Genomic DNA, 53,357 nt, shown 5'->3' with positions numbered 1-53,357 from the left:
CTCCCCACCTCCCTCATTTTCTCAACAATGATTTTTGCGACATAACTTAATATAAACGTTTACTAACGGTATATTTGCTATATATTTACTATATACTTACGTATTTTCCATGAAGTTCTCCTTTTAGGAGTAACATAGTGAAACAGCACTGCTGATTTGTAATACCTTACTTGGTCAAGTATTGTTTCACACGTTTTGGGAATATGAGTAAACTAATTTCAGCCATCAGAGTCAAAAACTTCAGCTTCTATTACGAGACTCAAAAGATAGTTGAAGGTGTGTCAATGGATATTTACCAAAACCAAATCACGGCAATTATTGGTTCTAGTGGTTGTGGCAAGTCTACTTTTCTTAAATCGTTAAATCGGATGAATGAATTAGAAGCAGAGGTGACTGTTGAAGGAAGAGTAGAATTTTATGGACAAAATATTTATGAGCGTCGTGTCAATTTAAGTAGATTACGTCGCCAAATTAGTATGGTTTTTCCCAAGCCAAATCTTTTTCCTATGAGCGTTTATGATAATGTTGCCTATGGTGTGAAATTAGTTGGATGGCATCCGAAAGTAGAATTAGATGCAATTGTCGAATCTGCCATTAAAGCTGCCGAACTTTGGGATGAACTGAAAAATAAATTGCATAAATCTGCTTTAGAACTTTCTGGAGGACAACAACAAAGATTATGTATTGCCCGCGCTTTGGCAGTTAAACCAAAAGTTTTATTAATGGATGAACCTTGTTCGGGTCTCGATCCTATTAGTAGTATGCAAATTGAAAATTTGATTCAGAGCTTGCGCTCTGAGTTGACAATTGTAATTGTTACCCACAACATGCAACAAGTGACTCGCCTGTCTGATTTTACGGCTTTCTTTCACAGCAATGAAAATCGGATCACTCAAATGATTGAATTTGGTACTACAAATAAAATTTTTACAAATCCCCTTGATTCTCGTACCCGCGATTACGTTTTTGCCCGCATCAATTAAAATTTGGCTAAAAATCAAAACAAATGACTGTAATTTAATTCCCACGAGTTTTGAGTTTCTCTTGTGTTGGGCAATACTAATTTAAGCGAAGATAATTTTTTATAATATAAACTTAAGAAGAGTATCTGCTTTAGACCACCTCAATAAAAAATGAAATGTCCCCGGTGCGAATCTACTTCATATCGTAAAAATGGTCGTCGGAATGGCAAGCAGAATTACCTGTGTAAAAACTGTGGTAAACAATTCCTTGAACCAATACTTTCTCCTTTGGTAGAAAGTGATTTGATTGCTAATAGTAATGGAAATACTAAATCAACTGTGGCTGAAGCTACAGAAATTGCTTTAGCAAAAAAACTACCAGTAGAAGAAAAATTGACAGAAATAAGCCTTAGTTCTTTGAGTTCGCTTTTTGCTGAAGAACTCAGGAAAATTTTATTATCCCCAGATTTGCTAGAATCCGATACTTTTAACCAATTTATTCAAAAACTTCACCCAAAACAGGAAAGCAAACAGAAGCATCAATTAGAAACAAAAATTTCTCTTTTACTTTTAGACGCGGAAAATTTAAAATTAGATATTAATTCCGAATTATTTTTAGCTAGTATATGTGAGTATGCACTGGAAGTTAAATTAGCATTTGCTAATTGGAGAAATCCCAGTATTGGTAAGCACGATATTGAACTGTATAAGCGTGGCTATCAACTGATTCATGTGCCTGGAGGGAAGGATAGTGCTGATGCTAAAATGATTGGATTTGGTGCTTCTATATTACGCTCATATCCCACAGTTAAAGAAATTTTTGTCTGTTCTGGCGATGGAATTTTAGTTCACCTCTGTAACGAACTGCAAAATCAAGGCTTGATTGTTTATTGGGTGCGTAGACAAGGACAAACTTTGCATATAGAAAACAGAAATACTGGTAACTTAACTCATTATTCCATAACAATAGCTAGAGAAATTCCATCTTTGCAACAAGTAGTTGCAGAAATTCAGGATTTAATTAAAAATGAACAAAATTCAATCAATACTAAATTACAAAATTTAGCCACCATTGCGAATTTATTTGAAGAAAGGCGTAATCTCAATACTAATATTCATCAAAATACCCCAGAAATTGCAGAAGCAATTTATCCTCAAGATGAGTTATCTACACAATCGATTAACCTTAAACTAGAGGAAGAAGAAAAGTTTATTCAAATTTGCGATCGCCAGACATTAGATAAATTTTTATTAAAAATAATTCGAGATTTTCAAATCAATTCTCCTCAAACTAAATTATCTGTATCTAAACTAGGTACAGAGATACAAAAAATAACAGGAGTATCTCCTACTTCAATTCTCAAAAAGCTAAAATTAGGTTCTAGTTTTACCAAATATTTAGAATCATCTTCTACATTTGTATTAAAACCAAATGGCAAAGACTATGAGGTAATGCTGCAATAGAAATTTGCTTTGATGAGAAAAATTTACTTGTGTAGATAGGAGACTTCTTGCATAAGTCGGGAAAAGGGGCGCATGTTTGGTATTTTCCCTTTCCCCTTTAACCTTTTCCCTTTGACCACAAGAGTACCTCTTGAGTTCATAATTCAGTATTATGTAAAAAGATGTGAAGAAATGTAAATATTAAAATGCAAGATAAAGTCGTTGTTATTGTCGGTGCTACCGGCGGTATTGGTTCAGCCTTAACACGTAAACTTGCTTCTAGCAAAGTGAAGTTTGTATTGGCTGCGAGGGATGCGGTGCGTTTAACCACACTGGCTGCTGATTTACCAGGGCAAGTTTTGACTGTTCCCACCGATATTACCGATCCTCAACAAGTAAAGACTTTGATTGAAAAAACTGTTGCTGAGTTTGGTCAAATTGATATCTTGGTGAATGCTGCTGGTGCTGGTATACTCAAGCCTTACAATAGCCTGGAACCTGCTGATTTAGACAAAATGTTAGATGTCAACTTAAAAGGCAGTTTCTACACCACTCAGGCTGCTGCCCAAGAGATGCAAAAACACAAGTCTGGTCACATCTGTAATGTGGTAGGAATTCTCGGCAAGCATTCAATGGGGATGGCGGCGGCTTATTCAGCTTCAAAATTTGGTGTTGTCGGTTTTAGCAAATGCATGGCAGAGGAACTCAAGCGCTTTGGTATCAAGTTCACGCTATTCTACTTTGGTGGGGTAGATTCTCCTTTTTGGGATAACGTCAGCTTAAAAGTAGACCGGAAAAAAATGCTTAGTGCTGAAACTGCCGCCAATGCGATTTTCTTTGCCCTTTCTGCCGAACCGCAAGCTGTACCAATGGAGATAAACATTCAACCCGATAGTCATTTGTTTTTTTAGGTCTGGAGACATTGTAGTTCGCTTACATAATTCTTGCCTGGGAAAGACCTGAAAATTTAGCAAAAAAGGCAAAATTTAAAGATATATAAGCTGATATGCTGGATTTTCAGTAACTATGAAACTCGATAGCGTTCATTTCTATGTAGAAAACGCCAAAAAGTGGCGGGATTGGTTTGTAAACCATCTTGGTTTTCAAGCAGCAGCCCATCACAGTAGTTCATTTCATACTTGTACGGAAGTCGTTAAAAGTGGTAACGTCTGCTTTTTGCTGTCTTCACCACTGTTACCCACAAGTCCGGTGGCTGAATTTCTCCGTCAATATCCCCCCGGCGTAGCCGATGTTGCCTTTGCTGTGGAAGACGTAGAAGCAGCGATCGCACATGCTAAAATCCACGGAGCCACAGTTTTACAACCCATACTAGAAGAAAATGTAGGCGAAATATCTGTTAAGTCCAGCAAAATTGCCGCTTGGGGTGGACTGACTCATACATTGATAGAAAGAGGAGTAGATTCTTTCACCGCGTCTTGTTCTCCCCGTGTCCCTGCGTCTTCTTTAATTACTGCCATAGATCACATCGTACTGAATGTGGCAATTGGCGATTTAGAACGTGCTGTTGCTTGGTATGAAAACATCCTGGATTTTAAACCACAGCAGGTATTTAAAATTAAAACCGATCGCTCTGCTTTACATAGTCAAGTGATGGTTTCGCGTAACGGCAACGTCCAATTACCAATTAATGAACCAGCATCTAAAAATTCGCAAATTCAGGAATTTTTAGATGTAAATCGGGGGCCAGGTATTCAACATATTGCATTGCGGACAACAAATCTTGTAAGCGCGATCGCCAAATTTCGTGCTAGTGGTTTATCCTTGCTTTCAGTTCCCCAAAGCTATTACACACAATTAAAACAGCGTCCGAAATTTCCATTATCAGATATAGAAATTGCAGCGATCGCCCAACAAGAAATTCTCGTTGATTGGCAAGAATATACTCCTTTAGATGGACGAAATAACGCGCCATTATTACTACAAATTTTTACCCAACCAATATTTGAACAGCCGACATTCTTTTTTGAATTCATTGAGCGCCGTTTCCAAGCTCAAGGTTTTGGTGAAGGCAACTTTCGTGCTTTATTTGAAGCCATTGAAAGCGAACAAATCAAACGCGGTAGTCTACAATAAACCACTTGCACTCTTGTGGTCAAAGGGAAAAGGTTAAAGGGGAAAGGGAAAATACCAAACCTTTCCCCCTTTCCCCTTTCCTTTTTCCCGACTTCTGCAAGAAGTCTAATGTTGTTGACGTATCCTTTGCCACACAGTAAAGCCCAAAAGAATAATAATACTACTGGCGGTGGCTAACATGACAGCGAAAGTCATACCTTGTATTCTCATCGCTAGTAAGTTGCAAACTAAAGTAACTCCCCACAGTGTGAATGCTGCATGGCGTTGGGAGAGTCCCCAGGCTAGTAAGCGGTGATGCAGGTGGTCTTTGCCAGGGGTGCTCAGAGGGTTATTTCCTGCTAATAGCCTTCGTACAAATACTTGAGTAGTATCTAGTACGGGCAACAACAAAAATAAAACCGTGGGTACCAGAGCGTACACTGTGTTTTGTTGCAGTTTGCCTAAAATACTAGTTGCTGCCAATACATAGCCGAAAAAGTACGCTCCAGCATCGCCCATAATAATCCGTGACGGATGGAAATTGTGGCGTAAAAAGCCCAGTGCCGCACCCCCTAAGGCTGCCAAAACTAAAGTAGCCGCCGCACGATTGTTAAATTGAGCTGAAACCCCCAACAAACTCATGGCGGTAATAAAGCTGATTCCTCCCGCCAAACCATCCATCCCATCCATTAAATTGATGGCGTTGGTAATCCCCACTACCCATAGTACTGTCAGGCACATGGACAGAAGTGAGTCGATGGGTGTGCCAAACATCACTTTCACACTGATGCCGTTAGCTACGAGTAACAGTGCTGTGACAATTTGTGCCCACAAACGAACGGAGGGCGGTAAACCGAACTGATCGTCAATAAAGCCAACTAGGACTAATATTGAACCCCCCAAGAGAATAGTTAGTACCTGAGCCAATACGTTTTGGACTTCGATGGGTCGTAAAAGACTAGCTAATACCAGCGCGGCAATTACACCAGCGTAGATAGCTAGCCCGCCTGCATTGGGCAAAGGTTCTCGATTCAGCCGCCGTGCGTTTGGTTGGTCTGCCCAACCTACTCGCAAGGCGAATTTGCGTACAGTGGGAATTAAACGCCAGGTTACAAGCCAAGCTAAGAGGAATGTAAATACTACTGCCAACCAGCCGGTGCCGCTAGGTTCGACAATACCAAGGGATTTAAGGGAGTTGTCTAGGTTCATCTCCCAATTCAAGCATTACTGCCAGTATTTAATATGAGGATCACCTGTATATTAATCAATTTTTCAATTCCATTTGTAACTTGACTTGTTGGAGACATTAGCACTCTTGACCTGTGAGTGCTAAATTGTCTAATGGAAGCGCTTGAGAAATAAAACATGGCGAAAATTATTGCATTTGACGAGGAATCGCGGCGAGCTCTAGAAAGGGGTGTTAACGCCCTTGCGGATGCCGTAAAAATCACCTTGGGGCCCAAAGGTCGTAATGTCCTTTTAGAGAAAAAATTTGGCGCACCTCAAATTGTCAACGATGGTATCACTGTTGCCAAGGAAATTGAATTAGAAGATCCTTTGGAAAATACAGGTGCAAGACTCATCCAGGAAGTGGCATCAAAAACTAAAGATGTTGCTGGGGATGGAACTACAACTGCTACCGTTTTGGCACAGGCTTTGATTCGGGAAGGTCTGAAGAACGTTGCGGCCGGTAGTAATCCAGTGAGCTTAAAGCGCGGGATCGACAAGACTATCGAAGCGCTTGTAGAAGAAATTGCCAAGATAGCTAAACCAGTCGAAGGAAGTGCCATCGCTCAAGTTGCCACTGTCTCTGCCGGAAACGACGAAGAAGTTGGCAATATGCTAGCCCAAGCAATGGAAAAAGTCACCAAGGATGGTGTGATTACCGTTGAAGAATCAAAATCCCTGACAACTGAATTAGAAGTGGTTGAAGGGATGCAAATTGACAGAGGTTATATTTCTCCTTACTTTGTCACCAACAACGAACGGCAAATCGTGGAATTTGAAAATGCCCGCATTCTGATTACTGATAAAAAAATCAGCAGCATTCAGGATTTAGTGCCAGTGTTGGAAAAAGTTGCTCGTTCCGGTCAGCCTTTGCTGATTATCGCGGAAGATGTGGAAGGAGACGCCTTGGCAACCTTGGTTGTGAACAAAGCGCGGGGTGTACTGACTGTAGCTGCTATCAAAGCTCCTGGTTTTGGCGATCGCCGCAAAGCTTTGCTAGAAGATATTGCCATTCTCACCGACGGACAATTGATTTCTGAAGAAATCGGCTTGAGTTTGGATACTGCTTCTTTGGAAACCCTGGGAACTGCTCGCAAAATCACCATCGATAAAGAAAACACCACAATTGTCGCTGGTAGTGACAGCAAGCCAGAGGTGCAAAAGCGCATTGGTCAAATTCGCCGCCAGTTGGACGCCAGCGATTCTGACTACGATAAAGAAAAACTCCAAGAACGCATCGCTAAGCTAGCTGGCGGTGTGGCAGTGATTAAAGTAGGTGCGGCCACAGAAACCGAACTCAAAGACCGCAAATTGCGAATTGAAGACGCCCTGAACGCCACAAAAGCAGCTGTGGAAGAAGGCATTGTTCCTGGCGGTGGAACCACCCTAATTCACCTCTCCAAGGCAGTAGAAACAATTAAAAACAGCCTGGATGCAGAAGAAAAAATTGGGGCTGATATTGTCCAGCGTTCCTTAGAAGCTCCCTTGCGCCAAATAGCAGACAACGCTGGTGCTGAAGGTTCTGTGATTGTCTCCAAAGTCCGGGAAACCGAATTTAACATTGGCTATAATGCCGCTACCGGAGAATTTGAAGATTTAATCGCTGCTGGTATTATTGACCCCGCTAAGGTAGTGCGTTCAGCGATACAAAACGCTGGTTCCATTGCTGGCTTAGTCTTAACCACCGAAGCGATCGTTGTTGAAAAGCCTGAGAAGAAACCTGCTGCTGCTCCTGATATGGGCGGTATGGGTGGTATGGGTGGCATGGGTGGTATGGGTGGTATGGGCGGCATGTTCTAAACTCTGCTGACCCGAATCCAGAATTTAGAATCCAGAATCCAGAATTCAGAATTCAGAATCCAGAATTTAGAATTTAGAATCCAGAATTTGCTGGCTCTTAAGATTAATATTTTTGCAGCAGTTTGTCTTGCCAGGGCAAACTGTTTTTTTATACCATTGCTGATTCAGAAGCAATATGTTATCTCTATTGCTGGTAACTTACCACCTTTTTTTACTTTTTATAAAATAACGTGTATATCATCCCCTCTCATTCACCAATGACCAATGACCAATGACTAATGACTATTAGGTAATATTTCATGCCACGAAAATTGCACCGCGCTCTAAAAGTAGTAACAAAGGCATTTGAAGATGAGTTTCGCCACCAACCAGGAACTCTGCCAGGGACAATTTTTATTGATGCAGATGCTCCACAGCCAATAATTTTCTTGATTGATTACAACCAGACGAATTGTATTCGCGAACAAATATCAACTCCAGAGGAATGTATGCCATATCTAGAGATGGAAAGCGTTTCTTGGGTGGACGTACAAGGTTTAGGTAGTCAAGATATCTTACAAAGATTGGGTAGAGTTTTTAATTTACATCCTTTGGTTTTAGAAGATGTAGTCAATGTACCAGAGCGTCCGAAAACAGAGGATTATGAAGACCAATTAATTTTCATCTCTCGGATGGTAGTACCCAAGGAAAAAACATGTGGTTTTTATAGCGAACAAGTGAGTTTGATCCTGGGTAAAAATTATTTGCTGACAGTCCAAGAAGAACCAGAACATGATTGTTTTGAACCAGTGCGATCGCGAATTGAAAAAAGCAAAGGCATCATTCGCACTAAAAAAGCTGATTATTTAGCTTATGCTATCTTAGATGCCATTATTGATGGCTATTTTCCAGTGCTGGAACTTTATGGCGAGCGAATCGAAGAATTAGAAGAAGAAGTGATAGTTAAACCAACTCCACAAACACTACAAAATATTTATCAAATTAGGCGAGAATTACTGCAATTACGTCGTGCTATCTGGCCACAGCGAGATGCAATTAATTCTTTAATTCGTGATGGCAGCGATTTAATCGGAGAAGAGGTGGGAATTTACCTGCGAGATTGTTACGACCATGCTGTACAAGTAATGGATATGGTGGAAACTTACCGAGAACTAGCATCTGGACTCATGGATGTATATCTTTCGGCGGTGAGCAACAAAATGAATGAAATCATGAAAGTGTTGACAGTGGTTTCGTCAATTTTTATTCCATTGACTTTTGTGGCCGGAATATATGGTATGAATTTCAATACCGAGAAATCGCCATATAATATGCCTGAATTAAATTGGTACTGGGGTTACCCGGCATGTTTAGCAGTTATGGTGGCCATCTCAGTTTGTCTTTTATGGTTTTTTTGGCAGCGAGGCTGGCTACAAAATTCTGTACCAGTTAAGCGTGATTAAAATTGCGGGCGATCGCTAAGTCGAATATACATTCATTATTGTGGGAGTTAATATTTTAAAAATATGAGGAGTAGCGACCAGAATTTAATAATTTTGACCATTTATATTATTGTTGTTTCCTATGTTTTTAACCGCATGGTTGAATCCATCGATGACCAAGTTAAATTTGAATTTAAAAAAGGAGTTGTTGACGACCAGCTAAAAGAGCAAAATCTCAACGACAAAATTGGTGTTTCCTTTAAATTCAAATCCTCATACCCCATTGACGACCTGAAAGATTTAGGGCTGAGTATTGAAAATAAATCTGAAAATATTGCTGTATACGTTGATTGGGACAACAGTTCTTTAGTAGTTGAACATAGCAAACAATCGCGCCGAGTAATTCGCAAATCACCAGACTTAACCCGCGATTTAGCTGTACCCCAAAGCCCTAGCTTGATTGCACCCAAAAAGACACTTTCTGAGACAGTCACAGCAGAAGATGTTTTACAGCGCCAAGAAAATGGCACCTACTCAGCTAACAAACCACTCATTGATATCAATGGACTGCAAAAAGGGCAAAAAAAATTGTACAACGACTTTATAAATAGAAGAAAAGAATTAGAGTTTTCCCTACAACTAGTATTAAGAGTATCTGAAGTGCGTGTAGGTTTAGCTCCCGGTGTCAATTTTCCTCCTATTAGCATTATCAATTGTCCTTTCACAGTCAGAAAATTGCCTTGGACTTATGCACTACCTTGGAACAAGAAGAAGTAATAAGTTGTTGATGGTTGACGGTTGACGGTTGACGGTTGACAGGCTAAAAAGGCATCTTTATTTATGCCATTGCTAGAATTAATCAGTTTTCCCAACATATCAATAAGCTATTGCACTTACTCAAAAGTCATCAGTCATCAGTCATCAGTCATCACTCAACGTCAAATTGCCACTGAAATAGGTTTACTAATTTAACACAATATGCCATCCAAGATTACACTGGAGGTAGGGAGAGAGTAGACGCAGGCGGTTGCAGATCGGTGATAATCACTGGTTTGAGGAAAGTCCGGACTCCCGAAAGACCAAACTTGCTGGATAACGTCCAGTGCGAGCGATCGTGAGGATAGTGCCACAGAAAGATACCGCCAATCAATTTTAGATTTTAGATTTTAAATTTTGGATTGAATCTAAAATCCAAAATCCAAAATCCAAAATTGTTTGGTAAGGGTGCAAAGGTGCGGTAAGAGCGCACCAGCAGCATCGAGAGGTGCTGGCTCGGTAAACCCCGGTTGGGAGCAAGGCCGAAGGAACTACGGTTGGTCTTTTACCAGTTCCGCTCAACAAGAGCCGCTAGAGGCGTCTGGTAACAGGCGTCCCAGATAGATAACTGCCCTCGCAAGAGAACAGAATCCGGCTTATGTGCTGCTCTTAAACTATGTGAGGTATGGAGGTTCAGCTTCCTACCTCATTAATTTGTATTGCGTGAATTTTGAATTCGGAGCGAAGCGACGTGACCCTAGTTTATCCACGCCGTCAACGACAACTCGAAAGCTTAGTCAAAAAATTTGGTTTGTCTGCACAAGCACCAATCAAATGGCAACTATTGGACTTAGCGCTAACTCATCCCACTGTTTCTGACTCAGCAAATTATGAACAGTTGGAGTTTGTTGGTGACGCAGTGGTAAGGCTAGTGTCAGCTGTGGTGTTGTGGGAAAATTACCCAGATTGTCCAGTGGGGGATTTTGCGGCAATTCGTTCGGTGTTGGTGAGCGATCGCATTCTCGCCCAATTAGCTAGAGAATATGGTTTGGAGCTATATTTGCTAGTTGCTGGCAGTGCTACGGCTGATAAAGTTGGTCAAGAGTCACGATTAGCAGATGCTTTTGAAGCAGTTTTGGGTGCGCTTTACTTAAGTACTCAAAATCTAGAACTGATTCGCCCTTGGCTAGATCCCCACTTTCAACAACTAGCCGCAGAAATTCGCCTCGATCCAGCTAGGCTTAATTACAAAGCTGCTCTACAAGAATGGACACAGGCACAATTTAAAGTTTTACCAGAATACCGAGTTGTAGAAGTCAATCAACCCCACCGCAACCAAGAACGTTTCGTTGCTGAAGTCTGGCTACACGGAAATATGCTAGGACAAGGTAAAGGACGCTCAATCAAAACCGCCGAACAAGCAGCAGCTAAAGTAGCTTTTTTAGCAATTGCAAATCAGGAAAAACCCTGAACTCAAAAGATTTGAATTAAATTAATAATTCAGATGGTTGTTATTGGGTATGGGGTATGGGGCATGGAAGAATAATAACTCTGAGTGTCCCCGGTCATCAGTCAACAGTCAACAGTCATCAGTCAACAGTCAACAGTCAACATCCCCCACACCCAACGACTAATAACTAATGACTAAATAAAAAATGACAAATCAAATTAAAATCGCTGTTATCGGAGTTGGGCGTTGGGGTGTGCATTTATTACGAAATTTTTTAGCACATCCATCCGTCAGTGTAATTGCTGTGGTAGACCCGCATCCAGAAAGATTGATAGCAGTAAAACAGCAGTTTAATTTAAATGAAGATGTAATATTAACAACACAATGGCAGGATTTGAAGCAAGTGCCAGGACTGACAGCAGTGGCGATCGCTACTCCAGCTAGCACTCACTATGCTTTAATTCAAGACGCTCTGCAACAGGGATACCATGTTTTGGCAGAAAAACCCCTAACTCTCGACCCAGCAGAATGCCGGGAGCTTTGCCAGTTAGCAGAGCAGCATAATTTAATATTGATGGTTGACCACACCTATTTATTCCACCCAGCAGTTGAGCGGGGACAAACTGTAGTTCAAGCCGGTAAATTAGGGGATTTGCGCTATGGCTACGCTACCCGCACCCATTTAGGCCCTGTGCGCCAAGATGTTGATGCTTTATGGGACTTAGCGATTCACGATATTGCTATTTTTAACACTTGGTTGGGTCAATCCCCTGTAAAAGTACAGGCAAAGGGTATGGTGTGGCTACAAGAAGGTGGGGAGCAGAGGAGCAGGGGAGCAGAGGAGAATTCATATTTTTCTTCTCCTGTGCCCCTCTGGCCCTCTGCCGCTCTGCCTCAAGGTTTGGCTGACTTAGTATGGATAACACTGACATACCCAGATAACTTTCAAGCTTATATTCACTTGTGCTGGCTCAATCCCGATAAGCAGCGACGATTGGGGATTGTAGGCAGTCGTGGTAGTTTAATTTTTGATGAATTGTCACTATCTTCACCTCTAACTCTGTTACATGGGGAGTTTGAACAACAAGGTAACCAATTTATTCCTGTGAATCAAAGTCAGGTGATGCTGGAATTAGAACCAGGAGAACCTTTACAACGGGTTTGCCATCGCTTTGTTGTCTCTATTCTTAACAATACCCCCTCAGAAATTTCTTCTGGCTGGGTGGGGACGCAGTTAGTAGAAATCCTTGCAGCTTTGACGGTATCTCTTAAAGAAGACGGTAAAGTTGTTTTTCTCAACCAATAGCCAAGGAGAGTGACTAAATAGCCTAACGCCAGCAGATAGGGCCAAACAAATCCAAAATCCAAAACTTGTACTGAGCCTGTCGAAGTATCCAAAATCTAAAATTGTCTCACCTTTGAGAAGTTCCATTTGCATAAACCCCTCCTTTTGGGAGACTGAGCAGGATAGTTTGCTGGGGTGAAAGACTAATTTGATAAATCTCTTTACCAGGTAGCTGCTGAAGGTTTGGGGAGTTATTTTTGTTTGTCTGTACTTTCTGGGTTTTGCTGCTCCCCACTGCTACAACTCTTTCTGACTCCTGTGGATGAGGTTGACGGCCTACCTTTACCCCCTCGTTTCCAGAGGAAAATCCAATATCGCCTGCATTTCCTTGTTTGTGAGAAATAGGTAACAGAGAAATATCAATCAAAGGTAAGGTAATCTTGACTGTTGTACCTTGATGAAGTCCCACACTTTCAAGAGTGATGGTACCTCCCATGAGTTCGATTAAGTTACGTGAAATTGCTAGCCCCAGTCCAGTACCTTCATACTGACGTGTGGTTACACCATTCACCATTACAAAGGGGCGAAATAATTTGTGTTGTTGTGCGGGATCGATACCTATACCTGTATCTTTAATAAACACTACTGCTTGAGATTTACCATTACTATATTCAATGTCTGTAGTGATGGTAATGCTTCCACTATCAGTGAATTTGGTGGCGTTACCAATAACATTAATTAACACCTGCTTGAGTTTGACTGCATCTGCGTTAATTGGTATCGGTTCAGTACCTAACTCACATTTCAATTGCAAGCCTTTTTGTTGAACATTAACTGATTGTAAGTTAATCACCTCTAGTAATAATTGTCGTAAGTCAAGAGGTGCTGTAACTACTGAAAGTTTCCCCGCTTCAATTTTAGAAATATCGAGTAAATCATTAATAATTCCTAGCAGGTGAATTGCTGTTTCATCTGCACGTTTGAGAAACTCTAGTTCTTCTTCTCGGTCATCACATAAACCATCTGCAACCAAGCGAATACAGTTAATAATAATATTCAATGGGTTTCTCAATTCGTGGGAAGTTGTAGCCAAAAACTGACTTTTAACTTGGTTAGCGCTTTTTGCTTCTTTCCAAGCGGTTTCTAGTTCTTCTGACCCAGCTTTGAGCCGTTGCACCATTTGGTCTAGTGCTTGAGCTAGTTGGTCAAATTCTCGGATTTTGAAGTTGCGAGGAACTGGTTGTGCAGCGTGGTGAGAGTGAATATTGAGAGCGTAGTCTCGTAATTCTTCTACAGGACTTGCCAAGTAAGGAGCTAGATATAAAGATGCTAATAAACTTGCACCAATTAAACCAACTGTTAAAACAATGAGGATGAGTTTGATTTCTTCTAGACCAAAAAGGGCATTATCAACTGTGGTAACAGCTAAAATTATCCATTTTTGCTGTTGTTGTTGACTGAGTGGATTAGGGATCGCTGTATAGCCAGCTACTAATTCTTGTTCTTTGTCTTGTTCCTTAAATGATAAATTTATGGAATCGTTGCGTCCAGCAATTGCATTTTTGATTATGCTTTTGAGTTGGGAAGCATTTGGATGCTGTTCGATATTAGTTCCTACCCAACCTATTAATGGATGCGCCAAAATTGTACCGTCTTCGGCAATCACTACCATTGCACCTGTAAGCGATCCCGGCCGATTTTTGGTTTGTTGATACAGTCTTGATTTAATACTTAAACTGTAAACTAAATTTGTTCGGCGATCGCTAACTGGTGCAGATAAGACTAATTGCAGCTGATTTTGACTGTTTCTTTTACCAGTCATTCCTGATTTTGGCGGAAAGACTGCTTTAACATCAACTCCGTCATTAGGCAAAGGAAATTTTAATTCTCCAATTACTTCATCGCCGCAATCACTGGCAATTATTTTCTGATTGACGACTTCTGTTAATTGGACGCACTCAATACTTGCTGGGAGTCGTTGCCTTAGTTGCTTGAGAATTTCTTCCTCTTCATTTATGGGCAAGTTTGAGGGAATTACTGTGGTTTTACTGACACTGAGCAAATGCGCTTTTAATAGAGTGATGGCATCTACAGTTTTCTCAGCTTTACTAATAGCGCTTTCTGTTAAATTCTGACGGGCAGTTGCCAATAGGCTAGTACGTGCTTTATTCAAAGCCACAATTTCACCTACAAGCAAAACTGGGACGAATAAAAGCAATATTCTCGTTACTAAAATTCGGCGAAAGGATGATTGGCGGGAATTAGTCATCGACTGTCTCACTTTGCATCTGCAAACCGTAAAAGCAAAGATATGCAACTTAGATCGGCTAAATGAGACATTTCATCATGTTATCATAACTTTATTTTCAATGTTTAAAAATAACAAATTGTTATAGTTGAAAAAGAAACGTAGTATACCAAAAGTTATATACGGTGGATTTAAAAACGATTTATGTTGCATATGAATACAGTAGTTAAACTTCATTCAAGTTGAGAAGAGGAGTTTTTCAAAAGTGAACAGCGAACGGGAAACCAAGAAGGAGAAAAAGTCTACAATTGGGAGATAAAACTTGATTTTGAAAAAAATTCAGGGTTTCAAAGTAGACGCGGTTTAAATAGTGAAATAGTAGTTTGTAAGGAGGAATTTTTTTCCACCTACACACTTTAAAGCAAAACACGAAAATTGTGAAAGTAATTGAATGCTGCAACATCGTCCTCATACTACAGTTGTTTTAGCGATGAGTGCAGATGGCAAGATAGCAGATTATAGGCGATCGCCTGCTCGGTTTGGTTCAAGGGCTGATAAAGCACACTTAGAAAAACAAATCGCTGCCTCTGATGCCGTTTTATTCGGTGCTGGTACTCTAAGTGCCTACGGAACAACACTTACAATATCAAATCCGAACTTATTGCAACGTCGGGCACAAGGGGTTAAACCCCTCCAGCCAATTCATATAGTGATTACACATTCTGGAAACCTCAATCCGGAAATTAGCTTTTTTAAGCAACCAGTTCAACGCTGGTTATTGACGACGATGGCGGGAGCAGCTTCCTGGAATCAATGCGAAAATACACTTACAGACCACTTGCCTGAACTGAAGAAAGAGGAAAATGGCACTGGTTCCCCAGAAGGGTGGCACTTACAAGAACTCTCAAAACCACGGCAAAATGGCGTCTCCCAAACCTCAGCAAAGGAGTATACTCCAAAATTTGAGCGGATTCTGGTTTTTGAAACACCAACGGGAGAAATTGATATTTCCACAGCTTTGAAGCATCTAGCCACTCTACATATAACACGCTTAGTGGTTTTAGGTGGCGGTCAATTGGTAGCTTCCTTACTGCAATTAGATTTAATCGATGAATTATGGTTGACTGTTTGTCCGTTGATTTTAGGCGGTACTGACGCACCCACACCGGTAGACGGACAAGGATTTTTATCTCATTTAGCTCCCAAATTGCAGCTTCTAGAAGTTAATACAGTCGAGCAAGAAGTATTTTTGCACTATCGCCTGCAACGATGAGCTTTCTTAGATTAGGCTAATTAAGGAATTGGGCATGGGGCATGGGGAGATTATGAGGTAGGGGAAAGGTTAAAGGGAAAAGGGAAAAGGGATAAATTTAACCTTTCTCCCTTACCCCTTTCCCTTTCACCATTCCCTGGAAAGTCCTGGAAAGCCCAATGCCCAATGCCCCATGCCCTACTCTCTTAACAACTGACACAATGGTGGAACAACTCAAACCCCGCTATTCTGTTCTTTGGACGGACAAAATCGCCGAAGTACCCCAAGATGCCTGGAATGCTTTGGCTGTACCACTCAAAACACCATTTTTAGAGTGGGAGTGGCTGAATAATCTTGAAACTTCCCACAGTGCTACACCTAAAACTGGTTGGTTACCCAATCATTTGATGTTGTGGCGAGACAGAACACTGATTGCTGCGGCCCCTCTTTATCTCAAAGGACATAGTTCTGGTGAATTTGTCTTCGATCATCAATGGGCAGAGTTGAGCGATCGCATTGGTATACGCTATTATCCCAAACTGCTGGGAATGACACCATTTACCCCCGCTGAGGGTTATCGGTTTTTAATTGCCCCAGGAGAAGATGAAGAAGAAATTACAGCGATAATTGTGCATGAAATTGACACTTTCTGTGCTAAAAATCGCATCTCTGGTTGTCATTTTCTCTTTGTCGATCCCCAATGGCGGCCGATATTAGAACGGCATGGTTTTACGAGTTGGTTGCACCACAGCTTCATTTGGGAAAATTCTGGTTTTAAAACTTTTGATGACTATTTGCAAGTATTTAATGCCAATCAACGTCGCAATATCAAACGCGAACGGAAAGCTGTGGAAAAAGCAGGTTTACGATTGCAACCATTGACTGGGGATCGCATTCCTTCATCTTGCTTTCGTTTGATGTATGAGTTTTATACAGACACCTGTGATAAATTTGGCTGGTGGGGTAGCAAATACCTGACACAGAGGTTTTTTGAACAACTAGAGACTGATTATCGCCATCGAGTTTTGTTTTTTGCCGCATATAGCGAAGAAGATAATTCTTATCCTTTAGGAATGTCCTTTTGTTTGTTTAAAGAAGACAAACTCTATGGCAGGTATTGGGGAAGTTTCCAAGAAATAGATTGTCTGCATTTTGATGCTTGTTATTATGCACCGATTGAGTGGGCGATCGCTAACAACATCCAAATTTTTGACCCTGGCGCTGGTGGACGCCATAAAAAACGGCGTGGCTTCCCCGCCATGCCCAATCACAGTCTCCACCGCTTTTACAATAATCGTTTAGGACAAATTCTCCGCCCCTATATTAAAGAAGTAAATCAACTCGAACAGCAGGAGATTGAGGCCATTAATGCAGAGTTGCCATTTAGTAATCGTGCAGATTCCTAAACATCGAAAACTCAGTATATGGGAATTTTTTTGATGTTGACTGTTGATGGTTGACAGTTAACCGTAAACAGTAGACCTCTTGCAAAAGTGTTTTTTGCAAGAGTTGGGAAAAGGGAAAAGGTTAAAGGGGAAGGGGACAATACAAAACCTTTCCCCTTTCCCCCTTACCCTTTTCCCGACTTATGCAAGAAGTCTAGTCAACACTCAACAGTCAACTAACTTAACAGGTAACCATGCAATTTAAAAGCCCAATAGTTTATTCTTCCCTATTCCCTACTCCCCATTTACAACTCAGAGGGTAAACAAAGAATTACACTTGAGATAGAGTGTAAAAACTCTTAACAAAAAATTTGCCTTTGATAATGCTCACAGATTTAATGGTTAAAGATTTAGCAGCAATTGACGATCGACTTTCTCAGCGTCATATAGACCTCGATCCCGGTGGATATTTCATCATTTACTTGGATAGAGACGCAGAGTTAATTTATGCCAAGCATTTTACAAATGTTATTGATGAACGCGGTTTAGCAGTGGATCCAGAAACAGGAAAGGTAATTCCTGCACGAGAAAAGGTAGAACGAACTCACACCACAGTTTTTAGTGGCAGAACAGCCAAAGAACTTTGCGTAAAAATCTTTGAAGAAACTCACCCTTGCCCAGTCACTCAATTAAATCATGCAGCTTATTTAGGCCGAGAATTTGTCCGGGCTGAAGTCGCTTTAATTACAGAACAAGAATATGTTCAAGATTAATAAGAGTGAAAAGTGAGGAGGGAAGAGTTATGAGTGAGGAGTTAGGAGTTAGAAGTTATGAGTTAGAAGTTAGGAGTTAGAAGTTAGAAGTTATTAGTGAGGAGGGAAGAGTTAGGAGTTAGGAGTTAGAAGTTATTAGTGAGGAGGGAAGAGTTAGGAGTTAGGAGTTAGAAGTTATTAGTGAAGAGGGAAGAGTTATGAGTGAGAAATAAGGAATTATGAGTTAGAAGTTAACAATTAGGAATTAGATGTTAAAACTTAGAAATTCACGACTGCTAACTTCAAATTCTAAACTCCTAACTCCAAACTCCTAACTCTTAACTCCTAACTCTTAACTCTTAACTCCTAACTCCTAACTCCTAACTCCAAACTTTGCCATTACCCATCAGATGATGGCTGATTGATTTGGTAGATGTAGTAAGTGGCCATTGGAATAACGGTGGCGGCAATTAATAATCCTATTACCCAAGCTGTAGCACTACCTTGGACAGCTTTAGTTTCTTCTGCGTCCTTGAAAGTACCTTCTACCTGAACATTTTCAGCGATTTGCGGAGGCCCTGGATCTGGTTTGCCTGAAAGGACGGCGACGAGGCGATCGCTAGCATCAATAAAGGCTTGATTGTATTTGTTACCTTTACGTAGTGGCGTACTTAGAGTTTCATTAGCTACACTCTCGGTAATGGAGTCTGTGAGCAATGATTTAACGCCATCGCCAGTAATAATAGCGGTATTGTTGGTCGCTGTATCAAGAACCAATAAAGTTTGATTTGCTTGGGCTTCTTTTGTGGGAAACCATTTTTCAAACAGTTCTTTAGTAAAGCTTTCGGCTGTTTCGCCGTAGTCAAAGTGGCGAATGGTAACGATTCTCACTTCTTTACCAGTTTGCTTTGCCAAATCCTGCAAAGCGCTGCTAATCTTACCTTCGTTCAGACGACTGATGACTTCACCTTGATCTAAAACCCAGGTGTCATTTCCTGATGTCAGATTCGGTATTTGATACACACCTGTGGCTAAAGCGGGTGCGGTAAACAGCGACGCTGACAAAATAACCGTCACTATTGGTAGGATCAGCCGAATGAAATGTTTTTTATTGGTAAATAATTGCTTGATGAGCTGTTTCATCGTATTAACTCTAAGACGGGCTTGCACCAAAAATACTATAGAACCGCTGTAAAAATCATCTAGTTCTGAGTATTCTGCAATAGAATGTTTCTGTTACTACTGGCAGATATATATTTTACAGGATTTTTTATTGTACAAATTTTCTATGAGTGGGCTGTCAGTATTAACTTTGACCTAACACACTCGCTACTTGCAAGAAACACCGCCCTTGTGGGAGTTAACCCAAATGCTGAGGGCGGAATTTGCAAACCATCTAGAAATTATATAGTATTTTGAATATTTTTGGTAGAATCAGCAAGATTTTTTTAGTATCCACAACTAAAGCCTTCTGCGTCCTGCCCGATGCCAACGATAAATATTTACGCCAAGCTACTTAAATAAATATATGACTATAATTCTCACTAATGATGATGGTATTGACGCTCCTGGTATCCGAGCCTTGGTAAAAGCTGTCAACGGCAAAAATGCTATTATTGCGGCTCCTGTAAATCATCTGTCTGGTTGTGGACATCAAGTCACCACGACTAGTGCCATCAACCTGCAACGACGTTCTGAAACTGAGTATGCCATCGCTGGCACTCCTGCTGATTGTGTAAGAATTGCATTAACACAAATTACGCCAGATGTCAAATTTGTACTTTCAGGTATTAACGCTGGTGGTAATCTAGGAGTCGATGTCTACATTTCCGGTACGGTTGCTGCTGTGCGAGAAGCTGCAATGCACGGTATTCCGGGAATTGCCATTTCTCACTATCGCAAAGCAAAGCAAAATTTTGATTGGGATTTGGCTGCTAAATTTACTACTCAAGTGTTAGCAGATTTACTCAACCGTCCCCTGGAACCTGGATGTTTTTGGAATGTCAATTTGCCACATTTACAACCGGGAGAACCAGATCCTAAGATGGTGTTTTGCCAACCCTGTATCAAACCTTTGCCGGTCAATTATCGCATTGAGGGTAATGATTTTTATTATGTAGGAGAGTATGGCAAACGCGATCGCACTCCTGGTAGTGATGTCGATGTATGTTTTTCTGGCAATATCGCCGTCACTCAATTGAGAGTTTGATATATATCCGAACTTCTTTTTACTTTTATATTGTTAACCAGCATCTCCTTGAATTAAATACATAAATCTATCTAGAGTATGTGTTAGTTCGTTGAGTTTTTGCAGCGAATTTTGCTGAGATTCCGCGAGAGTTTGTACTGCGTCGCATAAAGCAACAATTTGATAGCCTTGTTGTTGCACCTGCTGTCCTTGTGCTTCGAGTTGTGTGCTGACCGTCTCCAATCTTTCTGCGAGACGTTCGATTGTCTCAGTGGTAGAAAGTACTGCTTCTCCAATTTGTTCCACAATAGATTCCAAACGATTTATTTTTACTTCAATTCCTGTTGCAATCATTTGTTTAACACCTTAATTTTGAGACAGCATATTAGTAAAATTCCTAATTTCAATTGAAATAAATAATTTCAGTACCAACATGAGATTAAGATTATCATTTCGATAATATGTGTGATTTTGTTGTTTGATGCATCTATCTAATGTTGTGTTTAGGGACTTATGCAATAAGTTGAAGTAATTATACATTTGTTGTTTAATTTTTCATCAAACAATAGCTAAAAGGCGATAAATTCGGTTGTTCTCAGTGCTAATTCTCAGTTTAGAGAATTGCAATTTACCTTTCATATTTCAGTATAGAATCAGATAAGGTTGCTTAGAATATTAATTTTATTCCTTTTATTTATGCTGATGACCATTGCTGGCAAAATCAATTAGTCTAAATTTTCTTTAGTCAAAAGGCTATGCACTTCCAAGACAAATATGTATAGCAGTTGAAGCATAGTTTAAGACATAAACCGAACCTAAAACCCAGATACTCAGGGAACTGCAAAAAATAAATAATTCCGGTTAAAGCGTTGACTGTTAACTGTGAACTGTCAACGGTCTTCTATAGAATATTTTTTTTACTTTAAAGTCTCTTGGGGACTTTAAAGCGCTATATGTATTTGCCAATGAAGTTTTAGTAATACTACAAACAGGGTATGAGGACACACAGTTAGCTATGCGTCCCTAGCAATGACTGTATTGTATTGAACTAAAAGACTTGATTTAGATAATTGAATTGCTCAAAAACACCATCGCGATCGCACACAAACAAAAGCCAGCAATACTAATTTTCCAAGGTACAATTCGGTTGATTTCCCCCATACCCATCGCACTACCAATTTCTCTAACGCTCATGGTAACTGCAAACTGAGTTAAAGTAATACCTAATATATAAGCAATTATAGGTATTATTCCTGACACAGTAATGGATTGTTCGTGAATGTAACCCTGAAAGAAACCAACACTAATACTCACCAGAGCAAGTAACATAAAATTTACTTTATTTGCGTTGATGAGCATTGTACCTAAGAAAATAGTAGAAATACCTATGGCTATTTCTATTCCTGGTAAATTTATCTGCAATAAATGAATTATAATCCCCAAAATTACTGCTAAGACAAAATATCCAACTATCAAAGCGCCACGAACAAATATAGATGACAGTAAGCCAATAGTAATAATACCAACTAAGCACTTTGAGTTAATAACTGGATCTGCTATTCCCCAGATGGAACCTTCCCAATAGTTAGAAATGGCGTGAACAGTAGGCGTTCCAGTCAAGGAACTTAGCAAGCTAATTAAAATCAGAGCTGCGATCGCTGCAATATGGCGATCTAATACCTTCAAGGTATAAAATTCCGGTTTAACACGGAATTCTGATAATTTAGTTTTGAACATAGCTATATGGAAAATCGGGTTTTTCGGTAATTTATACTACCCACCTACTTTCAGAAACTAACGTGATAATAACGATAAATCATCTTAACTTTATAAAGTTATGTAAAGTTTCAGTGGTGGTGACAATATATTGTTAATTAATGTATTAATAATTACAGCTAAACCTCTCCACCGTCCTACAAACCCACTGTTAAAAGAGTTGGGCAAATTCTTAGATACTGAAAAATCATTCGGTAAGCCGGTCAAGCTTGTCAAAAAGCGTGTAGCAATAAAAGCAGTCAAGCTTTTGTTTAAAATGCTGATTGCATCCCAAAAAGTTCTAGACTGAAAAATGCATCTAGTAGCGTTAGGATCTTGACGAAATTACCCGTGCGAAAAATAGTTATTGCCGGTAACTGGAAAATGTACAAAACCCAGGCAGAGTCCGAAGAGTTTTTACAAGGATTTCTGCCCCACCTACAGGAAACGCCTGAAGAACGTGAAGTACTTTTGTGCCCTCCTTTCACTAATCTCAGCGTTTTGTCTAGGAATTTACATGGTAGTCGCGTACAACTGGGGGCGCAAAATGTCCATTGGGAAGAATATGGAGCCTACACTGGTGAAATTTCTGCCCCGATGCTGATAGAAATTGGCGTGCGCTTTGTGATTGTCGGTCATAGCGAACGACGCCAATACTTTGGTGAAACGGACGCCACTGTTAATCTGCGCCTGCGAACAGCTCAAAGGTTTGGTTTAACCCCGATTCTTTGTGTTGGCGAAACCAAAGAACAACGAGATAACAAAGAAACCGAATCACTGATTAGTCTCCAACTCGACAAAGGCTTGGTAGATATCGATCAGGACAATTTGGTGATAGCCTATGAACCGATTTGGGCAATTGGCACTGGTGATACTTGTGAAGCTGTAGAAGCTAATCGCATAATTGGCTTAATTCGTAGCCAATTGAACAATCCCAATGTATCAATTCAATATGGCGGCTCAGTCAAGCCCAATAATATTGATGAAATCATGGCTCAACCAGAAATTGATGGCGTTTTAGTGGGAGGAGCAAGTCTCGAAGCCGAGAGTTTCGCTCGGATTGTTAACTATAAGTCAGTCTGATGTGCCTTTTATCCTTCCCATGCAGATAGCATGGGAAAGGCTAATATCAAAACTAGCCTTCGCTGCGATTTTTAACTTTATTAAGTGAAATATTCTGAATTCTGACTTCTGACTTCTGACTTCTGACTTCTGACTTCTGACTTCTGACTTCTGACTTCTGACTTCTGACTTCTGACTTCTAACTTCTGACTTCTGAATTCTGACTTCTGAATTCTGACTTCTGATTTTTTATGCCAAGTAATTTGATAATTCGAGAACGCTGTTTTGAGTGGGGACAGCGGACTTATTTGATGGGCATTTTGAATGTCACCCCTGATAGCTTTAGCGATGGGGGCGAATTTAACACTACCTCTGCGGCTTTAGTCCAGGCGCAAGCATTGGTGGCTGCTGGTGCTGACATCATCGATGTGGGTGGTCAATCAACTCGACCAGGGGCAAAGCAAATAACCCTCGAAGAAGAACTCCACCGCGTGCTATCTGTATTAGAGGTAGTCAGACCGTCCATTTCAGTACCGATTTCTGTGGATACTACTCGTGCGGCTGTGGCCAGGGCTTCTGTAGAAGCTGGGGCAGATATGATTAATGATATTTCTGCGGGTAGCTTTGATTCGGAAATGTTACCAACAGTAGCCGATTTAGGCGTCCCAATTATCTTAATGCACATCCGAGGAACGCCACAAACCATGCAACAGATGACTGATTATCAGGATTTGATGGCAGAGATTTTGAGTTTTTTGCAAAAGCAAATTGCTGCTGCAACTGCTGTGGGAATCGATGCAAATAAAGTGATTATCGATCCTGGTATTGGTTTTGCGAAGAATTATGAGCAAAATTTAGAAATTTTTCAGCGATTGCCATCGCTGTGGGCATTAGACTGTCCTATTTTAATAGGAGCGTCTCGTAAAAGCTTCATTGGTAAGATTCTCAATCAACCAGATCCCAAAGCGCGAGTTTGGGGAACCGCAGCAGCTTGTTGTGCTGCGATCGCAAATGGAGCTGATATCCTCCGGGTTCACGATGTCCAACAAATGCGCGATGTTTCTTTGGTAGCTGATGCAATATTCCGACGAACCGCACAAGGTGAGTGTTAACAAATACAGGGAGTGGGGAGTAGGGAATAGCAAAAGAAAGCACCGCCAATCAAGTTGCTCTTTAGCAATTCCAAATCAAAAATATTCTACTGTTGGCAGTCAACAGTCAACAATTAACACTCAGCAACTCCCACTTCCCTTAAGTAGTTCCGTTTTCTGATTTTTGGGGGCGATCTTCGTTAGTCACTGATTCAGCAATCAATTCCTGAAACATCTCTGTGGAGTTAGCCGGATCGACAAAGACAATTTTGGCATTATTGCTCTCGCCTAGTTGTTGGCTGGCTTTGACGTAATCTTGAGCCACCAGATACCGCAGAATTTCCTTACTTTCTGGATTAGAACGTAAAGCTTTAGCAATGATTTCTACTGAAGTCATAGTTCCTTCTGCTTTGCGAATGGCGGCTTCTTTTTGTCCTTCCGCTTCGGTAATTAGTGCCCGTTTTTTGATTTCAGCAGCTTGCTCATCTTCCCTAGATTTACGTACACTCTCAGGTAAAGTAATTCTTTGAAGATCTAACCGCAGAATTTGTACTCCCCAATCTGCTGTGATTTCATTCAACTGATTTAAGATAGCTCTATCCATCTCCGCTCTAGAGACGTTGGTTTGCTCAAGGGTATTTTGAGCAATGATTTCTCGCAACGTGGTTGTGGCCAGCTGCACCAATGCTCCTTGGAGATCTTCAATAGCGTAAAAGCTTTTCTCAATATCTATAATCCGCCAGTATACAATTGCATCTACTTCTACGTAAATATTATCTTTGGTAATTACATTTTGGGGCTTGATGTCGATATATTGCTCTCGCGTGGTATCTTCCATGACAATTTGATCCACCAAGGGAACAATAAAGTTTAGCCCTGGTTTAAGTTTGCGATGATACCGTCCCAGGCGTTCCACTAAAGCTTCATTACCTTGATTAATCAGTTTGGCAGAACCTAAGGCATAACCTATAAGGGCTAGGACTATAGCAATGATTGGCTCCATATATGCTCCTATTTAGCTGTTTGGGAGAATTTAGTGTCAAGGATATGCTACTAGCTTGTCATACCTTTGAGTTAAATGTTTTGAGTCTGTAATTTTATGAACATCACCAGCAATATCTAATATCGAGTTGCTTGGTGTCTTGTATGTATGAAACTTTTGCGGAATGCGATCGCTATTAAAGCACCTCGATCGCACCCTGGCAAGAAGTACTTTCTGTAATCAGCTTTACTCACACCAGCACCTCCACACAGCCAAAACAATCTAAGTAAATATACGTGAACAAAAATTAAAATAATTTTACGTAAATTTTATTACTAATTTCAAAACTCCAGTATAAGTCCGAATAAAATTAGGTTCAGCCACATAAAAATCATATACAAATACTATGGCCAGGCTGTGGATCAAACTTATAGGTTTAATATTGCTTTTTACAGGATTATATTTTTTTACTCAAAACATCATATTTGTGGCAGGTTACTATTCTTTTTCCCGGAGCTTACCTGCTACGGCCTCAGTTTTAGCAATGATGGCTGGTACTTTTACACTGGTGTTTTTTCACAGAGAAGCTAGCAATTTGGGATGGATATTGTTAGGCGTTGGTGTAGTGCTAGTTTTCTTGAGTGGTGGAGTAATTTTTAGATCCACTAGCTTATGGAATTTATTAGTTGCTTTCACTGCATTAGCAGTGGGATATAAATTATTTAATCAAGGCAGAATTAACTTTTAAATACTACTCAGGCTGGGGTGGGGAGTGAGAGTATTCTCTTCGAGAGCAACTGAGTATTAAAATCCAGAATCCAGAAGTCAAAATTAACAAGGCTTTAGTCCCCAAACTTCACGATTTAATCAAAACAAAAAAGTTATGCTCAGGGACTTGCAAGTAAAAATTCCATTGCTACTGTCAACTGTGAACCGTCAACACTCAACAGTCAACAGTTAACACTCAACAATCAACCACCTGAATTAGATTAAACTTGTAGCTAAATGTTAATTTCAGTTCTCAACCAGGAGAACAGCCTCCTAATCATAGCTTTGTTCAGGGGGTTTTACTAAGGTTGAGGCTACTATTACAATGGAAACTATTGATTATGAGGACAAGGCAAGAATGACCCAGGTTGTTCTAGGAGAGAACGAAGGAATAGATTCAGCTTTACGTCGATTTAAACGCCAGGTATCCAAAGCTGGCATATTGGCTGACGTAAAATATCATCGGCACTTTGAAACACCGTTGGAAAAACGCAAACGTAAGGCAGTGGCAGCTAGACGCAAAAGACGTTTTAAATAAACCTATTTGCTTTGGTACTGACGTTGCTTGAGGTAATAACCTACAACAGGCAACGGCACCATCGCCATTATTCTTACAAAAATTAAGATGTACCACACCCATTTGTTTGGGTGTCGATGAGTCAGTTTACTTATACACAGAGTGTATAGGAGCTTTATATTGGTTGGATGGAGCAAGCTAAAATTGCTGCCCATCAACCAAAATAAGCAGCCTGGGAGATGGGAGGGGATGAGGGGGATGAGGTTCGACTTCTCTACGAGACGCTACGCGAACTTGTACTGAGCGGAGTCGAAGTACGCTCATCAACTGGGAGATGAGGGAGACAAGGAAGACAAGGGAGATAAATCCTGATTTTCCAGTCATCAGTCACCAGTCATCAGTCACCAGTCAACAAGACTCAGAGTTACTAATAGTACGACTATTACAAACATTCATCGCTTTTTCTACTCCCTGTTTTAGGGTTAGTTCTACGCACTCAACCACGAACTGAAGTACAAGAGACATCAGTTGATTTTCAGTAGCAGAAAATCGCCCTAGTACATGGGAGATAGTATCCGAATCATCTTTATTAGCTGCATCTTTGGGTTTACCAATACCGATTCGCAAACGGGGAAAATTTTGAGTGTTCAGATGTGCGATCGCACTTTTCATTCCATTATGTCCCCCAGCCGAACCAGACAAACGCAAACGAGTCTTTCCCAAAGGTAAATCCATGTCGTCATAAATTATCAACACTGACTCAGGCGGTAATTTATACCAACTCGTCACTGATTGTATGGCTTGTCCCGAACGATTCATATAAGTCAAGGGCTTGAGCAAGCGAATTTTTCCTCCACCTGGTGCCATACCCTCACCGTACTCTCCTTGAAACTTGCGATTTTCTGCTAAGGTAATGCCCCAAGCACTACAGAGAGCTTCCACAGCAGTAAAGCCAATATTATGGCGTGTTTGGTCATATTTGCTTTCTGGATTCCCCAACCCAACAATTAGCTGGGGAATCACCAAAGCTGGTTGCGTAACAGCTTCTGTCATTTTGCTACATTCAATTAATTTTAGGGGTATGGGGCATGGGGCATGGGGAGATGAGGGAGCAGGGGAGAAAATCTTCCCCTCTGCCAAGAACTGCTTCTTCCCAATGCCCTGTTTGGCCAATGCCCAATACCCAATGCCCAAAATAGTTATGTTTTTCTAGCCAACTTGTGAAGAATTAGCAGCGTCGTGCTGTGATTTAGCAGGCTCGATTTGCTTGGGTTCCAATTCGGCGGTAGTTTTTACAGCTTCTTCTAATTGTTCGGCTTCTTTTTGAAACTCACTTTGAAATTCCTTAGAAGCTTCTTGAAAGCTGCGAATTGTTTTGCCGACGCTGCGGCCAATCTCTGGTAACTTCTTTGGGCCAAAGATTAACAGTGCTACTACCATAATTACTGCCATTTCTGGTAGACCGATACCAAATATATTCATTTTTTTATCTCCGATAAATCCTAAAACCACTATATAGATTTACATATTTATGTAGTCTACTCAATAATCGCCTATTATGGAAAGCGATCGCCCCACAAGAAAGTGATGTCTTATGTCACTGACAATTAAATATTCAGTCTAGTGTAGTGAACCAATTATTTACAGCATATTGTACCTTGGTGAGGTACAGATAATCGTAGAGGCGCATAGCTATGCGCCCCTACCGGTGTACTTCATTTACTTGAAATATGCTGTATGTAGAGTTGAGCAACTGTTCGGTTTGCATCTACCTCTAAATTCACTCTCTGCTAGCCAAAATCGCTAAGAACAACCTATGAAACGGAAAAACTAGAACATCAGCGAGTTGAGCCACTAGGCGAACAACGGTGTCAAGCAACAAAACAAGGTTTAAGACTAGCAAGTAATAAAGATGAACTAGGAAGTTACCAACCATGACACAATCTCTACAAAAACTATTTACATTTAATGAATTTTTAGAATTTTTAGAAACACAACCAGAAAATATCCGATATGAATTACATGATGGAGATATTATTCAAACGCCGCCACCATCAGGTAAGCACTAGCTAATTGTAGCTTTTTTAACAGTTATTTTAGGTTATGAATGCCTTCGCCTTAAACTTTTTTACGGTATACCTAAAACCGCTACAGTGAAACCAGGAAATAAAACGTCAGGGTACTATCCAGATGTTTTATTAATGAATTTTTCAAACTTGGGCAATGAACCACTATGGAAAAAACAATCAATCCTTAGTAAACCAGAATCAATACCATTAGTGATTGAAGTAGTCAGTACTAACTGGAGAGATGATTATCATAAAAAGTTTGCTGATTATGAAGAAATGGGTATTCAAGAATATTGGATTGTGGATTATGCAGGTTTGGATAGCAAAGAATTGATAGGCGACCCCAAACAGCCAACAATCACAATTTATTATTTAAGTGATGAAGGTGAATATAGGGGAAAACAATTTAGAGGTACAGACCGCATACAATCGCCTACATTTTCCGAATTAAATTTAACTGCTCAACAAATTTTTCAAGCTGGAGGTCTGCCAAATTGACCACAAGCCAATGTAGCCTCTCTACTTCTTCCGTCTTTTTTACTTGTGCTAGTAACCATATAATAATCAGATATTGACGACTTTCTACCACGTCTTTCGTCTCACAGTAAAGCTGTTCCAACTCACCAATATCTATAGGACTCCTATTTGGTTGGGTGAAAATAACTGCGTACACTTTACTCTTTTATAACCCTGTTACCTATTGCCTATTGCCTCTTGCCTGCCTATACAGTTCAGTTTATTAATCAAATCGGACTACTATAAATGCGTGGCTATACTGATTCTTTTTGGCATACTTCTTAGTTCTCATCCTTACTTTTATCATAAGTAATTATCCGAACATGATATGACTCCTGAATTCTGACTTCTGAATTCTGACTCCTGACTCCTAACTCCTAACTCCTAACTCCTAACTCCTAACTCCTAACTCCTGAGTAACAAAAAAACCCGGACTAGCCGGGTGTGAGTTCATTCGCGATCAAAATCAGATAAGTGTGTATCAATTAGCGTCCTAAACTCCGCCAATCAACATTCACATCCTGAATCAAGATTGTTTTATTGTAAAGTTGCAGAATAATCAGCAGAAACACAAAAAACAGCAAAATAAAAACAGCCATTACAGGGGTAGTACCCCAACCTGGTGCCACTTTCCCATACTCAGAGTTCAGCGGTCTCAGGATATCTCCCAACCTAGTCCTTTGTGCCATAGTTCACCTAAGATTACTTGCCCAAGCTTTTTTTAATCTTCTGTAATATTCTATAAGAATAGCACTCATAATCAATCTTAAAATTATGGAACCTGCAATAGTTCTTAGCATTTCTGTAGCTGCTGTTTTGATTGCCATTACAGGCTATGGAATTTATACATCTTTTGGCCCTCCCAGTAAGCAGTTGAGCGATCCTTTTGAAGATCATGAAGACTAGATTGGGCATTGGGCATTACATCGGTGGAAAAGCAAGACTGACCACCGACTAAAGAATAGTGCCTTACCCAAGCCTGGGGTTAGTCGCTGGTGTCACCTTGAAACTAGCGATTTTCCAAGGCTGTATTGTCAAGATTTGTTGCCCAGATGAGAATTGGGCAGCATCAGCAGCAGAACGCTCTAACAAATCTACCGTATTTCCGAGAGTTATTCCTAAATCACTTCGCACACATAACTCGGCTGTTTCTCCGTGACATTCATAACACCGCAGAATTAACTCCTGTGGATCATCTTCTGCTGGCTTCAAAGCCATCAAAATCAGATTTGCGGATGACAAATTTAAAAAGCTTGCTGAGTGTTGAGTGTTGAACGGCACTTGCTCCATTTGGGGAAACCCCAAGACCGCAGTGGCTCCTGTTAACTGGTGACTGGGGAGTGGGTTTACTATCACTTGTAGGGGTGTATTCAATTGATAGCCATGCTGTACTGTATGGGCTGATTGCCAGGTATTGGGGTGGGGATATAAGGCATAGGTGAATTCATGGAAACCTCGGTCGGCTTCGGGGTCTGGCCAATTGGGGCTACGTAGTAGTGTGAGGCGCAATTGATTCAGCTTGGCATCGTAACCATATTTACAATCATTGAGTAAACTTATTCCGTATAAACCCTCGTTTGTTTCGCTGGTTAAATCAGCCCAACGCAAGGCTGGTACTTCCCATTTTGCTTTTTCTGCGGGGGTTTGGGGTTGAGTGGGACGGCGAATTGCGCTACAAGGAATTTCATAGGTAGCGAAGTCTGCTTCAATGTTGAGAGGAAAAGCAGCTTTTACCAATACCTGATTTTCTTGCCAGTTGACTCTAGAGGAAATTTTCAGCACAGGGGAACCAGCTTGGAGAATATAATCTTGGCAAAATTCTGAATTACCCAACTGACGCACCACACGCAGACGATTTTCCACTACACCTTGTTCTACCCACTCAATAGATTGAAGATTGCTTGCGGGTAAGGGATGTTGGGCATAGTTGGGGTCTATGTTCCAAGCATCCCAATATTGACCGCTATCTTTAAAAGCTTGCAGTTGGTTTCCTGCACCATTCAAAACTTCGCGTTGATAAGTTTTGTCAAAAACACTTGATAAATCTCCCGTTTCAGGATTTATGACGACTTGCAGAAATTCATTTTCTAGAACCCATTGTGGGGATGTAGCTTTAGGTTCGTCCAGGGTGGGAGATGAGGGGGAAAGCCAAAAGAGGCGGTAGCCTATGGGTGGGATGTCGGGGGCGAGAAATAGTAAAGTTGATGGTTGAGATAATTGAGAGACAAGCAACTGGCCGGAAGTATCGTAAATTTGCCATTGTTGGGTAGTTGTTGCTGGTGCGGGTAAGGTGATAGAAACTACCTCAGAACGCTGCCAGTTGAGAGAATTGAAAATAAAAATAGGTAAACTATTGGGTTTTGGTGGTTGTGGTAGGGTAATGTGAGATGCGATCGCCTGCAATGATTCTTGTAATATCTTCGTTCCTGTTTGTTGAATTTCTTGCCATTCAACCAAGGCATCTTGATAAACTTGGGTAATGGAAGAACCAGGCAAAATATCATGAAATTGTTGAAATAACACCTGTTTCCAAGCAACTTCGATTTCGGCTTTGGGATACGTCACACCACAGCTAATGTTTGCCAAAGTTGCAAAGAGTTCTGCTTCATACAATAAAGTTTCACAACGACGATTCCAGCGTTTTTGGTCTGCATGGGTAGTGTAGCAGCCACGATGGAATTCCAGGTAGAGTTCGTCATTCCAAGTGGGGAAAGAAGAGGACAGGGAGACACGGGGACGCTCTGACGCGGGGACATTTTGATTCTCTGCGTCGTCGCGTCTCTCTGTATCTGCGTCTGTTCTATTCTCCGCGTCAGAGCGTCTCCCCGTCTCCGTGTCTTCTTCCTTGATTTGCTGTAAATACTTTTCGGCGGTGGTAAATTCTAAATCTGGGAAGAAGGGGGATTTTTGCCAGCGTTGGGCGGTTTCTAACATATCACGGGTGGGGCCGCCGCCGTGGTCGCCGACACCGGGAAGCCAGAGAGATTCTGGTAAGTTTGTTTGATTTTGCCATTCTAGGGCGTATGATGCCATTTTAATTGGGTCGATGGCTTCACCGATGGTTGCAGACATGAAACTAAATACTTGACTACCATCAGGCGATCGCCACCAAAAAGCACCATAATCAAATTTAGTAGTATCGTTCCAGCGTAACTTTTGGGTGACAAAATACTCAACTCCAGCATTAGCGAAAAACTGCGGTAAAGTTGCACAAAAACCAAAAGAGTCTGGAACCCACACCACAGGGGAAAGTTTGCCAAATTTTTCTTGTATGTATCGCTGACCATACAATAGCTGACGCACAATCGATTCACCAGCAATCAAGTTTAGTTCCGGTTCTACCCACATTCCACCGAGAACTTCCCACTTTCCGGCTGCTACTTGTGCTTGAATTGCTTTAAATAAATCCGGGCGATGTTCTTCAATCCAAGCATAAAGCGCCGGAGTGGAATGACAAAAAATTAATTCTGGAAAATCTGCTTGCAACTTTAACACTGATTCAAAAGTGTTTTGTGCTGCATTCCAAGTTTCACTCACAGGCCACAACCATGCTAAATCTAGATGAGCGTGACCAAGCAGGTAGATTTTGGATTTGAGATTTTGGATTTGGGATTGAATTAGATTTTGCCTTAACGACTTTACCCACTCTTTTGGCTTTGCATCTGGGCGGTTGGTTATGTTTCTCACTGCTTCTACCAAAACATCCGACTTTTCTGGTGCAAAGTTTTGCAAATAAAGCTGTAAAACAGCCAACTCATCAGCCACAAAACCCGGATCGGGATTATCATCATCATTAGACTCATAAATAAGGAGCGATCGCACTAAAGCACCATCACAATGTCCCGGACTGACTAGCCGCAATGCAACAATCAATTCTTCCCCCGGCGTTACCTTGCGACTCAACAGCACTCTCGGCGAACAATCAAATAAATCACCCTCCAGCGCTAACTCTCCATTCACATAAATTTCAGCAGCATCAGCCCACCAAAGTAACGCCAGTCGCAAAGATAACCCAGTGACGGGATAACCATGTAAGTCTTGGGGAACAATTAATTTTTGCCCTAACCATAGAACTTTTTTCCCCCCTGTCCAAGCAATATGTTCCTTTGCGTTCAATTCTACAGGTTGCCAATTAGATAAATTAACCGCTGTCACATCAGTAATCATCTCGTCAGATTCTCGGTATAACCAAGTAGACTGAAGATTCACCTGAGAAAAAGAGCGTAATTGCTCAATAGCTTCTGAGATTAAATTGGTTTGAGATTCAGAGATAATTTGAGTCATATTTTCGCTAAAATGAGGGCACACAATCATTAACAGTTTGTGGTTTTTATTGTTCGGCGGGAGTCTCACAACTAAACAAGACTCGAACTCAAAAATTACTATTATGTCTTCTGGTTCTTCTGGTCGTTATCAAAGCAGACTATTTAATTTTGTCCACCAGCAATCTCGGCGGTTGACACAACAGTGGGGAAACAGCTTCCGGCATTTACAAGTTGCCACTAAGTGGGGTGTGGAATTGCTACTTTACCCAGTGTATCTACTGTTTCAATCATCTGAAGCAGATGCGAAAACGCTACACACCAAAGAACCACAATCCAGGCTGAATTTACCATCAAATGATACCGATTTTCAGCCAGAGAATCATTTAAATGTTGATACTCCCATTGAGCAGGTATTAGAGACAGTTTATTATCTGTCATCGGAGGAGGTAGTGGCTACTCCGAAACAAAATTCTCAAAGTTTCAATCCTTTGAGCTTTTTGGGAATTTTTTGGGAAAAATCTATTTCTAAAAAATCCACAGACACTAATATTATTCATTCTCCAACTATTACAGATCTTGCCACCGCAAGTATCCAATCTTCGTCCCCAGAAAATTCTCTCAAACAGCATCTTGCAACTATCCAAGGAGTTGCCACTAATTTACTGAATCGAAATTTAGTACTTGTCACCACTGGCAATGAAATTCTCGATATTTTAACACCCCAACAGCAGGCAAAACTAGAAGAAAGAATTATTAATGAAGTTGCTCGTTATTGGCAGTCTTGGCGATTAATTCAAGCTCAAAAAGACAAAGAATTATTACCACAAATTGATGGTTTATTAGCAAAATTAACTGGAGAAAATCCGCTTAAAATACCGATTCTACCAGGCACAACATCAAACAATTCACTCAACTCCAGTAAATTATTCACATTTTTAGATTTAGCTGTCGCCACAGTAGAATCAAAGGCTTTAATACCCGTTCAACAAGGTAGCCAAAAAATCATCCAAGTAGCCCAAACTCAGTTAAATGTATTTATCTATGGAAAAGAACAGTTAACTGCTAAGGGAGAAATGGCAGTTGCTACAGACGATATAGAAACTCATACATTCAATGTCCAGGCTTTAATTGAAGCTGCGCTAAATTACTTTTTTGGCGTTAGGAATCGAAAAACACTGGAATCAACAATTGCTGACAATCAGCAAAATAGATTATTATTTAGTTACCCAAAAAAAGCTTTATTTAAAAATCGTAACCTGCCAAACCAAGATTTAACAAACGATCCTTGGTTAACGTGGAGTGATTTATTTGGCAATGGCGAAAAAGTTACTGACCAAGCAGTTCCAATTCCTGAAAACACGACTCCTGCTTTAACTGCAAGTTTATCAACAGGGATTTTCTGGCCAAAAAATTTGCATCGACAACAGCCGAAAGCCAAATCAGAATTAGTACAAAGGAAAAAAATAACTCGTCATCTCACCTCAATTCGCAAAACATTTGCAAAAGTTACCTCTTTCCAACAAACTCAAAAGGCGATTTCGCAAGTTCATAGCAAAACTCATAAAGGGGAAATTTCTCAACAGCGGTTTTCTCAAACCACCGAAGTTGAAGCACAGCCAGACTGGATAGAAACCAAAGCAACTACAATGGGTTATGAAAAACATCCTCTAGAGAAAATTCTAGAATGGCTCGATGCTGTTATTCTTTGGCTAGAAGAAATATTTGCGAAGCTTTTTCAATCGTTACAACGAGTGTGGCAAGGCAATAAATAATTCGTAATTTGTAGTAAACATAGTGACGTGGCAAGCCTTTAATGTTGCAAGCAAATTTCTTGTGGTGTAAGCTCTCTAGCCCGCCCCGGACGACCGAGACGCCCATCCCACAAGAGTCAAGATCGTGTACTTAACAGGGAACAGGGTTAAAAGCTGATTAATATATAGCTTTGTTTTGAAAACTTGTACTGAGTTAGCTGCAATCTGCTGTACGTAAAAATGATATTTGATTTTTGACAAAAAACTTAGTATAATTTTATTCCTTTTTATTTATTCCCTCGTTCCCTTTTGAAGATGTCCATTTCTCAATTTGGACGAAGTTGATATAGTTTAGTGTTAAATATACTTTAATAAAGTGAAAGTTATTGTTTACTCGAAATATTTCAATTTCAAAAATCCACTAGATAAACCAAAGATTGAAACTTTTGTGGTGGATGTACCGCAAATTCCTCAAGTAGGTGAAACAATTGTTGTTGAAAGAATTTCACCCCAAAAGCAGTTTGTGATTATTTTTGAGTATATTGTGACAGCAGTTCAGTTTAATGCTTCTAAAGAATCGGCTGATTCAGCAGATGCTCAAGTAAGTGCATTTTTAAATCACTGTTGGGAGGGAACATCAAATTTCAAGATTACCAAATTTTTAGAAAAGTGATTTTTCACCACAACATATGATTGAGGAAATGACGTAGAGGTTTTAAGCTTGTTGGTTCCTGATAATTAGTTGGTAATAAACTCAGCATGGCTTTTTCTAGAGTTTGCAAAGCCACCTCTACTTGTTGGCGTTTTGGTCTGGTTGTGGAGGGAAATTGTAATGGTTCGCCTATCCTTATAGTTAATTTTTTTCTCAAATAAAGGTCATGAGTGCCAATGAGTGCAATGGGAATAATTGGTACGCCACTACGCAAAGCATAAATTATAGTGCCACGCTTTAATGGCAGATGCAACTGAGCTTCAACTGTTCCCAATTTTCCTTCAGGAAACAGAATCATGCCATCACCACGAGCCAAAATTGCTAAAATAATGCGGTCTATTTGTCGCAATGTGTGTATATCTTCCCCTGTGGGTACTGTGTGTTCGATCGCTGCGGCTAAATCGATTAAATCTTCTCTTCCTGCTTTAGCCGCTTCCATCACAGCTAGTTCTTCTTTCCATATCCTTTTGAGAGGAATTACACCTCCGGCAAAACCCAGGATCAAGCGCTTCCACCACTTATTATAAAGAGTACGAGCATCGCCAAGAATATAGTAATAGGGTTGGGTGGGAAGTTCCGCTAATAGAAGTAATGGATCGATATGGTGGAGATGGTTAACAGCTAAAATTGCTGGTTGTTGGGGTATATTGTTGCGGTGTTCGACTTCCACTTGGAATAAAATACGAATGAGCGATCGCAATACAAATTGACGTACCCAAGGATTGACTCTAGGTTCACAATTTTGTTGATTTGTGGCTTCTAGACAATTGAGTGTTTCCTGAATAATTTGACGAACAGCGCCATCGCCAGCTGCGGCTAAACCTTCCTTTACGCGCTTAATACTCGCATCGGTTACAGGCGCTAAAATTTGTGATTGCTTATTATTTTCTTGCTGATGACTCGATGTCAAAAGATTGTCGATGGGAAATTTGGGATTTTGCATTGACCGCACCGATAAACGTATGGCGGCTGTGTCTGCATTCATCCTAGCAAAATCTCTCAAAAATCAAGCTCATACGGTTTTGTTTCGTAACTTCCGTTAAACATAGTAATTCTTCCTGAAGATAGAAGCGATTTTCTTGACAATGTACCTTGATAGCTAGTAGTTAATTGGTAACAAGGGTAACAAATTAATCTCATGAGCCATCATCAAGCAGGTACATTTGAAGGTACAGGAAAGTTAAAACTGTATTACCAAAGTTGGTATCCAGAAGAAAAGGTAAAGGCGATATTAGCGATCGTACATGGATTGGGGGCGCACAGCGATCGCTACGATAACTTAATTAAACATTTTATACCTAAACAATATGCTATCTACGGTTTTGATTTGCGCGGTCATGGGCGTTCCCCTGGTCAAAGAGGCTACATTAATGGTTGGAGTGAGTTTCGTGAAGATTTGCGAGCTTTTTTAGAATTAATTAAAACCCAAAACCCAGGAAAGCCAATTTTTCTTTTAGGTCATAGCTTAGGCTCAGTGATTGTTTTGGATTATGCTCTGCGTTATCCCCAACAACCATCTACATTGCAAGGTGTAATTACCTTAGCACCAGCTTTGGGAAAAGTCGGAGTGTCAAAAACTCGGTTACTTATAGGAAAATTGCTTTCCCGTATTTGGCCGCGTTTTACTTTAAACACAGGACTAGATCTTTCCGGTGGTTCGCGGGATGAGAAAATTTTAGCTGCTTATGCTCAAGATTCTTTGCGCCACACCAGAGGTAGTGCGCGTCTAGCTACAGAATTCTTTGCTACTGTTGATTGGGTTAATGCCCATGCTACTGATTGGCAATTACCATTGTTGATACTCCACGGTGGAGCAGACCGAGTAACTCTACCTGAAGGAGGAAAAATTTTTTATCAGCGTGTGAGTTACTCGGATAAATCTAGAATCGAGTATCCAGGTGCTTATCACGAACTACAAAACGACCTGAATTATCAAGAAGTACTAGCTGATTTAGAAAATTGGTTAGAGCGACATTTACCATCTACAACAGCACTGCGAGGTGAAAGTGTTAATTTGGAGTTTCCTAGTTCTTAGAACCTAAATTTTAAAACTAGATCGGGCATAATTATCAGCTATGTTAGACAAAAACGGATTTGAAGACAGAGCATTAGCTCCAAATTACAGCTTTAGAAAGTATAAGTAGACTCAAACTCATAGTGAGTTTTGGTTTTAAAAACCCTATCTATATAATAATGATAGCGCTATACCAATAACCAGCAAATAGAATCGATTTTGTTCAATCATTGAATAAACTCAACTTTGAGATAGCTCTACAAATACTGATGTGTCAAAAAATATTTACAAAAAACCATACTCTTAATTTAGTTAGTTAAACTAAAGTCATGTATCTTACACTACGACCAATAACCTAAGGTTGATTATCACTATGTAATTGTTAGAACTTCGCTAAGAATTGAATCATACAAATTTTTTCGTCGCACACAAGAAATAGCAATTAGCTTATGACCAAGATAATTTCAATTTTTAATAATAAAGGTGGAGTAGGTAAAACAACGATTCTATGGAATCTTGCAGACGCAATAGCACGAAAGGAAAAACGTGTATTGATGATTGATTTTGATCCACAGTGCAATCTGTCTTTAGCTGTCTTGGGCACTGATATCTTTACTAAAACATTACCAACCCAAAATGTACCCTATGGAACTACCATCCGAGCCTACCTACAAAGATTTTTGCAAAATACAGGTGGATTTGAGTTTTTCAGCCACAAAGGTCTTCATACACACTCTAAAGCAGAGATTGTAGCTGGTGATTTTTGGCTAAACGTTTATTCTGAATCGCTAAGTGTTGGTTCTGATTTGCTTACAGGTACTGGTGTAGCTAAGTATGTTGTACTCCGCGACCTGATTGATTTTGCGAATAAAAGAAATGACGTAGAACCTTATGACTACGCATTGATTGACTTACCTCCTTCATTTGGTGCTTTGGTAAGAGCTGCACTCTACTCCTCTGATTATTTCATTGTTCCATGTACATCAGACACCTTTAGTGCATACTGTGTTGGACTAATAGGTGAAATGCTCCCTGGTTTCTTTCAGGATTGGCACAGTGGTTTTCAGCGATTTAAATCTTCTAACCCCTATTTGACTCAGTACGACGAATTAGGCTCTCCGAAGTTTGCAGGGTGGATTTTCAACGGTTTTGATACTCGAAATAACCAATTAGTAAAGGCAGATCAAATTCACCACGATAAAATTTCTGATTCAATTAAAACGGATCTTATTCAAAGACTAAATGGTAACCTGTGTCTGGGACTTCCAAATAATTATCAAATTGGACAAATTGAGGATATGAATGTGTTAGTTCAAAACAGTATTTGGCAAAATGTCCCTGTTTCTCAACTGAAAAATTTCCGCCCGATAAAAACATTACAAGGTAGTGGCAACTGGGCTTGGAATCAGCTCGAACAGATTTCTCTTCTTAAAGATAGCTTTCGAGAGCTAGCTGATAATATAATCAAATATTGCATTTAAAATCATCTGCTTTGTGATTCTTACCTTTGAGTAAGCTTCACCTAAAACCCAAAACTTACAAACTCATTAGAGTAAGTAAAATTCGTTAAAACGATCGCATTTAGTTCCATCAAACAAGTGATCACAGCTTTAAAAATAACAATTACAGTTTTGATATTGTGGGGTGTAATGAGTGAGTGCGATCGACAAAACGCAGTTAAGATATTAGTGTCTATGACGTAAAACACTTCTAAGGACGATCCTCATAAATACTTTCACGAGTCACAGCATTATCTGATAGTACAGGTAAATTGGCTCCAATACACGCTGCAAACTCTTCGATTAACCAATCTGCGACTACTTCAAACTGATCATCATTAACTTGACCTTTGCGGTATTGGTCTTGAAAAATTAACTCTTGAAGATATTCACTGACTGAACCATAACCGCCTTTAGCGACTTGTTCGTCAACAAAAGCTTTCATCAATTCAGGTAACAAAATCTGAAACTTGGTCATACCTTAATAATTCCGTTGAACTGGTTTTATCTACTATGTTACCAAGGCCATCGCACATTAAAATTTCAACTCAGTTATTGAAATTTTTCACATCATATTTTAATTATCGGAACAAAAAAACATCCGAACAAAAAATTAAGTAAAGGCCAAAATTATTGATACTAGCTTGTTTGTTCAGGTATTTCATATTCGTAGCGAGAGACAAAAAAAGCACCGACTTGTCTGTCACTGTGATAGCGAAAACCAAAGCTTTCATATACTGTTCTCAGCTGCGGACGCGAAGCTTCACAATCTAAACGTAAGTAAAGTTTACCAAGTGTTTGTGCGCGTTCAACAGCCCAAGCTAGTAATGCCGAGGAGACTTTTCCGCCAGAATAACGTCGTCGGACTGCAAGACGATGTACAAATGCTGACTCTTGTTGGGGGATGTCCGGCCAGAAAACTAAATCTTCTAGTTGAAACTTGATTGTACCAGCTGGTTCACCCGCCCACTCAGCGATGAAAAACAAACCATTAGCAACATCTTCAGAGATATATTCTGGTGAAAGTTCGCTATCATGCCACAAAGGTATACCACGCTGCTGGAGCCACAAAGCTGCTTCTAACAAGATATCTGAGACTATAACAGTATCTTGTGTAGTTGCTTGGCGAATTGAGATGTACATTTAGTTATTAATTATAAGCTCAATTAAATGACAGTCAAATCTATAACAATCCCAAATAATTTGTGAAATATTACATGTTAGAGTTGTTGACTGTTAACCGTTGACAGTTAATAGTCAAAATCGATATTTTTTACAGATGAAATAGGATTGTTATCTCTGTATCAATATAATTATAAATATGATACATTAAATCAATTATACATTTTAATTTTTTCAACATATTTTAATTTTATTTACCAATGCAAAATCTACTAAAAATCCTATCTAAAACTGATTCTGTAATTTCTTCTCCAGTAATTTCTCCTAGTGCTTGAATTGCACCGCGTAAATCAATTGTCCAAAAATCAAAAGGTAACTGTTGTTCAATAGTTGCTTGTACCTGTTGCAAGGAAATTTTGGCTTGGGTTAAGGCTGCTGCTTGCCTTTGGTTAATAGCTAAATCCATATCGGCAGCTTGGACTTTTTCAGCTTTAACTATTTGTAAAATTGCTGTTTCTAAAGCATCAATACCTTGATTTTGAGCAGCTGAGGTAAAAATTTGAGATTTGCCATCTGGTATTTGAGACTGAAGATTTTTACTTTGACTTTCTTGTACTAAATCAATTTTATTAATCACTAAAATTAACGGACGGTGTTGCACTTGTTGGTAAATTTCTTCATCGTCTTGAGTCCAACCTGCTGAAGCGTCAATGGTGAGCAAAACTAAATCGGCTGCATTTGCCGCACGGCGCGATCGCTCCACGCCTATTTTTTCTACTTGGTCTGTTGTTTCCCGAATTCCCGCAGTATCAAGCACCTGCACGGGAATTCCCCCCACAACTAACTGGGATTCCACCACATCGCGGGTCGTACCGGGTAAATCTGTGACAATGGCGCGATCGCTCTGGCTCCAAGCATTCAATAAACTCGATTTACCCACATTCGGACGCCCGACAATTGCCACTTTTAACCCAGTGCGTAATAATTCACCTTTGTCTTTGGTTGCCAGCAACTGAGAAATTTCTGCGGCAATTTTCTCAATTTCTGATATTATTCCTTTATCATCCAGCGGAGGAAGATCTTCCTCAAAATCAATTCGAGCTTCGATTTCTGCCAAAATATCCAAACAGTTAGCGCGTAACTGCCGGATTGGATGAGCTAATTTTCCTTGCAAACCAGCTAAGGCAGTTTGGGCAGCTTGGGGCGATTTTGCTCCCACCAAATCAGCAATACCTTCAGCTTGAGTTAAATCCAATCGCCCATTCAAAAAGGCGCGGAGGGTAAATTCTCCCGGTTGAGCCAACCTTGCACCATTTTCCAAACACAGTTGTAACACCTGCTGCACTGCCATAATTCCCCCGTGGCAATGAAATTCCACCACATCTTCACGAGTGTAAGAACGGGGTGCCCTCATAATTAACAACAAAGCTTCATCCACCAATTGTTGCGTTTGGGGATGGCGGATATAACCGTAGAGAATTCGGTGAGTTTGCCAAACTTGTTGCCCTGGTGTGTGAAACAGAGTTTGGGCGATGGACATTGCTTGGTCACCAGATACCCGCACAATCCCCACACTACCTTGTTGGGGGACAACAGCAGTGGCGATGGCGGCTATAGTTCCAATAGTGGCAAAGAGTTGGGACATCAGGGCTTTTGATTTAAAGTGAGGAGTTAGGAGTTAGGAGTGAGGAGTAAAGTCAGGAGTTAGGAGTGAGGAAGTAAACTCAGGAGTTAGGAGTAAAAATCATAACTCATAACTCCTAACTCCTAACTCCTCACTTATAACTCTTAACTCCTAACTTTCTAAATGGTAAGTATTTAGACCATTGGGATGGCAACAGCCAAGGTAAAATTTATTTGGAAGCTAATGTTTGAAAATTAAGAAGTTAAGAGTTGAAATTATAACTCATAACTTTTAGAGAGAGGAATTCACTGTGGAGCAAAAAATTAACTGCGCTGTAGCCTGTGTTAACGGCTGCGTTTTAGGGGATAAATGCCCTAATATTGAGTTTAGAGAAGCAGCTGCCAAATTTGTTGAAGAGACTTCTTTAGACAAAATGTTGGAAATGGCTGAAGAACGTCTGCGGAGAAAAATGACGGAACCGCCAAAATGGGTTTTTCCTGAAGATCCCTAGCTTTCAGCATTTACATTAATCAATATCTTAGCATTTTTACGGCATTTTAATTGCTGTATGGTTCTACATCCCCTGATTAAAAATACAGGGGTTTTTAACTTTTAATTCTAGTTGATAATCAAGTGGGGATGAATAAAAAAGTGGGAAAGTAATCATAATTACTTTCGCAAAAAGTTAGTTTAGCTATTAGTTATTATCAAACAGAATACATACGTCATATCATGTCCGGTTGAAGACTTATTATTAAGACTGACGCGGAGACGCGGGGAATTTTTTTGATAAGTGATTAGGCGGACATGATGTCAATCGTCAGAATTCAATCTGATATTTTGTACGACTGGCGGATAGCGCAGCCTAAAGCCTGCGGTATGGCAACTCTTAGAGACGCTACGCGTAACTGGCTTAAGAGCAAAGGTACACTTAGAACGAGTCTTCGAGCGTATTGATTCTGTATTCTGAATTCTGAATTCTGAATTCTTCTTCAAAACTTTTCGTAGATGACCTCATAACCCCATATAGCTTTGTTCTAAATATCCAACCCAACCACCGTTAACTCTGGTGGATGTTCAACATTAAACTGGTAATATATCTCTCGCCGCTCTTGTGGTGCAAGAGTTAATTGCCATTCTAAAACACCCATTTCCCCAAGTTGAATTTGCGGGTTAGAACGAATCAAACGTACTTTAATTTGTTCGTTGCGGCTAACAGGTAATTGTTCAGTTACTTGCAAACTTGCTGCTTTATCAAGTAAGTTAGTAATTATCAACCGATAGCTATAATTAATCCGCCGCTGGTTGCCAATTAATTTTTTATCTACCAGACGTTCAACTAAATCGCGTTCAATTTTTAAACCTTCATCAATTCCTAAATTAAGTTTAAATTCTTGACCTGGTGCAATATTATCTAATCTAGTAGTACCAATAAAAACATTGTTGCGAAAAATATTTGCTTTGCCTGGTAACAAAGTCGCACCGCTGGGACTATTTTTCACATTCGCTTGCAGATAAGCAAAACTTACCAAGCGCGGCATTGCTGCATAATCAAATTTACAAGGATAGTCATCATTAAATATTGTTGTTTTATGTGGTGCGCCATCACTGGGAATATTACCGCCACCATTTAATTTAAAAGTAACTACACTTCCTTCTTTCGATACTTCTGCTGTAACACTTTCTGCTGCTATGAAACTATCCTCTGTAACTTCTTCTTCTTCTTGTATATCGGCTCTGGCTGCGGCAGGTGGAGGTGGTATGCTGGGCAGTAGTGGTGGATGTGCGGCAAATCGTTGTCGTGCTATTTGTGGACGTAGACTATCAATATACCAAGGTTGAAGTTTGGGTGGAAGTGTACCCAATCCGGGTTTTGCAGTAGAAAGAGTGAGACTTGCACCAATCCAATCTTCGCCGCTGCTTTGAGTAATTTCTGCCAAGTAACTCAAATGCACAATATCGCTCGTAGTGCTAAAGCGCAAGTCATATAATGGAGTCCAACTGGCGCGATTCACCAAGTATGATACTTCCAGTTCAAATTCGCCTTCACCAGCAACTTCAACTGCTACAACTAAGCTCAAACTTTCCTTGGGATGCGGTGTTTGGATTGTTTGCAATGAGGTATAGAGTGCTTGCAGTTGTTTGTCTAATTCCTGCTGTTGGGCTTTGCATTCTCCAGAACCAATGGCATATTCACTATACTGGCTGCCAAGAAAGTTGAGAAAATCCAAAGTTTCGCTCAGACTGAGATTTTTCCGCGACAAACTCTGGGAAAAAGGTTCTTCTGTTTTTTCCCGTAAGCCTTCGATAAACCTAGATTGCAATGCCAAAGCATCAATTTGGGCTTGCAGGTGGCGTTTTTCGGCTTCTAGTTGCTGAATTTGCCTAGTCAAATGTGCTACACGTTCTGCCACAGGTTCAGTAGTGTAAATGCGATCGCTACTCACTCCCAGCAACCGCACTCCCACCGTACCATTACCGCTAACCCTTACAGACTCAGATTCTAGAGTCACTGGCACTGGGGTAATTACTAATTCCCGTTCTATTCCTGTTAAAGAAACTACACCCCGCCTTGTCACCAATGCTCTATCAGCGTAGACTGTAACAGCAACAATCTCACTTCGTACTGTTTTGCGCCAAGACTGTATTTCCGGGTTAACCACCGCTAGTTTTCCCCCATTTTGAATGGTTCGCTGGTTAATTTTTAATGTTTCCTGGCCTGAGCGTCAACCCCTTGGGGAATTGAAAATTAAAAATCGATCGTGGGAGATGGGGAATAGAGTCAACAGTCAACAGTTACCACTCCCCAATGCCCAATAAATATTTATCTGTTACCTGCTTCAACTGCACTATAAATATAAGTAGCGTTTTGCTCTACGATATTTTTGGCCGCAGCTAGTAAATAATCATAATAAGCACGAGCAACAATAGATAGCTGTTTCCCAGATGGGTAAACCATGTACCAATTTCGGTGAATGGGGAAATGTTGGACATCTAAAATGCTGAACTGTGAAGCGTCCAATAGTAAAGTATGACGAGATAAAACAGAAATTCCTAAACCACCGACGATCGCTTGTTTAATTGCTTCGTTACTTCCTAATTCCAACTTAACTTTTACCTTCACAGCTTGTTCGTCAAATAAGCTTTGCACAGCACGACGGGTTCCGGAACCTGGTTCCCGCATAATAAAAGGTTCTTCAGCTAGGCGGTGTATGGGAATATTTTTCTCATGGGATAAAGGATGATTTATTGGGGCAAAAACTATTAAAGGATTTTCTAAAAATGGTTGGCAAGTTATATCCATATTCTCTGGAATTTGACTCATAATATATAAATCATCCAGATTTTGAGACATCCGTTCTAAAATTTGTTCGTGATTCGTCACTTGTAATGAGATATCAATACCTGGATAAAGTTCGCAAAACTTCCCTAACAAACGTGGTATAAAATATTTCGCTGTTGTAATCACTGCCAACTTTAGTTGTCCTTGTTTTAGCCCTTTTAAATCTGCCACTTTCATTTCAAACTGGGCTATATTATCAAAAATTTGCCGACAAGTGGCATATAATTCTCTTCCTGCCTCCGTCAAATATAACCGCTTACCTACCTGCTCAAATAATGGTAACCCTACCGATTTTGTCAATTGCTTAATCTGCATGGAAACGGTAGGTTGGGTGAGAAATAATTCCTCAGCAGCACGAGTAAAGCTACTGTGCCGTGCCGCTGCCTCGAAGACTTTTAATTGGTGCAGCGTCGCTTGATTCAAGGGTAGTTCTCCTGTAAATAGCGATTCATAGATATATATCTAGTATTACTGAACAGCGGTCAATGATGTAGCGATGGTTATAGAAACTGATGAGTTTTATTAATTATAGATAAAACTCTATTATCGCTATTAGTAGAAAAATATTTGACTTATGGATTGAAGAAGCTATTATCAGAACAATAAGAAAAGCGTAAGATGCCTTCTAGCAGACGATGAATGTTGAATAATGAATGTGAATTTTTCACACTTTATCATTCATCATTCATCATTCCATACTTCTTCTGCAATTTTTGTTGGTAACTTCGTTAAATCTGGTAATCTTAACATTTCGATTTCCGCTACTTGCTCTTTAATATTTACAGGCAAGTTTAAGGGTTGACTTCGTTCTATCCAACAACTTGCTAACGGTAAAGTTTGTTCCATTTCGTCTAGGGGACGAGGAATCACCATCACAGCATTTAATTCCCCAATGCGTTCTGCCTCAAACATTCCTGCTTCCACTGCTACAGCAACATTGGCTACCGAACCACGAATAATCGCGGTACACAACCCCGCACCTATTTTTTCATAAGCTGCTAGATGCACATCAGCAGCTTTGAGCATGGCATCACAAGCGCCCACCATTGCTGGAAATCCCCGCGTTTCTACCAAACCAATTGCCTGATTACTCAAACGGCTGTGACTACCTTCCTCCATCAATTTAGTGAAACGAGCTGTGATGGGAAGCACAATATCTAAATTGGGATAAGGTCGAGGAATCACCAAACTAGAAACCAACTGGCCAAATTGTTCGGCAGTTTGAACGCCTGATTCTACAGCAAGGCGGACATCAGCAATTCCACCCCGAACGATGGCGGTGCAATGACCGCTACCAATCTTTTCATAGCCAACGAGGTGAACTCCAGCTGATTTGAGCATCATATCCGCCGTGCCAACGATCGCCGGGAAGCTAAGGGTAGAAACTAAGCCCAAGGCAGTATCCTTAAGGTCGTCAAATTGACCCGATGAACGCATAGTATTCATAGACTGTTGATTAAATGTTTCCATGTGAATTTTCCAAGATACGGAAAAAGCCGACAACTTACAATTAACACTTACTCGGACTAATCGTCAGAGTTTGGGTTGCTCAAGGATTGTCTATGGGGAAACAAAGTGGTCAACAGTCTGTTTATACTGCCTTGCCCATAAATTTGAGTCCCGAAGCTATTGGGGGATTCTGTGGTTGGTTGAGTTGGTTCTTCTGGGGCTGCTGGTTCTAAATTAGGTTCCGCTTCATTAACAGGTTTGGGTGGTGGTGGTGGAGACTGACTTTCAGCACTAGCGGAAGATTTAAAGAAAGAAAGCGATCGCCCTTTTAATTCTACAAAAGCCGAAGCGGAGAAGTTAGTTGAGGAAATTAACTTTTCTTCGCCTTCCCCCAAGCCATTATTGTTGTTGTTTTCTGCGCTTGTAGCAGGTGGATTATCTGGGGATGGACTAAGTTGTTTTGTTTGACTAATTTGCCGACTGGTGTCTCCCAAAATCGAACCTGGTGGAATTACTTGTCCGGGTTCAACTGAAGAATTGAAAACTGTTGTTGCTGAACCAATGCAAGCATTTGCTCCAATTTTGCCATTGCCAACCATCAAAAACCCGGCTCCCAGATTTGCCCCGGCTTCCACCTCTAGGGTTCCTTCATGAACTTGGAGAATCGACCCCATGCCAATACAGACTCCTGGGCCAATGATGATTTTGCTATTTCCAGCTGCTTGGAGTATTACCCCAGGTGCGAGTACCGCGCTTGGATGAACAGTCACCTCACCACTAATATAAGATTCAAAGTTGTTGCTGAGGCGCAGTGGCGGCACAGACATGGAAATTTAACCTCGGAAGGCAGAAGAAATTAGAGAGTTAAGAAGTGAAGAGTGAGGAGTTAGTTAAAAGTGAGGAGTTATAAATTTTAAGTTCAGAGCTATGAATTAACAATCTGTTTCAATTCCTAACTTCTAACTTCTAACTCCTAACTCCTAACTCCTAACTCCTAACTGCTTAAGGTCGTTGAATAATCGTTTCTAGTACCCGGCGCTTGGCTTTAGGGTCAATACCAATCAACCGTACATATTCTCCTGGGAATTCGCCAAGGAGTCCTTCTACCGCTGCGATCGCTTCTCTTTGTGAAGAGGCTTGAATTTGACCCGTACTAGTCCAAGAGCCTGTGCGGAAACGTCTTTGGTCTACGTGTTCGATGCTAATTTTATAGCCTCCAGCTAACAATTGTTTGAGCTGGTCTACTACTTCAGAATCTAAACGAGTACTGGTAGCTGTTGTGGTTGTCGAAGAGCCGCCACTGCTGGTGAATGAAGATTTCTGGCTACCAGAGGAAGCCACTTGACCGTTAGGACGTTGAATGATACTTTCTAGCACGCGCCGCTTGGCCTTGGTGTCAATACCAATTAAACGCACATATTCGCCCTGGTGGTTATCTATACATTCTTCCACTGCGGAAATCACTGCATTTGTGGAAGTTGCTTCAATTGGCTTGCAACTACTCCAAGAACCAGTGCGGAAACGGCGCTCATCTACGTGTTCGGTACCGATTTTATAACCACCAGCCAACAGTTGTCGGATTTGCTCTGCTGTTTCACTGTTAATTTTGCCACTGCCAGAGCCGTTACCATTGCTGTTGTGATTGCTGCTGTAGCTGCCATTGCCAGAACTAGCAGGAGCTTTAAAGGTGGTGGTAGGTTTGGCTTCACCATCAGGACGTTGGATAATGGTTTCTAATACCCGGCGTCTACCTTTATCAATGCCAAACAGCCGCACGTATTCGCCTGTGTGGTCTCTCAGACAACTTTCTAAAGAAGCGATCGCTTCACCTAAAGATCTCGGTTCGATGGGCTGGCAACTAGTCCAAGATCCTGTGCGGAACCGTCTTTGGTCTACATGCTCCGTGCCAATCTTATAGCCTTGCTGTAATAAATAGCGCAATTGCTCTATGGTTTCTGCACCCAAGCTATTACTTCCCACGTCATTACTCCTTTCCAACTCTAAAACAGTAATACCATTACCTGTATAAGATTTAGCCATTTCGTCCCGAATCGGCGCAATACATTTTACGTCCTCAGCACAGAGATAACCAGCTCGTAGTGCCTGATTAATCCCAACCACATGATGAGCGAATTCCTTATCCCGGTCTTGCACGTCTGGCAAGCGATCGGCTTGCTGTTGGGTGGTAATTATCGCTCCTGAAGGTATATACTTACCCGGCGGAATTTCTACGTCTTGAATCAAAGCGTGCATCATCACGATGCAACCTGCACCTACCCTGGCATTAAACACTGTAGAGCGAAAGCCAATGAAAGAATTGTCTCCAACATAAGCTGGCCCATGAATGAGAGCCATGTGGGTAATGCAAGCATTTTTGCCTATCCACACCGAGTATTTGTCTTGGTCATCGCCAACTACTCGACCTTGCTCTAATCCATGAATCACAACTCCATCTTGGACATTTGTGTTTTCACCAAGATAAAAAGGTGTGCCTTCATCCGCTCTAATCGTAGTCCCCGGAGCAACGATTACGTTTGCACCTATGCGTACATCACCAATCAAATTGGAAAATTTGTGTACGAAGGCAGTTTCATGGATGTCGGGTTCGGCTAAATTCCTTGACCACGGGGTTGGGGGGGCCGCCGTGCTGCGGACTACCATCGCGAGATTCCTCCTGAATTAAGTTATGAGTTATGAGTTATGAGTTATGAGTTATGAGTTATGAGTTATGAGTTATGAGTTATGAATTATGGGTTATGAGTTATGAGTTATGAGTTATGAGTTATAGGTTTTAACTCCTAACTCCTAACTTCTTACTCCTAACTCCTCACTCCTCACTCCTAACTTCTCACTTCTCACTTCTCACTGCTCACTGCTCACTCTTAACTTCTCTAACCGTTGACTATCTATATTGATCTTTTTTGCTGTAAATTAGGCGATCTGCAACGTGAATGGTGTCTATAATCGCCACCACTGCTGCATCTAATGGACGCTGTCCATTGCCATCGATTTGACGAGCGGCACTGCCACGAGTGACAAGTACCCACTCATCTATTCCTGCTCCCACAGTATCTGCCGCTACTTCATACTGTGGCAAGATGTTTCCCTCTTCATCCACCAATTGTAACAACAGTAGTTTCACACCTCTAAGACTTGGGTCTTTTTGCGTGCTAACTACTGTGCCGCGAACTTTGGCAACTTGCATTACAAATTATGGTCTTCTACCAAAAGGACGAATTGCATTGACATTTTCCCGGAATTGCTCTACATCTTCTGTATAACGAATTGGCAGGACATATTCTAAGTTTTCGTGAGGACGTGCAATGATATGAGTAGAAAGTACCTGTCCGCCGTTAACTCGCTTCACAGATTCAACTCCTGCGGCTACAGAAGCTTGAACTTCTGATACGTCTCCCCGCACAATTACTGTTACCCTACCACTACCGATTTTTTCATAACCCACCAGGGTGACGCGGGCTGCCTTCACCATCGCATCAGCAGCTTCCACTACCGCCGGAAAGCCTAGCGTTTCAACCATTCCTACTGCGATCGACATTAGTTTTAATTCCTATTTAAAGTTTTAGCTTTGGACACACTCAGATGATGATCGAAAAAACAACAAAAGTGCTAATTACTTTGTTAAACACCTTTTAGGTACGGAATTGTTCCACAGCCTCTGTATAACGTATCGGCAAGACATATTCTAGGTTTTCGTGAGGACGAGCAATTATATGTGTGGATAAAACTTCACCACCATTAACTCTTCTCGCCGCTTCCACGCCAGCAGCTACGGAAGCTTGAACTTCCGATACATCTCCCCTAACAATCACGGTGACACGAGCGCTACCAATTTTCTCGTACCCTACTAAAGTGACACGGGCTGCTTTCACCATCGCATCCGCAGCTTCCACGACTGCTGGAAAGCCCTTCGTTTCAATCATTCCAACTGCAATTGGCATCGCAGAACTCCTACAAAATTAATCCAATCAGTACTGTTATTTGAAATTTTTGACGGGGAGAGCTTGATCTTAATGAGCTAAGAAAACACTTCCAAATTAAGCATAGGAAAGCTTGGCGTCCCTGGCAATATAAATCACTATAATAGTTTATGATAAAAAAGTTTTAAAAAACTTAACAAAAATTTATCTGTCTCCAGAAGCAATTAAAGTTTACTGATTCCTAGAGCAGCCACTTATGCTTTATAATTTCTTTATTACATATACAAAACGAGATTCATAGCCAAGGCTAATCCGATGTGGGAAAAGACTAGCAGACGCTGTACCTTTTGCTGTCTCTATATTTCCCTAACTTTTGTTACATGTACAATGACTAAGTAAAAAACATATAAATTTTTCAAATATATTCAATAAATTACTTTGACCAAAGTAGAAATCAAATGTAAAAAGATGGATGATGTTAAGGCAAGTAAATGCTTTTGCTTATATAAAGTTATATATTAATCAACTTTAATAAGGTAAAATTAAGCAAAAATACTCCGAGGTTTTCGTTTAAACAATAGTAAACAAATGTAGAGGTTTTAGCAAATTAATTTAATCAAATTAAATAGTTGTCCGAAAGCTTTTTTAAAATTAAGGCTGAGTCGTCAAGGGAAATTTAAATGAGTCAATTTTTATTTTTAACGAGTTGGTTTGTGCCTTTATATAGCTTATTCGGCGCAATTTTGACCTTACCCTGGGGGTTGGGAATAATTCGACGGACAGGGCCAAGACCTGCGGCATACTTCAACTTATTGACGACAATTTTGGCTTTCGTCCATAGCTTGTTTGTATTTAAAGATATTTGGGATAGAGAACCCCAAAATTTGTTGGTTACCTGGTTCAAAGCTGCGGATTTAGACTTATCCTTTGCCTTAGAACTCTCACCAGTGAGTATTGGGGCAACAGTTTTAATTACAGGCCTAAGCTTACTGGCACAAGTTTACGCCTTGGGTTACATGGAAAAAGACTGGTCGCTAGCACGTTTTTTTGCGTTGCTGGGATTTTTTGAAGCAGCGCTGAGTGCTTTAGCAATCAGTGATTCTTTGTTATTCAGCTATGCCCTTTTGGAAGTGTTGACACTTTCGACTTATTTGCTGGTGGGGTTCTGGTATGCTCAACCGTTAGTAGTGACAGCGGCACGAGACGCGTTTTTAACCAAACGGGTGGGAGACTTGTTACTGTTGATGGCTGTTGTCACCCTTTCCACCTCAGCTGGCAGTTTGAACTTTTCTGATTTATATGAGTGGGCGCAAACGGCTAATTTAAGCCCAATGACATCGACATTATTGGGGTTGGCGTTAATAGCTGGGCCTGCTGGGAAATGCGCCCAGTTCCCGTTGCACCTGTGGTTAGATGAGGCAATGGAAGGGCCGAACCCGGCGTCAGTAATGCGAAATTCCTTGGTAGTAGCTGGTGGTGCTTATTTGCTATTTAAACTACAACCATTGTTAGCGCTATCGCCAGTTGCTTTGAATGCTTTGGTAATCATGGGCACAGTGACGGCCATTGGTGCAACATTAGTATCCATAGCTCAAATAGACATTAAACGAGCCTTATCTCACTCCACTAGTGCATACATGGGGTTAGCGTTTTTGGCAGTTGGCTTGCAGCAAGGTGGTGTCGCCTTGATGTTGCTCTTAACCCATGCCATCGCCAAAGCATTATTATTTATGAGTTCTGGTTCAGTGATCTTAACTACCCAAAGTCAAGACTTGACAGAAATGGGCGGTTTATGGTCAAGAATGCCAGCTACTACCACTGCCTACGTCGTCGGTTCCGCAGGGCTGGTGACACTCCTACCATTAGGAAGCTTTTGGGCAATGTTAGCATGGGCAGACGGTTTTGTGACTATTAGCCCTTGGGTGATTGGAGTTTTATTAATAGTCAATGGCTTAACAGCATTGAACTTGACTAGAGTATTTAGATTAGTCTTTTGGGGTAAACCGCAACCAAAAACCCGTCGTACGCCGGAAGTTGGTTGGCCGATGGCATTGCCAATGGTGACTTTGACAGTGTTGACTTTACTTCTACCCCTGATGCTACAGCAATGGTATCTGCTACCTGATTGGGAAAGTATTAATTGGTATGTGGCGTCAGCCTTGTTTGCTTCTACTGCACTAGGAGTAGGTGTAGGTTCTACAATTTATTTGCACAAAGCTTGGTCAAGATCGAGAATTTTGGCGTGGAGATTTCTCCAAGACTTGTTGGGTTATGACTTTTACATCGACCGAGTTTATCGAGTCACCGTAGTGAGTGCAGTAGCGGTGCTATCTAAGATTTCTGCTTGGAGCGATCGCTATTTGGTTGACGGTATAGTTAATTTAGTTGGGTTTGCCACAATTATTGGCGGACAAAGTTTAAAGTACAGCATTTCTGGACAATCCCAAGGTTACATGCTAACCATCCTAGCAGTCGTCAGCATCCTGGGATTTTTCATCAGCTGGTCGTTGGGTTTATTCAATAAATTGCCCTTTTAAAAGTGTTGAATTAGGAGTTAGGAGTTAGGAGTTAGTAGTTAAGAGTTATTATCCCTTGTCTCCCTTGTCCCCCTTGTCCCCCTTGTCCCCCTTATCTCCCT

General features: G+C 40.7%; 46 protein-coding genes, 1 other RNA gene and 1 pseudogene. 26 read left to right on the top strand and 22 right to left on the bottom strand.

Going from position 1 to position 53,357, the window contains the following annotated elements; all coding sequences use genetic code 11:
* Positions 1-203 precede the first annotated feature (203 nt).
* The 4 genes from pstB (at position 204) to hppD (ending at position 4,499) form a co-directional block, all read left to right on the top strand.
* Positions 204-983 (top strand): phosphate ABC transporter ATP-binding protein PstB, encoded by a 780-nt coding sequence (pstB, locus tag GNE10_RS02795; RefSeq protein ID WP_185563549.1) that lies wholly within the window; start codon positions 204-206, stop codon positions 981-983.
* A 150-nt stretch (positions 984-1,133) separates the two neighbouring features.
* Positions 1,134-2,426, top strand: a complete 1,293-nt coding sequence (locus GNE10_RS02790; protein WP_185563548.1) for an NYN domain-containing protein — start codon at positions 1,134-1,136, stop codon at positions 2,424-2,426.
* A gap of 185 nt (positions 2,427-2,611) precedes the next feature.
* A complete protein-coding gene (locus tag GNE10_RS02785; RefSeq protein ID WP_099067010.1) occupies positions 2,612-3,316 on the top strand; it encodes an SDR family oxidoreductase in 705 nt (234 codons plus the stop codon).
* A 115-nt stretch (positions 3,317-3,431) separates the two neighbouring features.
* Positions 3,432-4,499, top strand: a complete 1,068-nt coding sequence (gene hppD / locus GNE10_RS02780) for a 4-hydroxyphenylpyruvate dioxygenase (RefSeq protein WP_185563547.1) — start codon at positions 3,432-3,434, stop codon at positions 4,497-4,499.
* A 105-nt stretch (positions 4,500-4,604) separates the two neighbouring features.
* On the opposite strand, the gene GNE10_RS02775 is transcribed toward hppD, so the two are convergent.
* On the bottom strand, positions 4,605-5,687 hold the full coding sequence (locus tag GNE10_RS02775; protein WP_099067012.1) for an MraY family glycosyltransferase: 1,083 nt from the start codon (positions 5,685-5,687) through the stop codon (positions 4,605-4,607).
* Between the two features lie 156 nt (positions 5,688-5,843).
* On the opposite strand from GNE10_RS02775, the gene groL reads away from it, so the two are divergent.
* The 6 genes from groL (at position 5,844) to GNE10_RS02745 (ending at position 12,438) form a co-directional block, all read left to right on the top strand.
* Positions 5,844-7,505, top strand: coding sequence for a chaperonin GroEL (gene groL, locus GNE10_RS02770; RefSeq protein WP_099067013.1), 1,662 nt, complete (start codon positions 5,844-5,846; stop codon positions 7,503-7,505).
* Positions 7,506-7,804: 299 nt separating this feature from the next.
* Positions 7,805-8,947, top strand: coding sequence for a magnesium/cobalt transporter CorA (corA, locus tag GNE10_RS02765; RefSeq protein WP_185563546.1), 1,143 nt, complete (start codon positions 7,805-7,807; stop codon positions 8,945-8,947).
* 63 nt (positions 8,948-9,010) lie between these two features.
* Positions 9,011-9,703, top strand: coding sequence for a hypothetical protein (locus GNE10_RS02760; protein ID WP_185563545.1), 693 nt, complete (start codon positions 9,011-9,013; stop codon positions 9,701-9,703).
* A gap of 233 nt (positions 9,704-9,936) precedes the next feature.
* An RNA gene (gene rnpB / locus GNE10_RS02755) (RNase P RNA component class A) lies at positions 9,937-10,356 on the top strand.
* 77 nt (positions 10,357-10,433) lie between these two features.
* Positions 10,434-11,153 (top strand): ribonuclease III, encoded by a 720-nt coding sequence (gene rnc / locus GNE10_RS02750; protein ID WP_185563544.1) that lies wholly within the window; start codon positions 10,434-10,436, stop codon positions 11,151-11,153.
* Between the two features lie 184 nt (positions 11,154-11,337).
* A complete protein-coding gene (locus GNE10_RS02745) occupies positions 11,338-12,438 on the top strand; it encodes a Gfo/Idh/MocA family protein (RefSeq protein ID WP_185563543.1) in 1,101 nt (366 codons plus the stop codon).
* 106 nt (positions 12,439-12,544) lie between these two features.
* Here the strand turns inward: GNE10_RS02745 and GNE10_RS02740 are convergent, their stop codons facing one another.
* Positions 12,545-14,686 (bottom strand): ATP-binding protein, encoded by a 2,142-nt coding sequence (locus GNE10_RS02740; RefSeq protein WP_185563542.1) that lies wholly within the window; start codon positions 14,684-14,686, stop codon positions 12,545-12,547.
* Between the two features lie 430 nt (positions 14,687-15,116).
* Here GNE10_RS02740 and GNE10_RS02735 point away from each other — a divergent pair, with 430 nt between their 5' ends.
* The 3 genes from GNE10_RS02735 to GNE10_RS02725 all read left to right on the top strand — a co-directional run bounded on the left by GNE10_RS02735 (position 15,117) and on the right by GNE10_RS02725 (position 18,075).
* Positions 15,117-15,938: a RibD family protein gene (locus tag GNE10_RS02735; protein ID WP_185563541.1), complete on the top strand. Its 822-nt coding sequence runs from the start codon at positions 15,117-15,119 to the stop codon at positions 15,936-15,938.
* 200 nt (positions 15,939-16,138) lie between these two features.
* Positions 16,139-17,323, top strand: coding sequence for a GNAT family N-acetyltransferase (locus GNE10_RS02730; RefSeq protein ID WP_185563551.1), 1,185 nt, complete (start codon positions 16,139-16,141; stop codon positions 17,321-17,323).
* Positions 17,324-17,685: 362 nt separating this feature from the next.
* Positions 17,686-18,075: a DUF4346 domain-containing protein gene (locus GNE10_RS02725; RefSeq protein WP_185563540.1), complete on the top strand. Its 390-nt coding sequence runs from the start codon at positions 17,686-17,688 to the stop codon at positions 18,073-18,075.
* A gap of 378 nt (positions 18,076-18,453) precedes the next feature.
* Here the strand turns inward: GNE10_RS02725 and psb32 are convergent, their stop codons facing one another.
* Positions 18,454-19,197, bottom strand: coding sequence for a photosystem II repair protein Psb32 (gene psb32, locus GNE10_RS02720; protein WP_185563539.1), 744 nt, complete (start codon positions 19,195-19,197; stop codon positions 18,454-18,456).
* Positions 19,198-19,582: 385 nt separating this feature from the next.
* Between psb32 and surE the strand changes: the two genes are divergently transcribed.
* Positions 19,583-20,263, top strand: coding sequence for a 5'/3'-nucleotidase SurE (gene surE / locus GNE10_RS02715; RefSeq protein ID WP_185563538.1), 681 nt, complete (start codon positions 19,583-19,585; stop codon positions 20,261-20,263).
* A gap of 33 nt (positions 20,264-20,296) precedes the next feature.
* Here surE and GNE10_RS02710 read toward each other — a convergent pair whose 3' ends face one another.
* Together GNE10_RS02710 and GNE10_RS02705 are read right to left on the bottom strand one after the other, a co-directional pair.
* A complete protein-coding gene (locus GNE10_RS02710) occupies positions 20,297-20,596 on the bottom strand; it encodes a hypothetical protein (protein ID WP_099067025.1) in 300 nt (99 codons plus the stop codon).
* Between the two features lie 708 nt (positions 20,597-21,304).
* Positions 21,305-21,979 (bottom strand): HupE/UreJ family protein, encoded by a 675-nt coding sequence (locus tag GNE10_RS02705; RefSeq protein WP_185563537.1) that lies wholly within the window; start codon positions 21,977-21,979, stop codon positions 21,305-21,307.
* 369 nt (positions 21,980-22,348) lie between these two features.
* Between GNE10_RS02705 and tpiA the strand changes: the two genes are divergently transcribed.
* Both tpiA and folP read left to right on the top strand, forming a co-directional pair.
* Positions 22,349-23,080: a triose-phosphate isomerase gene (tpiA, locus tag GNE10_RS02700; RefSeq protein ID WP_185563536.1), complete on the top strand. Its 732-nt coding sequence runs from the start codon at positions 22,349-22,351 to the stop codon at positions 23,078-23,080.
* 230 nt (positions 23,081-23,310) lie between these two features.
* The gene (gene folP, locus GNE10_RS02695) at positions 23,311-24,171 is read left to right on the top strand and encodes a dihydropteroate synthase (protein WP_185563535.1); all 861 of its coding nucleotides are present in this window, start codon (positions 23,311-23,313) and stop codon (positions 24,169-24,171) included.
* Positions 24,172-24,310: 139 nt separating this feature from the next.
* On the opposite strand, the gene GNE10_RS02690 is transcribed toward folP, so the two are convergent.
* Entirely contained in the window at positions 24,311-25,153 is an 843-nt protein-coding gene (locus GNE10_RS02690) for an SPFH domain-containing protein (RefSeq protein ID WP_185563534.1), read from the bottom strand.
* 385 nt (positions 25,154-25,538) lie between these two features.
* Between GNE10_RS02690 and GNE10_RS02685 the strand changes: the two genes are divergently transcribed.
* Complete coding sequence (locus tag GNE10_RS02685) at positions 25,539-25,880, top strand: hypothetical protein (RefSeq protein ID WP_185563533.1); 342 nt, start codon at positions 25,539-25,541, stop codon at positions 25,878-25,880.
* Between the two features lie 378 nt (positions 25,881-26,258).
* Complete coding sequence (gene rpsU / locus GNE10_RS02680) at positions 26,259-26,438, top strand: 30S ribosomal protein S21 (protein WP_008226419.1); 180 nt, start codon at positions 26,259-26,261, stop codon at positions 26,436-26,438.
* 387 nt (positions 26,439-26,825) lie between these two features.
* On the opposite strand, the gene pth is transcribed toward rpsU, so the two are convergent.
* Positions 26,826-27,470, bottom strand: a complete 645-nt coding sequence (gene pth / locus GNE10_RS02675) for an aminoacyl-tRNA hydrolase (protein WP_185563532.1) — start codon at positions 27,468-27,470, stop codon at positions 26,826-26,828.
* 156 nt (positions 27,471-27,626) lie between these two features.
* On the bottom strand, positions 27,627-27,899 hold the full coding sequence (locus GNE10_RS02670) for a TatA/E family twin arginine-targeting protein translocase (RefSeq protein ID WP_099067031.1): 273 nt from the start codon (positions 27,897-27,899) through the stop codon (positions 27,627-27,629).
* A 452-nt stretch (positions 27,900-28,351) separates the two neighbouring features.
* On the opposite strand from GNE10_RS02670, the pseudogene GNE10_RS02665 reads away from it, so the two are divergent.
* Positions 28,352-28,984 (top strand): annotated as a pseudogene (locus GNE10_RS02665) (Uma2 family endonuclease).
* A gap of 503 nt (positions 28,985-29,487) precedes the next feature.
* Here the strand turns inward: GNE10_RS02665 and psbH are convergent.
* The gene (gene psbH, locus GNE10_RS02660) at positions 29,488-29,691 is read right to left on the bottom strand and encodes a photosystem II reaction center phosphoprotein PsbH (protein WP_099067033.1); all 204 of its coding nucleotides are present in this window, start codon (positions 29,689-29,691) and stop codon (positions 29,488-29,490) included.
* A gap of 85 nt (positions 29,692-29,776) precedes the next feature.
* Between psbH and psbN the strand changes: the two genes are divergently transcribed.
* Positions 29,777-29,908 (top strand): photosystem II reaction center protein PsbN, encoded by a 132-nt coding sequence (gene psbN / locus GNE10_RS02655; RefSeq protein ID WP_096540744.1) that lies wholly within the window; start codon positions 29,777-29,779, stop codon positions 29,906-29,908.
* A 63-nt stretch (positions 29,909-29,971) separates the two neighbouring features.
* Here psbN and GNE10_RS02650 read toward each other — a convergent pair whose 3' ends face one another.
* Entirely contained in the window at positions 29,972-33,286 is a 3,315-nt protein-coding gene (locus GNE10_RS02650) for an alpha-mannosidase (protein ID WP_185563531.1), read from the bottom strand.
* Between the two features lie 103 nt (positions 33,287-33,389).
* On the opposite strand from GNE10_RS02650, the gene GNE10_RS02645 reads away from it, so the two are divergent.
* Together GNE10_RS02645 and GNE10_RS02640 are read left to right on the top strand one after the other, a co-directional pair.
* Positions 33,390-35,039, top strand: a complete 1,650-nt coding sequence (locus GNE10_RS02645; RefSeq protein WP_185563530.1) for a hypothetical protein — start codon at positions 33,390-33,392, stop codon at positions 35,037-35,039.
* 355 nt (positions 35,040-35,394) lie between these two features.
* Positions 35,395-35,691 carry a hypothetical protein gene (locus GNE10_RS02640; RefSeq protein WP_099067035.1) on the top strand — a complete coding sequence of 99 codons (297 nt, stop codon included), beginning with the start codon at positions 35,395-35,397 and terminating at the stop codon, positions 35,689-35,691.
* A gap of 4 nt (positions 35,692-35,695) precedes the next feature.
* Here the strand turns inward: GNE10_RS02640 and GNE10_RS02635 are convergent, their stop codons facing one another.
* The gene (locus tag GNE10_RS02635) at positions 35,696-36,673 is read right to left on the bottom strand and encodes a 1-acyl-sn-glycerol-3-phosphate acyltransferase (RefSeq protein WP_185563550.1); all 978 of its coding nucleotides are present in this window, start codon (positions 36,671-36,673) and stop codon (positions 35,696-35,698) included.
* Between the two features lie 195 nt (positions 36,674-36,868).
* On the opposite strand from GNE10_RS02635, the gene GNE10_RS02630 reads away from it, so the two are divergent.
* Together GNE10_RS02630 and GNE10_RS02625 are read left to right on the top strand one after the other, a co-directional pair.
* Positions 36,869-37,765 (top strand): alpha/beta hydrolase, encoded by an 897-nt coding sequence (locus GNE10_RS02630; protein WP_185563529.1) that lies wholly within the window; start codon positions 36,869-36,871, stop codon positions 37,763-37,765.
* A 428-nt stretch (positions 37,766-38,193) separates the two neighbouring features.
* Positions 38,194-39,225 (top strand): ParA family protein, encoded by a 1,032-nt coding sequence (locus GNE10_RS02625; RefSeq protein ID WP_185563528.1) that lies wholly within the window; start codon positions 38,194-38,196, stop codon positions 39,223-39,225.
* Positions 39,226-39,454: 229 nt separating this feature from the next.
* On the opposite strand, the gene GNE10_RS02620 is transcribed toward GNE10_RS02625, so the two are convergent.
* The 3 genes from GNE10_RS02620 to mnmE all read right to left on the bottom strand — a co-directional run bounded on the left by GNE10_RS02620 (position 39,455) and on the right by mnmE (position 42,010).
* The gene (locus GNE10_RS02620) at positions 39,455-39,721 is read right to left on the bottom strand and encodes a hypothetical protein (protein ID WP_185563527.1); all 267 of its coding nucleotides are present in this window, start codon (positions 39,719-39,721) and stop codon (positions 39,455-39,457) included.
* 161 nt (positions 39,722-39,882) lie between these two features.
* Entirely contained in the window at positions 39,883-40,386 is a 504-nt protein-coding gene (locus GNE10_RS02615; protein WP_185563526.1) for a GNAT family N-acetyltransferase, read from the bottom strand.
* 229 nt (positions 40,387-40,615) lie between these two features.
* The gene (gene mnmE, locus GNE10_RS02610) at positions 40,616-42,010 is read right to left on the bottom strand and encodes a tRNA uridine-5-carboxymethylaminomethyl(34) synthesis GTPase MnmE (RefSeq protein WP_185563525.1); all 1,395 of its coding nucleotides are present in this window, start codon (positions 42,008-42,010) and stop codon (positions 40,616-40,618) included.
* Positions 42,011-42,299: 289 nt separating this feature from the next.
* Here mnmE and GNE10_RS02605 point away from each other — a divergent pair, with 289 nt between their 5' ends.
* A complete protein-coding gene (locus GNE10_RS02605; protein ID WP_185563524.1) occupies positions 42,300-42,500 on the top strand; it encodes a hypothetical protein in 201 nt (66 codons plus the stop codon).
* Positions 42,501-43,026: 526 nt separating this feature from the next.
* On the opposite strand, the gene GNE10_RS02600 is transcribed toward GNE10_RS02605, so the two are convergent.
* The 8 genes from GNE10_RS02600 to GNE10_RS02565 all read right to left on the bottom strand — a co-directional run bounded on the left by GNE10_RS02600 (position 43,027) and on the right by GNE10_RS02565 (position 50,740).
* Positions 43,027-44,652 carry a mucoidy inhibitor MuiA family protein gene (locus tag GNE10_RS02600; RefSeq protein ID WP_185563523.1) on the bottom strand — a complete coding sequence of 542 codons (1,626 nt, stop codon included), beginning with the start codon at positions 44,650-44,652 and terminating at the stop codon, positions 43,027-43,029.
* A gap of 161 nt (positions 44,653-44,813) precedes the next feature.
* Entirely contained in the window at positions 44,814-45,755 is a 942-nt protein-coding gene (locus tag GNE10_RS02595; protein WP_099067043.1) for a LysR family transcriptional regulator, read from the bottom strand.
* A 258-nt stretch (positions 45,756-46,013) separates the two neighbouring features.
* Positions 46,014-46,802, bottom strand: coding sequence for a BMC domain-containing protein (locus GNE10_RS02590; RefSeq protein ID WP_099067044.1), 789 nt, complete (start codon positions 46,800-46,802; stop codon positions 46,014-46,016).
* A 56-nt stretch (positions 46,803-46,858) separates the two neighbouring features.
* Positions 46,859-47,608, bottom strand: coding sequence for a transferase (locus tag GNE10_RS02585; protein ID WP_185563522.1), 750 nt, complete (start codon positions 47,606-47,608; stop codon positions 46,859-46,861).
* Between the two features lie 175 nt (positions 47,609-47,783).
* Positions 47,784-49,442, bottom strand: coding sequence for a ribulose bisphosphate carboxylase small subunit (locus GNE10_RS02580; RefSeq protein WP_185563521.1), 1,659 nt, complete (start codon positions 49,440-49,442; stop codon positions 47,784-47,786).
* Between the two features lie 241 nt (positions 49,443-49,683).
* Positions 49,684-49,986: a EutN/CcmL family microcompartment protein gene (locus GNE10_RS02575; protein WP_099067047.1), complete on the bottom strand. Its 303-nt coding sequence runs from the start codon at positions 49,984-49,986 to the stop codon at positions 49,684-49,686.
* Between the two features lie 6 nt (positions 49,987-49,992).
* The gene (locus tag GNE10_RS02570) at positions 49,993-50,337 is read right to left on the bottom strand and encodes a carbon dioxide-concentrating mechanism protein CcmK (RefSeq protein ID WP_010995041.1); all 345 of its coding nucleotides are present in this window, start codon (positions 50,335-50,337) and stop codon (positions 49,993-49,995) included.
* A gap of 94 nt (positions 50,338-50,431) precedes the next feature.
* Entirely contained in the window at positions 50,432-50,740 is a 309-nt protein-coding gene (locus GNE10_RS02565; protein ID WP_015209255.1) for a carbon dioxide-concentrating mechanism protein CcmK, read from the bottom strand.
* A 659-nt stretch (positions 50,741-51,399) separates the two neighbouring features.
* Between GNE10_RS02565 and GNE10_RS02560 the strand changes: the two genes are divergently transcribed.
* The gene (locus GNE10_RS02560; protein ID WP_185563520.1) at positions 51,400-53,256 is read left to right on the top strand and encodes an NAD(P)H-quinone oxidoreductase subunit F; all 1,857 of its coding nucleotides are present in this window, start codon (positions 51,400-51,402) and stop codon (positions 53,254-53,256) included.
* The last annotated feature ends 101 nt before the right edge of the window (positions 53,257-53,357 follow it).

The organism is Nostoc sp. 2RC (genome assembly GCF_014222165.1).
In the GTDB taxonomy this organism is placed as follows: Bacteria; Cyanobacteriota; Cyanobacteriia; order Cyanobacteriales; family Nostocaceae; genus Nostoc; species Nostoc linckia.
This window is presented reverse-complemented; position numbering and strand designations above follow the sequence as displayed.

What these genes read in the sequence shown, in the direction of transcription:
- pstB (WP_185563549.1), top strand. Translation starts at nt 204, where the DNA reads ATGAGTAAACTAATTTCAGCCATCAGAGTCAAAAACTTCAGCTTCTAT.
- GNE10_RS02790 (WP_185563548.1), top strand. Translation starts at nt 1,134, where the DNA reads ATGAAATGTCCCCGGTGCGAATCTACTTCATATCGTAAAAATGGTCGT.
- GNE10_RS02785 (WP_099067010.1), top strand. Translation starts at nt 2,612, where the DNA reads ATGCAAGATAAAGTCGTTGTTATTGTCGGTGCTACCGGCGGTATTGGT.
- hppD (WP_185563547.1), top strand. Translation starts at nt 3,432, where the DNA reads ATGAAACTCGATAGCGTTCATTTCTATGTAGAAAACGCCAAAAAGTGG.
- GNE10_RS02775 (WP_099067012.1), bottom strand. Translation starts at nt 5,687, where the DNA reads ATGAACCTAGACAACTCCCTTAAATCCCTTGGTATTGTCGAACCTAGC.
- groL (WP_099067013.1), top strand. Translation starts at nt 5,844, where the DNA reads ATGGCGAAAATTATTGCATTTGACGAGGAATCGCGGCGAGCTCTAGAA.
- corA (WP_185563546.1), top strand. Translation starts at nt 7,805, where the DNA reads ATGCCACGAAAATTGCACCGCGCTCTAAAAGTAGTAACAAAGGCATTT.
- GNE10_RS02760 (WP_185563545.1), top strand. Translation starts at nt 9,011, where the DNA reads ATGAGGAGTAGCGACCAGAATTTAATAATTTTGACCATTTATATTATT.
- GNE10_RS02745 (WP_185563543.1), top strand. Translation starts at nt 11,338, where the DNA reads ATGACAAATCAAATTAAAATCGCTGTTATCGGAGTTGGGCGTTGGGGT.
- GNE10_RS02740 (WP_185563542.1), bottom strand. Translation starts at nt 14,686, where the DNA reads ATGACTAATTCCCGCCAATCATCCTTTCGCCGAATTTTAGTAACGAGA.
- GNE10_RS02735 (WP_185563541.1), top strand. Translation starts at nt 15,117, where the DNA reads ATGCTGCAACATCGTCCTCATACTACAGTTGTTTTAGCGATGAGTGCA.
- GNE10_RS02730 (WP_185563551.1), top strand. Translation starts at nt 16,139, where the DNA reads ATGGTGGAACAACTCAAACCCCGCTATTCTGTTCTTTGGACGGACAAA.
- GNE10_RS02725 (WP_185563540.1), top strand. Translation starts at nt 17,686, where the DNA reads ATGCTCACAGATTTAATGGTTAAAGATTTAGCAGCAATTGACGATCGA.
- psb32 (WP_185563539.1), bottom strand. Translation starts at nt 19,197, where the DNA reads ATGAAACAGCTCATCAAGCAATTATTTACCAATAAAAAACATTTCATT.
- surE (WP_185563538.1), top strand. Translation starts at nt 19,583, where the DNA reads ATGACTATAATTCTCACTAATGATGATGGTATTGACGCTCCTGGTATC.
- GNE10_RS02710 (WP_099067025.1), bottom strand. Translation starts at nt 20,596, where the DNA reads ATGATTGCAACAGGAATTGAAGTAAAAATAAATCGTTTGGAATCTATT.
- GNE10_RS02705 (WP_185563537.1), bottom strand. Translation starts at nt 21,979, where the DNA reads ATGTTCAAAACTAAATTATCAGAATTCCGTGTTAAACCGGAATTTTAT.
- folP (WP_185563535.1), top strand. Translation starts at nt 23,311, where the DNA reads ATGCCAAGTAATTTGATAATTCGAGAACGCTGTTTTGAGTGGGGACAG.
- GNE10_RS02690 (WP_185563534.1), bottom strand. Translation starts at nt 25,153, where the DNA reads ATGGAGCCAATCATTGCTATAGTCCTAGCCCTTATAGGTTATGCCTTA.
- GNE10_RS02685 (WP_185563533.1), top strand. Translation starts at nt 25,539, where the DNA reads ATGGCCAGGCTGTGGATCAAACTTATAGGTTTAATATTGCTTTTTACA.
- rpsU (WP_008226419.1), top strand. Translation starts at nt 26,259, where the DNA reads ATGACCCAGGTTGTTCTAGGAGAGAACGAAGGAATAGATTCAGCTTTA.
- pth (WP_185563532.1), bottom strand. Translation starts at nt 27,470, where the DNA reads ATGACAGAAGCTGTTACGCAACCAGCTTTGGTGATTCCCCAGCTAATT.
- GNE10_RS02670 (WP_099067031.1), bottom strand. Translation starts at nt 27,899, where the DNA reads ATGAATATATTTGGTATCGGTCTACCAGAAATGGCAGTAATTATGGTA.
- psbH (WP_099067033.1), bottom strand. Translation starts at nt 29,691, where the DNA reads ATGGCACAAAGGACTAGGTTGGGAGATATCCTGAGACCGCTGAACTCT.
- psbN (WP_096540744.1), top strand. Translation starts at nt 29,777, where the DNA reads ATGGAACCTGCAATAGTTCTTAGCATTTCTGTAGCTGCTGTTTTGATT.
- GNE10_RS02650 (WP_185563531.1), bottom strand. Translation starts at nt 33,286, where the DNA reads ATGACTCAAATTATCTCTGAATCTCAAACCAATTTAATCTCAGAAGCT.
- GNE10_RS02645 (WP_185563530.1), top strand. Translation starts at nt 33,390, where the DNA reads ATGTCTTCTGGTTCTTCTGGTCGTTATCAAAGCAGACTATTTAATTTT.
- GNE10_RS02635 (WP_185563550.1), bottom strand. Translation starts at nt 36,673, where the DNA reads ATGCAAAATCCCAAATTTCCCATCGACAATCTTTTGACATCGAGTCAT.
- GNE10_RS02630 (WP_185563529.1), top strand. Translation starts at nt 36,869, where the DNA reads ATGAGCCATCATCAAGCAGGTACATTTGAAGGTACAGGAAAGTTAAAA.
- GNE10_RS02625 (WP_185563528.1), top strand. Translation starts at nt 38,194, where the DNA reads ATGACCAAGATAATTTCAATTTTTAATAATAAAGGTGGAGTAGGTAAA.
- GNE10_RS02620 (WP_185563527.1), bottom strand. Translation starts at nt 39,721, where the DNA reads ATGACCAAGTTTCAGATTTTGTTACCTGAATTGATGAAAGCTTTTGTT.
- GNE10_RS02615 (WP_185563526.1), bottom strand. Translation starts at nt 40,386, where the DNA reads ATGTACATCTCAATTCGCCAAGCAACTACACAAGATACTGTTATAGTC.
- mnmE (WP_185563525.1), bottom strand. Translation starts at nt 42,010, where the DNA reads ATGTCCCAACTCTTTGCCACTATTGGAACTATAGCCGCCATCGCCACT.
- GNE10_RS02590 (WP_099067044.1), bottom strand. Translation starts at nt 46,802, where the DNA reads ATGGAAACATTTAATCAACAGTCTATGAATACTATGCGTTCATCGGGT.
- GNE10_RS02585 (WP_185563522.1), bottom strand. Translation starts at nt 47,608, where the DNA reads ATGTCTGTGCCGCCACTGCGCCTCAGCAACAACTTTGAATCTTATATT.
- GNE10_RS02580 (WP_185563521.1), bottom strand. Translation starts at nt 49,442, where the DNA reads ATGGTAGTCCGCAGCACGGCGGCCCCCCCAACCCCGTGGTCAAGGAAT.
- GNE10_RS02575 (WP_099067047.1), bottom strand. Translation starts at nt 49,986, where the DNA reads ATGCAAGTTGCCAAAGTTCGCGGCACAGTAGTTAGCACGCAAAAAGAC.
- GNE10_RS02570 (WP_010995041.1), bottom strand. Translation starts at nt 50,337, where the DNA reads ATGTCGATCGCAGTAGGAATGGTTGAAACGCTAGGCTTTCCGGCGGTA.
- GNE10_RS02565 (WP_015209255.1), bottom strand. Translation starts at nt 50,740, where the DNA reads ATGCCAATTGCAGTTGGAATGATTGAAACGAAGGGCTTTCCAGCAGTC.
- GNE10_RS02560 (WP_185563520.1), top strand. Translation starts at nt 51,400, where the DNA reads ATGAGTCAATTTTTATTTTTAACGAGTTGGTTTGTGCCTTTATATAGC.